Here is a 57,671-nt window from a genome sequence, read left to right as displayed (position 1 = left end):
TAATGGAAACATTTAAAAAGAATAGTATGCACTTTTTAGTGAGATACTATCAAAAAGGAGAGTACTACATGATTCCAAGTAAAACAAAAAATGAAAAAAAAGACAGCAATGAATCATTTGTGTATACTTTATCGCTAATTAGTGGGAAATGGAAATTACATATCTTATTCTTGCTATTGAAGGAAGAGATTATGCGTTACGGTGAGTTGAAAAGAGCGCTTCAAGGAATTACTCACAAAATGCTTAGCAATCAATTAAAAGAGCTAGAGGCTGATTCGCTCATTACACGCCATGAATACTCACAAGTACCGCCTAAAGTTGAGTACTACCTTGCAGAGCGTGGCAAGTCCCTCATCCCTGCTCTGCAAGAGCTTTGCAAATGGGGAGTAGATCATATAAATGATGAACTATAAGTTGCGAGTCATTCTGAATACCGCACTAAATAGTGAGAAACCCGGGTGAATGATAACCCTCGGGTTTCTTTTGTTTTCAAATGAAAACGTACAAAAAAAGGACGAGAAGGCATCTTTTTTAGTTGCACTTGTAGCATTAAGTACCAAACCAATAAGAGAGTGAGTTTGAAAAAGTGTTGACTTCTGACTTACTTTAAGTAATATAATATCTTTACTAATTGAAGGAGTGAAGTTCTATGTCTCAACCGAATACCGGAATCAAAACAATAAAGCTTGAAATGGAGTATTATGGAGAACCATTTATTGTATATCCAACATTGTTATGGGATGAACAGAATGTAGTGCTCGTTGATACGGGGATTCCTGGGCAATTGCAACAAATCCGTACGTTACTCGAAATAGAAAATTTCGGTTTAGAGAAGCTGACGCATATCATCATCACGCATCAAGATGGGGATCACATTGGCAGTCTGCCGGAATTAGTTCAGGCAAGGGAGAACGAGGTGGCTGTGCTCGCTCATGAGGAAGCGGTACCTTATTTGACAGGAGTCACTCCGCTTATTAAAAGTAAAGATTTCGCACCGTCCGTGCACGTTCATACAGCACTAAAGGATGGAGACATTCTGCCCTTGGCAGGTGGTATTCAAGTCGTCTTTACACCAGGACACACACCAGATCATATGTCGCTATATCATATTCCAAGCCAAACGTTAATTGCTGGTGATGCTTTAAATGCAAAAGATGGTCGTCTCTTGTCCTTTGATGACGAGCAAACGTTGGATCATACAACTGCGTTAAAGTCGATAGCCAAACTGTTAGAGCTAGATATTAAAAAAGTGATTACGTATCATGGTCACGAAGTTACGAATCAGATTAAGGAAAGTCTCCAGAACATTGTAGATATGAAACCTACTATTTGACCTCAATTTAGGAGAAATCAAGCCGGAAGCAGCTAAAACACGTTGAATGGAATAACGTATCATGATGAAGTCGTCATTTTGACGGCTTTTTTAGTTTGTTACTTATTATGATGGCGTAGTTGAATTACAGTTACCCTTGAGCTTGCACGCAATAATCTATAGAAACACTGCGTTACTTTTATGTTACAAATGTGAATCTGTGATACCTAGTACTAAAAACGAAATAACATGTATTTTATGAAAAAATCTATGTAACATAAGTTGTGAAAACAAATACATGATAAAAAACCGATAAAGCGAGATTCGTTTTATATCCAGATCCGCTGAAGGTTTAAAAGAAAGGTGGCTTACCAAATGAGTCAAACATTTCAATTTCCTAATGGTTTTTTGTGGGGAGGTTCCGTCTCTGCAAACCAAATAGAAGGTGCATATCAAGAAGACGGAAAAGGACTTTCCATTCAGGATATCATGCCAAACGGCATTCAAACACCTCCGACGAATGAACCAACAGAGGATAATATGAAGTTATTTGCGATTGACTTCTATCACCGATATAAAGAAGATATTAAACTCCTTGCCGAAATGGGTTTCAAAGTTTTTCGCACGTCTATAGCTTGGTCCAGAATCTTCCCAAAAGGGGATGAACTTGAGCCAAACGAAAAAGGTCTCCAATTTTACGACGATCTCTTTGACGAGTGTCTGAAATACGGGATTGAACCTCTAGTTACGATCTCACATTATGAGACTCCTCTACATCTTGTTAGGGAATACGATGGATGGGCGAATCGAAAAATGGTCGATTTCTATGAACGATATGTGCGAACCATTTTTGAGAGATACAAAAACAAAGTGAAGTATTGGCTCACATTTAACGAGATTAATTCGATCCTTGAACACCCGTTTGCAAGTGGCGGTATTAACACGCCTAAGGATCAACTTAGCAAACAGGATCTTTACCAAGCAGTTCACCACGAGTTTGTTGCAAGTGCACTGGCAGTTAAAATAGCGCATGAAATTAACCCAGAGTTAAAAGTGGGTTGTATGGTCATTGCTATGCCGATTTACCCATTGACTCCTGACCCTAATGATATGATCAGAGTGATGGAAGCGGATCATAAGAACACAGGTTTTACGGATGTCCATGTGCGTGGTTATTACCCAGGTTACATGAAACGTTACTTGAAAGATAACGGGATCACCATTCATTTCGAGCCTGGCGACGAAGAAATTTTGAAAAATACCGTTGACTTTATTTCCTTTAGCTATTATCAAAGTAGTTGCGAAACGGCTGATCCTGCCAAGCAAATTAAAGGAGAAGGAAACCTGATTGGTGGTGTTCCTAATCCGCTCTTGACCGCGAGTGATTGGGGTTGGCAGATCGACCCTCAAGGCTTAAGGTACATCATGAATGCGATGTATGATCGTTATCAGAAGCCATTGTTCATCGTTGAAAATGGATTAGGAGCCGTAGATGAACTGATTACGGATGGAGATGGTAATAAAACCGTTATTGATGATTATCGCATTAAATATTTGAAGGAGCACTTGCTTCAAGTCGCTGAAGCCATTCAAGATGGTGTTGAATTAATGGGATATGCATCATGGGGTTGTATTGATTTGGTTAGTGCAACAACTGCAGAAATGAAAAAACGGTACGGATTCATCTATGTGGATCGTCATGATGATGGTTCAGGAACATTGGAACGCTATCGTAAGAAGTCCTTCCACTGGTATAAAGATGTCATTCAGAGCAACGGGAGCAGCTTGTTTCGTGAGTAGCAGGTGCTAATGTTGGAACATTGTTGATTACAGATCAGCTTACAGGCCTACAGAATAAAACTAAGAAAGGGCCGCCAGTCAGCGGCTCTTTCTTAGTCTAATAATTGATATTTGAACGATTAGGGAGTAGAAGATGAGAAAAAAAATGTTTTTAATTATTGCTTTATTTGTTGCTACATTGAATTTGCGCCCGGCTATTAATTCCATATCTCCGCTGCTAGATACGATTCGGGAGGATCTGGGGATGAGCGCTGCACTAGCCAGTTTGCTAACTTCAATACCTGTATTATGTATGGGCGTATTTTCACCTTTTGCCGTCAAAGCAAGTGGGAGATGGGGAATAGAACGAATCATTGGATATTCCCTGATTGTGGTCGGAATCGGAATAGCTACTCGGCTATTTACACAGTCTACGTCCGTTTTACTTTTATCAGCATTGATCGTAGGTATCGGGATCGCTTCGATCGGCCCGTTAACTTCAGGTTTTATTAAAAAGTATTTTCCCGATCATGTTCCATCCATGATTGCACTCTATAGTATTGCAATCACTGTAGGGGCTGCGGGCAGTTCAATGGTATCCATTCCCTTAGAGGCATACTTCAATTCTTGGCAGATAGCAGTAGGAGGGTGGGCAGTAATTGCCTTTGTAGCAGCGATCATGTGGTGGATCATGGTGAAGCCGCAATCTGAATCTGCTCATGTGAGTGAAATAAAAGAACGTCCGCAAATTAAACTTCCCTGGGGAAATAGAAGCGCATGGACGCTTACGCTTTCATTTGGATTAATGGCCATGTTGTTTTATTCTTTTACAGCGTGGCTCCCGTTGATGATTCAGGAAATGGGGTATAGCAAATCCTACGCAACGCTTTGTCTGACTATATTTGTTGTCATCCAAATTCCGATTAGCTTTGTACTTCCTGTATTATTAAAGAACTTTCCTTCAAGAAGAGTATGGTTGGTTGGTGAATCTCTGTTCATGATTGTCGGGTTGATTTTATTGATGATGAATTTCATACCGATGGTTTCCGTTGTACTCTTTGGAGTTGGAGCAGGGGGCTTGTTCACCTTAAACCTGATGTTACCGATTGATTCTACAACCAATGTGAACGATGCAACTTCCTGGTCAGCGATGCAGCAATCTGCCGGGTATGTTATTGGAGCGATGGGTCCAATATTGCTAGGCTGGATTCATGATGCTTCCAATAGTTTCACACCTGCTATGATTGGAATGATTGTGATCATCATTCTAATGATTATGACGCAAATTGCAGCAACACGAAGGAAAAAAGTAATGGAAAGCGTCTAACGTACTCATCCCATCGAGAGCCATAGTGACTTAAAAGAGAGCCCAAAAGGCTCTCTTTCGGTCTTTATTTATAGAGAGATCGAGTTCTTTCTCATAGCTCCAATTCTGTATTTACCATTTCTTTGAAAACCTCTCGTCCCAGCCATTCCAACAGGAAAGTAACAGGAACCTGAGTGGTGATGTTCGTGGATTCGTAATACTCTTCTTTTACATAATAAGGGATACTTACATCTGATATTTTAGCCATGGTGGATTGGCGATCGTTCGTTATCGCCACAATTTTATTTTTCTCCTGCTTGATCCGTTGGAGATAAGGTAGCACAAACGGGTTTTCACCTCGCGTAGATAATGCAATCGTAACACTGTCTTTTTGAATTCTGGTATGGATGGGGTAATGAGGATCTTTTATGTACACGGAACAGATCCCTAGATTTGAGAAAAATCGGGCTCCATACTCTCCTATTATTCCGGAGCTCCCGATACCAATAAAAATAACGCTACTGGCATTAGCAATTAACTTTGCTGCCGTCCGAATTTTCTCCTCCAATTCAGGAGCTTGAGAACGTTCAAAAAACGCATACACTGCATGATGAGGACTTTTCAACTCCTGCTTCGTTAGTTTATCTTGTTGGGAAACGAGCATCTTAAGTTTTACTTTAAATTCGGAAAATCCCTCACATTGATTCTTTCTGCAAAATCGCAGAATGCTGGCTGTAGATACATGAGTTTCATCGGCCAGTTCTCTGATACGCATGTACGCCACTTTTTCCATGTTCTGAGAAATATAGTTATATAAAGATAGTTCCAATTCGTTATAAGATGAGATTTGCTCACTGGTGAACATGGATATGCACTCCCTTAGACCATAATAAAAATAATAGGTAACCTGCTTAGGCAGTATACATTACCTATGCTCAAAAAACAACGTGTTACATTTTTGTAACAAAAATCATCTCGTGTCAAAGGAAACTAAACACTTAAATCATATATATTTTTTTCCCTGTTCTGAGTAACATGACGTTATAACATATGTTTCGCACTTCCATTATAACTGGCCAGACGCGTCCATGGTCAGAGAATACCTTATTATACGTCGAAGGAGCCTTACAACATGGATAAACAACAATTGTCCAAAGATATTCTCAAACTGGTTGGTGGGGAAGAGAATATCGATCAAGTTACACACTGTATGACTCGACTCAGATTCAATCTGAACGATAACAATCAAGCAGACAAAACAACGTTAAAAAACACACCTGGCGTTATGGGTGTAACGGAAAACGGTGGACAGTTTCAGGTGATTATTGGCAATGAAGTTTCCGAAGTGTACAAAGCACTAGTGACCAATATGAGCATGAAGCCTAACGCAGAGAGTGCTCCAAAAGGTGGAAAGAAACACAGGAATCCGATCAGCGCATTATTTGATTTCATCTCGGGCATGTTCACGCCAATCCTGCCAGCAATTGCTGGCGCAGGTATGATCAAAGGGATCGTGTCCATTCTGGTAGCTCTTGGTTGGATGACGAATACAAGTTCAACCTATATCATTTTATCCGCCGTTGGCGATGGTGCATTCTACTTCCTGCCTATTCTTCTGGCCGTTAGTGCTGCGAAGAAAATGGGTAGCAATGTTTATGTGGGAGCTGCATTAGCGGCTGGTCTTATGCACCCAACCATTGCAGCCTTGTTTCAAGAGGGTAATACATCGTTTGCAGGCATTACAGTTATTGCTACATCCTATGCATCATCGGTTATTCCCATCGTCATTGCAATCTGGATCTCTGCTTACGTGGAGAGAGCTATAGACCATATTACGCATGCTTCACTCAAAATGATTGTTGTACCAACTGTAACGTTACTTATTATGGTACCACTAACCTTGATCGCGATTGGGCCACTGGGTGGCATTATTGGAAACGGTTTATCTGGGGGTATCAGATGGTTATTTGATAACGCATCCATTTTTGCAAGTATTTTAATTGGTGGCACGATGTCTGTACTGATTATTACTGGCATGCATTATGCACTGTTGCCGCTTGCAGTTGGTTCGATTGCAACACTTGGTTACGATTTTATCGTTCCGTTAATGTTCGCAGCTAATATGGCCCAGGGTGGTGCTGCATTTGGTGTGGGCTTCAAGTCTAAAAACACCCAAACCAAATCACTTTCATATTCTACAGGACTGACCGCTCTTATGGGAATTACGGAGCCAGCCATGTACGGAATTAACATGAAATTCAAAAAACCATTTATTGCAGCGCTCATTGGGGGCGCAGTCGCTGGGGCGTTTCTGGGAGCCTTTTCGGTTAAAGCCTATTTCATTAGCACTGTAGGTCTTCCGGGAGCTGCCTCATATGTCGGTCCAGACATTAGCAACCTGCTCTATGCACTAATTGCTGCTTTAATTGCATTCGTTGTAGCTAGCGTCATTACTTATATTCTGGGCTTCCAGGAAGAGGTACCTGCACCATCAGCAGCGTCTGCAACTATATCTGTAGTAACTGAAGACACTAAATTACAGGATGAACAAATATTCAGCCCTATCAGTGGGGAAGTTAAGCCACTTAGCCTGGTTCCAGACCCTGCTTTTTCAGAAGAAATGATGGGTAAAGGATTTGCCATTCAACCTTCAGAAGGACGTGCAGTTTCCCCAGTTAACGGCACAATATTCTCTGTTTCTAAGAGTGGTCACGCTATTGGTCTCGTAAGTGATCTTGGCGCAGAGATGCTCATTCACATTGGGATTGATACGGTAAAGTTGAAAGGCCAATTTTTCTCGCCAAAGGTACAGGCTGGAGCAAAAGTATCCGTAGGCGACCTATTGATGGAATTTGACCGTGAAGAGATCGAAAAAGCGGGTTACAACATGATTACGCCGGTCATTATTACGAACATGTATCAATATACCGATGTGGAATCAGCTGGTCGTACCAATATTCTTGAAAAAGAATGGATGTATACAGTCAAAGTTTAATCTGGTTATACCCATAGCGACAGTGTTCCAAAGCATCTTTGGAATACTGTCGTTTTTGTCTTGATGTTGCATAGCAAAACCCAAAAAACTCCTTCTACATAATATTAAGCTGATACAAAACACTGCGTAACATTTGAGTAACAAATGTGATCTCATGTTAATTCAAACTAAAAGGCTGAAAGGTATATATTTATTTGAATAATAAAAGTAACATAAGTTATGCAAATGAGAATCTCTTATGGATTTAACACTGAAAGGTGGAACACAAATGAATCTAACCATTCGCTTAGGGGCTGTTTTTCTGTGGGAAAGTCTCTAGCTACTAATTCAATAGTATCTGGTTGAGAATATTTAATATATCTATTTTTCTAGAAATACAGAAATAAGAAGGTGCAATTGTTGAAAAATATGTGGAAAATATATTTATTAGCTGTAATTAGTTTTCTTAATGGATCATCAGAATATGTTATTGCCGGAATCCTGGACAAAGTAGCTGAATCTAGCAACATTTCAGTTTCTTCTGCTGGACAGCTCATTACTGTGTTCTCTATAGCTTTTGGTGCAGGGACTCCTTTCTTAATTGCTTTTACATCTAAATTAGACCGAAAAAAGCTCTTAGTTTATGCATTAACGGTATTCTCTGTTGTTAACATTTTAATTGCAACGATCACAGGATATGAGATGCTTATCGTAGCTAGAATTATTTCAGCACTTAGTGCCGGTGTTATTCAGGTTACGCTCCTTACTCTTGCTGCAGCTTTGGCTGCTCCAGGCAAACAAGGCAGTTCAATTGCTACTGTTATCATGGGAAATAGTACGGCATTAGTTATCGGTGTACCTATAGGCAGGGTTGTAGCTTCCCATTATGATTGGAACATCATCTTTATTGGTCTTGGAGTAGCCGGACTTATTCTCTTATGCCTAGCACTGCTGATCATACCTAAAGTCGTTGCTGAAAAAGCGGTTCCTTTGCGCGATCAGTTTACATTCATTATGCAACCCCGTATTGCAGCAGCGTTACTGATTACGTTCGTGTGGTTAGGTTCATATTCCATTTTATTTACGTACATTTCGCCGTATCTCCTAAATATATTTAACATGAGTGATCAAGGTGTAACGGTAGCCCTGTTTATATTTGGTATTGCCAGTGCTATTGGTTCCAAAATAGGAGGACTCAGTACAGATAAATGGGGTACATTCCGTACCCTAGCTGGTGGAATGATACTCCATGCCATTGTATTACTGTTGTTCCCGTTTATAGGCCAATCCATATTTCTTCTATATATATTACTTATTTTCTGGGCACTAGCAGCCTGGTCCTCAGGTACGCCGATCCAATTTCAGCTTATAAGTCTCGCTCCTGCCGCTTCTGGCATTGTACTGAGTCTGCATAGCGCGATTGGACAAGTTGGAATGGCTGCCGGAGCTGGTGTCGGGGGTATTGCTGTCAACCACAACTTGTTGAACTATATTCCATGGATCGGTGCGCTTGCCCTTGTGATTGGCATCGTAACAACGCTGCTTGATAACTCTCTATCTAAAAGAAAACAAACGAAACAATCTTTGCAATAAATAATCACTTGTAATATCCTTCTTTTGATACATGCGGGTTAACGATATACAAAACCTCTATAACAATAAGAAAGCAGCTGACCCAAGTGATCAGCTGCTTTCTTTGTTTTATAATTCATAACTCATTAACCTTAAAGAGTAATAAAGTCTGAACTATCCTACATTTTCCAGTTGGTGACTTGGTCAGTTTCCAACCCGAGAGAATCAATAGTTTCGTATACACCACAAATGTCGCGGGACGAGAACATATTCTCATTGAAGTCACTATCACAGCATTTTTTTGTTTTATTCATTGTTATCTGATGTTGAAGGTTTGTAATAAAATTCATAAAAAGTATAATGACTGTATTAGCCTATCGTCAGGCAAGAAAAGGATGATCACGAAAATCTGAATTAACGCTGGAGGGGAATGAGATGCTTGAATTAGAGTTTACTACTATAGAGGAGTGGGATGAAGCATTGTGGGCGCGGATGGAGCGAATCTATCATGAGGCTTTTCAAAGCGGTGCTAAGACAAAAGCGATTTTGCACAGTATGCTAGACCGCAAGATTGGTTATTTACACGCGGGCATGCATCATGGAGAAGTGGTTGCGATGGCTGTTACTGGACTGGAGGGGAAGGCTGCGGACCGCATCCTGATCATCGATTACCTCGCGGTTGAACAGAAGCTGCGAGGGTTGAGCGTAGGGACCTGGATGCTGAAGCAGATCAGAGCCTGGGCGTTAAGGGAACACCGGATCAAAGGTATGATTATCGAGGCGGAGTTCGGGACAACGGTGGCTCATCAGGAACGCATTCAGTTCTGGCAACGTAACGGGTTCATCCTAACCTCCTATGTCCATCAATATAGAATGGTGCCAGAGCCGTATCAGGCAATGATGCTGCCACTGGATACAAGTACACATGTGCCTGATGATGGTGAAGCACTGTTTCGTTATATCAATGCTTTTCACAAGGTTGCTTACCGGAAGAGTTAGAACGTATTCAATGGACCTGCAGAAAATCACCGTAGAGATTTTAGTTCCATTGAAAAGGTTAGGAAAGTGGTAGCAATGTCGATCAGATTTTATCGTGGCATCTGTCTTCCCACTTTGGGGAAGATCGGTGCTTTTGTTCATTTATATAAAAATTTATGTTTATCCATTGTGACCATCCCTCTTTCAAATAGGATGTAAAATGATCAGTTCTTGACTATACGGTCAAGAACTGATACATTAATCCCATGAGCAGACCAAGAGAATTTGATGTCGATCGTGTATTACACCAGTCTATGGAAGTGTTCTGGAATCAAGGCTTCAAAGCAACTTCTTATGAGGACCTTACGCGTACTACAGGAGTCAAAAAGCAAAGTTTGTACTGTGTTTTTAAAGACAAGCGATCGTTGTTCCTGAAGGCGCTGGCACTTTACCGTGAACAGGTTATAGCAAAACTGAAAGAGATTGAAGCCCTGGATTCGTCTCCCGTTGATAAACTGGATGCCTTACGATATTCCCTTTTAGACGATGAAACTGGCTGCCAAGGGTGTCTAATTGTGAATGCATCACTCGAATTCGGAACAGATGACGAGCAGGTCACACGCGAAGCTGAGCTCATGGTAGAAGAGGTTCAACTGGTATTAGAGAAGATCATAAGTAGTGGCCAGAAACAACAATTAATTTCCAACCGGTATACGAGTATAGAGCTTGCATCTTACCTAAATAACACCATTCTTGGTGTGAGAGTTATGGAGAAATCAGGTTCATCCCGTGAACAGATCGAGACGGTTCTGCGTATTTCATTTGGCATGATCATGTCTTGATCTTTTTTTTGTGAAATTCTTGACTACAAAGTCAAAAATAATTGAAGGCGGATTAAACCACCACGAAACCTTGAAGGAGGTGGGGCTTTTCGATAAAAAGCGTGTATTGATTCATTTGGAAATAACGTCTAGCTGTTAACCAGGCTGGTTGCTGTTTAACATCTCCTAGGTCAATTTATATAAAACAAAATTTGTGGAGGTTATTATGAATTATTCTCAATCCGTAGAAGCATTGTTCCAACCTATAGAGTTAGGTCACTTGAAGTTATCCAATCGGATCGTGATGGCGCCGATGACGCGTCAATTTTCTCCGGACGGTATTCCGGGTTCGAATGTTGCGGGCTATTACCGCCGCAGAGCAGAGAACGCAGTGGGGCTTATTGTGACAGAAGGGACAATAATTAATCATCCGGATGCATCCAATCAAGCCAATGTGCCGCACTTTTATGGCGAAGCTGCAATGAATGGTTGGGCACATGTTGTATCTGAAGTACATGAAGCTGGCGGTCGAATTATTCCACAGATCTGGCATATGGGAGCCAAAGGTCATGTTAATGATTATTCGGAAGCTGAGATTGCTACAATCGTTCAGGAATTCGCACAAGCAGCCTCAGAAGCGAAACGCGTTGGGTTCGATGGTGTTGAAATCCATGGAGCACACGGCTATCTGATCGACCAATTCCTGTATGAGAAAACCAACTCTCGTACGGATCGTTATGGTGGAGATATGATGGCTCGCACACGTTTTGCAGTTGAAGTGATTGAGGCTTGCCGTAAAGTAGTGGGATCGGAATTCCCTATTATACTGCGTTTATCTCAGTGGAAGACAGATGATTATCAGGCTAAATTGGCTGAAACACCGGAATTACTGGAGCAGCTTCTCGCACCGTTGGTTCAAGCTGGAGTTGATATCTTCCACTGTTCCACACGCCGTTTCTGGGAGCCGGAATTCGAAGGGTCTGATCTTAATTTTGCTGGATGGACCAAAAAACTGACTGGCAAACCGACAATTACTGTTGGATCGATTGGTCTTGATGGTGACTTTACAAGTCTGTTCACAGAAGGTAAAGGCGCAAGTAACGTCGGTATCGAGGGATTGGTACAACGACTTCAGAATGATGAGTTTGATCTGGTTGCTGTTGGACGTGCTCTTCTGGTCGACCCTGAATGGGCTAAGAAAATTCAAGAAGGACGTACTGGTGATCTGGTTCCATTTACAAGAGAGGCGATGACCGTACTTACTTAATTGCAGTTATAATCATTAGGAATATGTATTAATCAAACACACCTTCAAGAGAATGAAACCTTATCGTAAGATAGGGAGATCCTCTTGGAGGTGTGTTTGTAATGGTAACCAGAGTGAGTTATCCGGTGGAACTAAAGATGAAAGCCATAGAAATGAGACTGGCAGAGGTACCGGTATCGAAATGGAGAATTGCACTGCTTAGAGTAGAACAGGGAATCTTGCTAGGCCTGACAGACATCCCATGCAAGTGACGATCTATTCATTAGTGCTAAGTGACAACAAGTGTTTTAGATTGTCATCAATAAATTGATTATCGGCACTGTTAATTCCACGACCGGCAAAATGGCCCCAGATCGATTGGATTGGTTTCAAGACAGCATTAGGTATACGCTTAGCTTCGTATTCATTATCATCCGCAGTGCAGAAGAGATCCGTGCTTCCCGGCATGATACAGGCATAAGCTTTTATGCTCTGAAGTGCTTTATCAAAGTCTCCGTTATAGGAGGGGTTTGCACTGATATCTGCATGTTGGCCTGTCCATAACATGGCCAGAACATTATGCGGATCCATATTCATAAAGCTATTTTCCCAGACACCAGCTACAAAATCCTCCAATGTGTCAAATCCCATCTCACGGTAAAGCTCTTCTCTATAAAACGCATGTGATAGTCCCCATCCTGCATAGACCCGACCAACGGCACGCATGTCTGTCGAACTTAGTTGGTTTAATTTACTTGAGTCGAAGCCGACTGCAGATAGCAGGGAAGCTTTCACGCCTTCCAGGACCACAAATGTGTGTGGCCAAGGTTTGGCGATGCCTCCGAAAGGTGCCATTCGTTCAACCATCTCCGGGTAACTTGCCCCCCATTGAAATGCCTGAATGCCGCCCATCGACCACCCGACGACGAGAGCAATCTTTTGAATACCGAATTTTTCGGTCAGCAGTTGGTGCTGGAATCGAACGTTGTCATAGATAGTTACCTGTGGAAAGTTAGCCCGATCAAATGGAGGAGGCGTGTTACTGGGAGAGGAAGAGAGTCCATTGCCCAGCAAACTGGGAACGATAATAAAATATTTCTCTGGATCGAGTGCCATCCCACTGCCAATAAGCCATTCATTCTGAACATGCTGATCCCCAAAAGCCGTTGGATAGACAATAACATTATCCTTCTGTTCATTTAATTTTCCGTATGTTTTGTAAGCAAGAAAAGCGTTTGGTAACGTCACTCCTGATTGTAAGAGTACATCACCCAAATTAAAAATTTCATAATCCATCGTATAATTGCTCCCTTCAAAATGAAAAACCACATGTTCCCTGTGATCTCTTGTACTCAGTATAGAGCTGTGATACTCTCAATAAAAGTGAATAGAATTCATAATAGTATTCAATAAAATTGAAAGATGAAGGGGGGATCATCGGATGGAATTGCGTCAACTGAATACGTTTTGTACGGTTGCAACAACATTGAATTTCACGCGGGCAGCAGAAGCGCTGAGCTACGTTCCTTCCAACGTCACGATGCAAATTAAAGCATTGGAAGATGAGCTAGGTGTTCGCCTCTTTGATCGGTTGGGCAAGCAACTCGCGCTCACAACTGCGGGTAAACGCTTTTTAACACACGCCCAAGGCGTTCTTGAAAAAATGGACGAAGCTCGCAGTGCTGTCCATGATAATGAAAAACTAAGTGGTACCTTAACGATAAGTGCAAATGAGGTTATTTGCTCCTACCGGCTTCCACCTGTCTTCCAACGGTTTCGTTCGCAGCATCCGGGAGTTCGCCTAATTTTCCGCTCAGTGCCGAATCAAGAACTCAAGCAAACGCTCTTTGAGGGAACCACTGATATTGTTTATATGTTGGATGAACCCATTCGCTCGAGTGGACTTTCCGTGGAACCTTTGCTGGAAGAACATTTCCGATTGTTAGCTGCTCCAGATCACCCACTCGCCAAACGAACTGTGCTGCATTTGGAAGATTTTCATGAAGAAGTGTTCCTGACAAATGAGAAGGGTTGTCCGTATCGAACGATGTTTGATCGGTCATTTGAGAAAGAGGGGATTGATAGCATTACATATTTAGAGTTTCAAAGTGCTGAAGCCATTAAACAATGTGCAATTTCAGGTATCGGTATTGCCTTTCTTCCTGAGATCGTCGTGGAGTCTGAAGTTGAACGCGGAGAACTTGTTGTCCTCCCATGGCAAATTCCGGACTTGCAGGTATATACACAGATGTTGTGGCATAAAGACAAATGGCTTTCACCAATCTTGTTAACTTTTATAGAAGCAACCAGGGAAGTTTTTGGTTCACAGAGTGAGAATAAAACCGTATAGCTTATGTACGAGACATCAAACTGTTGAGCACAGTAAAACGCTGTTGAAAGTGGGGAGATATTTTTATGATTCCATTAGTATATGACCAGATTAACCATTGGGGAAAAGACGATGAATTTTTCCTTGCATTGTTAAAGAGACAAAAAGTAGAATTTATAGCTGACCTGGGCTGTGGAACAGGAAGATGGACTACTCATCTTGTTCAGTGCGGTTATAAAATCACCGCTATAGATCCCAATGAAGAAGCGATTGAAATGGCGCGAAGTAAAGATAATTCTGGAAATGTGAATTGGATTATAGGTGATAGTGCGGATTTACAAACCAATACCTATGATGCGGTAATTATGACAGCCAATGTTGCACAGGTATTTCTTACAGATGATAGTTGGAAGCGAGTGATCTCAGACGTATTCCGATCCCTAAAAATGGGGGGTCACTTTATTTTTGATACAAGAAACCCTTTGGTAAAAATATGGGAAGAATGGGAGAAGGACAAAACTCCTGACTTAGCTAAAGATAGACTAAGCGGAGATCCTTTAGAAATTCATACAGAATATGAAGGGTTTGAGGGAGATATTTACACTTTCTATGAAATTGTAAAAAATACTAAAACAGACAAAGTGTTAGTTCATGAAAAAATGCAGCTGAGGTTTCGAAATCAAGAAGAATTCGATGAGTCGCTGAAACAAATCGGTTTTTCAAAAATTAAAACATATGGTGACTGGGAATTTAAACAAGCAAATTCTGAGAATAGATCGTTTATTTTTCATTGTGTAAAATAGCAGTTTAGTAAAAAAAATATCGATGGAGAAGAGCCTATTGAACACAATTCTTATTCCTAAAAATTTGTTCATATTTGATGAACTGGAGTATGATGGGGGAAGGCGATGCTGATAATTACCATATAATCAATGCCAAGTATAGAGTGTAATTTTATATAGGTCTAAAGCTTTTGGACCCGGCTATACAACACCATACTTCCTTGAAGGGGGACATCTGTTTTGGATGAGCAGTTTCTAGATTTATTGGCCGAGAAATATGATACGGAAGAAAAAATCATAACAGAGATCATCAACCTTGAAGCGATCTCCAATCTCCCGAAGGGAACCGAGCATTTTGTCAGTGATTTGCATGGGGAGTTCCAGGCTTTTCAGCATGTACTACGAAACGGTTCGGGTACCGTCAAAGAGAAAATCAAAGAATTATTCCGGGAGGTTTGGACGGATCAAGAAATCCATGATTTTGCGGCATTGGTTTATTACCCGGAGGAAAAAATACAGCTGGTTATAGGGGAACTGAGCAATAAACAGGCTTTAAACCAGTGGTATAGACTAACAATTGAACACATGCTTAAGCTTATTTCTTATGCCTCTTCCAAGTATACACGCTCAAAATTGCGTAAAGCTCTGCCGGAGCAATATGTATATATTGTAGAAGAGCTTTTATACAAGACGGATTCGACCAACAATAAGGATCCTTATTACGAGGAAATATATCGGCAAATTATATCCTTGGGCCAGGCGGACAATCTCATTATCGGCCTTGCTTATACGACACAACGCCTGGTGGTTGACCATCTTCATGTGGTTGGAGATATCTATGACCGGGGGCCGTACCCTGATAAAATTATGGATACGTTGATCAACTACCATTCTGTAGACATACAGTGGGGGAACCATGATGTCCTCTGGATCGGAGCCTACGCAGGTTCTCTGGTCTGCCTTGCGAATATTATTCGGATCTGCGCCAGATATGACAATCTGGACATCATTGAAGATGTATACGGAATCAATCTGCGCCCACTGCTAAATCTGGCGGAGAAATATTATGAAGACAATCCGTCCTTCAGACCTAAGTTACAGGCTGGCCATAATGTATCGGAGCAGGAAATTCTGCAGATCACCAAAATTCACCAAGCCATTGCCATGATCCAGTTTAAACTTGAAAGCCCGATTATCAAAAGACGTCCATACTTTAATATGTCTGAAAGACTTTTGCTGGAGCAGATTGATTATGATAACAATGAAATCAACATCTGCGGTAAAACGTACCTGCTGGAAAACACCTGTTTTACCACTGTTAATCCGCAGAAGCCTGAAGAATTGCTGGAGGAAGAACGCCAGGTGATGGAAAAACTGCTGTTCTCCGTTCAGCATTCCGAAAAGCTGGCCAGACATATGAATTTCCTCATGAAAAAGGGTAGCCTTTATTTAAAATACAATGGGAATTTGTTAATCCACGGCTGTATTCCTTTGGATGAAGAAGGAAATATGGAAGAAATGCAGATTGAAGACAAGACATATGCGGGCCGTCAATTGCTTGATGTTTTTGAGGATTATTTACGTTACGCCTTTGCACATCCGGAAGAGACAGAAGATCTGGCGACGGATATGGTATGGTACATCTGGACAGGGGAATGTTCCTCACTCTTTGGCAAGAGAGAAATGACCACTTTTGAACGTTATTTTATTCAAGAAAAAGAAGCACATAAGGAGAAAAAAAATCCTTACTACCATTTACGTGAAAATGAAGAGATCTGTCGAAGAATCTTGCAGGAGTTTGATTTGAATCCGGATCATGGACATGTCATTAACGGGCACACGCCAGTCAAAGAAATAAGTGGAGAGAGCCCTGTTAAAGCAAACGGAAAAATGATCGTGATTGACGGCGGTTTTTCCAAAGCCTATCAATCCACCACAGGCATTGCCGGATATACCTTGCTGTACAATTCTTTTGGCATGCAGCTCGTCGCCCACCAGAAATTTAAATCAAAAGAAGATGTGTTATGCAACGGAACGGACGTATTGTCTGTGAAAAGACTGGTGGACAAAGAACTGGAACGGAAACTGGTGAAGGAAACCAATGTTGGGGAGAAGCTGCTGCAGAAAATCTCGAATTTGAAGGATCTATTAGACTATCGCCACATGAAATGAAACGATTGCTAAAAGTACACATTCGGAGCAACCGTTTGAGTGCAATTGGACGTAGACGCTCGTATTGGGCAGGGAAGTAATACTACCCTGCCTGTGCGAGCATTTCTTTTGTACAGTGCGATTTAACAACAAACTTTATGACTTACTGTTGAACTAACGGCGGATTTTCAATTTGTGGAGGGGAGGAAGATATGGACTACAATTCACGGAAGGAAGCAGTGCTTGAGACGAAACGGTTCCGTAACTGTACCATAGCGGCAGGTCGTCGTCATACCGTTGCTCTTAAATATGACGGAACAGTAATAGCTGTGGGTGATAATAAATACGGTCAATGTAAGGTAAGCGATTGGTGCCATATTGTCGCAGTTGCGGCTGGTAATGTTCATATGGCTACGAACACCGGTAATGCACATACCGTTGGTCTTAAATCTGATGGTACGGTAACAGCTATAGGTTGGAATAAGCATGACCAATGCAATGTAAGCGAATGGCGCGATATAGTAACCGTTTCGGCAGGTTGGTGCCGTACCGTTGGGGTTAAATCAGATGGCACCGTGGTTGCGGTGGGGCGAAATAATGAAGGGGAATGCAACGTGAGCAACTGGCATGATATTGTATCGGTCACGACGGGTGACTGGCATACAGTCGGTCTAAAAATAGACGGAACGGTAACAGCGGTTGGTAACAATAAATATAACCAATGTAGCGTAAACGACTGGGGCGACATATTAGCTGTTTCGGCGGGGTATCTTCATACGGTTGGGCTCAAATCGGATGGCACGGTAGTGGCTGTGGGAAGAAATAATGAAGGTGAATGCGACGTAAGCGGTTGGCGCGATATTCTAGCAGTTGCAGCGGGGAGTTATCATACCGTTGCTCTTAAGTCTGATGGTACGATGGTGGCTGTGGGTTCGAATAAACATCACCAATGCGATGTAAGTGGCTGGCACGAAATTCGAGCTATTTCGGCGGGGTGTGCCCATACGATTGGACTGAAATCGGATGGTACGATGGTTGCTGTGGGTGATAATCATTATGGACAATGTGATGTAAGCGAATGGAGTAACATTCAACAATAAATAAGGAATTTTATATCGAGGGACAAGATCATGGTCCCATTGAAGTCGCTATTTTAGCGGCTTTTTTGTTTTATCGGTACAAGTTTTATTCCCGAATCAAGGACAAGAACATGGTCCGATTACCAATCAGCGTATAAATAATCGGTTCTTCTCTCCATAAATTCATTGATCTAACGAGAAAGATAGTCCTTATAGGGTAAGGGGGTATAAAAATATGTTGACTAATATAGGGTAGGGGGGTATTGTATTGTACAAGAGCTTGATGAAACCTGAAAACTGGCCTCGAGAGTTTAGTCCATCGTTTAGGTCAAACTAAACCAAAAAATCACCCACAAGAAGGGACGAAATAAGATGAAAAACATTGTTTTGAATGTACAAGGTATGAGCTGCCAACATTGTGTAAACTCCATCGAAGGTGCTCTGAAAGAAATCGGAGTGAGTGGCAAGGTGAACCTCAGTGATGATTCGGTTGAAGCGACGTATGATGAAAATCAAGTCTCCTTGGAGCAAATTAAAGAAGTTATTGAAGAGCAAGGCTACGAAGTAGCGTAAGTAATGGACGATGAGGGGAGTGAGTTATTTTGGCAACAGCAGAGGCTCAGACGAAACAGTCGAGTATACAAATTACAGGTATGACCTGTGCAGCTTGTGCAAACAAAATCGAAAAAGGACTCGGCAAAATGGACGGGGTCACATCAGCGAATGTTAACTTTGCTTTGGAGAAGGCAAGTGTAACGTATGATCCCACGAAAGTGGAAATGAAAGAACTTGAGGGGAAAATCAAAAAACTTGGATATGGTTCCGTATCAGAGGTTGCGCAATTCAACCTTGAAGGCATGACCTGTGCAGCATGTGCGAACAAAATTGAAAAAGGCCTGAACAAGCTGCCCGGCGTTACTAACGCTTCAGTAAACTTCGCCATGGAAACTGCCCGAGTTGAATTTTCCTCTGGTGAAGTTTCCATCGAAGACATGAAAAACAAGGTGAAAAAACTCGGTTATACGGCAATCGTCAAGCAAGACGGTACCAGTAATGGTGCAAGTGACCATCGTGCTAAAGAACTGAGTAATCAAAAACGGAAATTACTGATTGCGGCGATTCTTTCCTTGCCGCTGTTGTGGACTATGGTAGGTCACTTCTCGTTCACTTCATGGATCTATGTACCGGAATTGTTTATGAATCCGTGGTTCCAACTAATTCTGGCTTCACCAGTACAATTTTATATTGGTAGACAGTTCTATGTGGGTGCGTATAAGGCTCTCCGGAACGGGAGTGCCAACATGGATGTGTTGGTATCACTTGGTACCTCAGCAGCCTACTTCTATAGTTTATATTTAACCATTCAATGGTCAAGTATGGTTGAAGGGATGCATCATGGTCCATCCCTCTATTATGAAACGAGTGCGGTCCTGATTACATTGGTTCTTATGGGTAAATTGTTTGAATCACTTGCGAAAGGCCGAACATCAGAGGCAATTAAATCACTGATGAGTCTGCAGGCGAAGACGGCATTAGTGGTTCGGGATGGCAAAGAACTTACCATTCCAGTGGATGAAGTCATTGCAGGAGATGTTGTCCTTATTCGCCCAGGAGATAAAGTTCCTGTAGACGGAGAGGTGCTGGAAGGGATCTCATCTGTAGATGAATCCATGCTTACGGGTGAAAGCCTTCCAGTAGAGAAAAAAGTCGGAGAGGCTGTGATTGGAGCTACGATTAATAAAAACGGTATTCTTCGGATCAAAGCAACCAAAGTAGGTAAAGAAACCGCTCTTGCACAAATTATTAAGGTTGTTGAAGAAGCTCAGGGATCAAAAGCACCAATTCAGCGGGTAGCCGATGTGATCTCGGGCATATTCGTCCCGATCGTTGTAGGAATTGCAATAGTTGCTTTTGTGGTTTGGTACTTCTGGGTTACACCAGGCGATTTTGCAGGTTCGTTAGAAAAAGCAATTGCGATTCTTGTTATCGCATGTCCTTGTGCACTTGGACTTGCAACCCCAACATCCATTATGGCGGGGTCTGGTCGTTCGGCTGAACTAGGGGTGTTGTTCAAAGGCGGGGAACATCTGGAGCAGACGCATAAAATTGATGCGATCCTTCTGGATAAAACCGGTACTGTTACAAAAGGTAAACCTGAATTGACTGACGTCGTCGCTCTTGGCAATGAAAATGAATTCCTGAAACTTGTCGGAGCTGCAGAGAAAAATTCTGAGCATCCACTTGCAGAAGCCATCGTTGTAGGCATCCAGGAACGAAATATCGAACTACCAGGAACTCAATCCTTTGAAGCATTTCCGGGTTTCGGAATCCAAGCAATGGTTGAAGGTAAACAGCTACTCGTGGGTACACGTCGACTGATGGAAAAGTATAATATCGATGCAAAAGCAGCTTATCATTCGATGTCACGTTTGGAAGAAGCGGGCAAAACTGCGATGCTGGTTGCCATTGATGGTCAATATGCAGGTATGGTCGCTGTGGCAGACACAATTAAAGAAACTTCGAAAGCTGCAGTAAGCCGTCTGAAAGAAATGGGCATTAAGGTCATTATGATTACAGGTGACAATGAACGGACGGCAAAAGCCATCGCTGCTCAAGTAGGTATTGACCACGTTCGTGCAGAGGTCTTGCCTGAAGGAAAAGCGGAAGAAGTGAAAAAACTGCAATCACAAGGTAAAAAAGTGGCCATGGTTGGCGATGGTATCAATGATGCACCCGCTTTGGCAACTGCAGATATTGGTATGGCGATTGGTACGGGGACAGATGTAGCGATGGAAGCAGCTGATGTAACACTCATGCGCGGCGATCTATCCAGTATTCCTGATGCTATCTACATGAGTCGTAAGACTATGCGCAACATTAAGCAAAACTTGTTCTGGGCACTTGGTTACAACACCTTAGGCATTCCTATTGCAGCTATCGGTCTGTTAGCACCATGGGTTGCAGGCGCAGCGATGGCCTTGAGTTCGGTATCCGTCGTTCTAAACGCCCTGCGATTGCAACGCGTAAAAGTACGTCACTAGTCAAGTAGTAGAACAGGAGCGAACATAATGATGATGAGGAGTAAAAAAATCATGCTAATGCTAACCGGTGTTTTAGCTTTCGGTGTGTTGTCTGCTTGCGGAACACCTAAAGAAAGTGCACATACAGATGGACATGGTGGTATGAATCATACTGAGATGAAATCTGAAACTGAAGGTGCGAGTCATGATCATGCAGGGCCTCATGCTGATTCAACAGCAAGTACCCATAAAGCCTCGTTCTCCTTTGCATCAGATGTGAAGGCCAATGAAAATTCGCATCTGACAATCCAAATCACGGACGTCAATGGTAATCCGGTTAATGAATTTGAAATGGGTCACGAAAAACGAATGCACCTTATCGTGGTGAGTAAAGATCTTTCTTACTTTAATCACATTCATCCAGATTTTAAAGGCGATGGAAAGTTTGTGATTGAAACTTCATTTCCAGCTGGTGGAGAATACAAAATCCTTGCCGACTTTGTTCCAAAAGGTGGAGCGAGCACTACACCCAGTGAATGGGTGAACGTTGGCGGTCCAGAAAAAGCCCAAGAGCCTGTTCAAGCGGATTCCAACCTTATAAAAGAAGTGGATGGTAAAAAAATCGAACTTTCATTGAATACCAAAAAGGCCAACGAAGACGTAAATCTGACTTTTAATATCATGGATGCGAAAACAAACGAAGGGATCAATAACCTGGAACAATACCTCGGTGCTGTAGGTCATGTTGTTATCCTTTCTGAGGGTGCAGAGCAATATCTGCATGTTCATCCAACAGAGGAAAAGGCAACAGGTCCAAAAGCGGAATTTATGACCTCCTTCCCGCATAGCGGAATCTATAAAATCTGGGGCCAATTCCAACATGATGGGGAAGTCTTTACAGTACCTTTCGTCGTAGATGTAAAGTGAGTAGAGAGGTATGAGCATGGGAGATAAAATTAAAATAGCGATTAGTCCAGCAATCCAACTTGGTGGAAGCTTATTCACTCCGGAGCAACTAGTTAAAATCGGCGAGATTATTGGTCCAGATTCAAAAGTGGAAATGACACCCTTTAAGCAACTCTACGCAGAAGTATCGATTGAACAACGAGATCAGATCAAAAATGAACTTGAAGATCACGGACTTGAAATAAATCCTGCAGGATTTGTAACCAAAAGTCTGATCGCTTGCAATTTTTGTAGAGGTGCAGAAGAAGCAGGCATGGAAACAGCCAAAAATTTAAATCAAGCCATTTCCGGTATCGATACGCCTGCACCACTCAAGATTGGATATGCAGGATGCGCCTTAGGCACTAGTGAACCGTTGATTAAGGATATTGGGGTCGTAAAGATGCGCGATAAGTTCGATGTTTATGTTGGTGGCGAGTCGAAGGGGCTTAAACCCTCCTTCGCCAAGCTGCTACATTCCGGATTAATGGAGGATCAGCTTATTCCTTTCGTTACCGCAATTATTCATTATTATAAGATACATGCGAAAGGCAAAGAAAAGTTCAGCAAATTCGTTAATCGAATGACACTGGAAAACTTGAAGTCTATGACGCTTGAAAGGGGGTGAAAACAGTGAAAGAAGCAACTGTAAAAATTCAAGGTATGTCTTGCCGTTCTTGTGTATCTAAAATTGAAGGTGCAATTAGCGCTCTTGGCGCTGAAGGCCACGTAAATTTTGAACAGGGAACAGTAGAAGTTCGATTTGACGATTCTAAAGTTCAAATCGCTGAAATTGAAGAAGCGATCCGTAAAAAAGGATATAACGTCGGAGCGTAATATATTGAAATACAAGGGAGAGTAATTGGGCATGACGGAATCCATTCAGATTTATTCAATCCCAACCTGCAGCGATTGCAATTATGCTAAACGTTACTTTAAAGAGCGTGAGCTTCCCTATACGGATTACAATTGTGAAGAAGATGCCAAGTACGCTGAGGAAGTCTGGAAGTTGACTGGCAAACAGGTTGTTCCAACCATTGTCATTGGAGATAAGGTCTTTGTAGGCTTTGCCGAAAATCTTACTGAAATCAGTGAGTTAGTTAAGTAACTCTTATGACTCTGGTCAACTTCCGCGCCTGACAAGCGTTCTCTTAGCACGTACCATGATACTTCTTGCTCCCTTTACATAGGGTAGGGGGGATGGTAATGTGTTAATAAAGGAGTTGATCTACTTGGATGATACGATACTTGAGGCCGCCTCATGTGACCATACATCTTCAAACGAGCGGAAAAGCCATCATTCGGAGAGTACAAAGCGAAAGTTAATTAGCCGGTTGAATCGGATTGAAGGGCAAGTGCGTGGAGTAAAAGGAATGATTGAGAAGGACACGTATTGTGATGACGTATTGCACCAAATTGCCTCCATTCAATCCGCGTTGAATGGAGTAGGAAAGCAGCTTTTGGAACATCATATGAAAAGCTGTGTCATTGAACGGATTTCAGAGGGCGATCACAAAGTTTTGGACGAACTGATGATCACTGTAAATAAGTTAATTAAATAAGCTAGAATCAGGGAGATACCCTCTTGTTTTATTCAGGCAAATGGCCCATCCAGGGTTACATCAAGGTTATTTATTATGGCTAGTGATGAAAAAAATGTCTGGAACAAGAACATGTTCCTGTTGAAGTCGCTATTTTAGCGGCTTTTTTGTTTTATCGGTACAAGTTAGTGTACCGATCCAAGGACAAGAACTTGTACTGATTGCGGATTGTAAAATTTATCCTCTATTATTCTTAATTAAAATGAGAGTCATCACATCAATTGACAAGACAAACAGGAGAATCAAGATTGTTCGGGCAGAAAAGGATTACAGTTGGCCTAAGATAGAAGAGATTTTTAAAGCAATCATATAAATAAAGGGAAAGCTCATGAATTAATGAGCTTTCCCTTTATTACGTGTAATCAAGCAAAACAGAAAAGTTGATCCACAATTAACTCATAGCTATTAATCATCGGAATAAACTGTAGCATTGAAACTTTCGGGTCCCAGGCGAACGTTGTTAACACTGAAGCTTGGATTATAGGTGAATGTAGCGTACGCAGAATAAATAAGTTGACCATTTTCAGGGGGAGGCACATTGTAATCAGAACCTTCGAAATTTGCGAGTATAGTGTTGGTGGAAGTGAATATAGGCTGGGAAACGACATAAATAGGTTGGCCTGTATTAGTGGCCCCCCTGAAGATTTCCATTCGAATAGTAGAGGGCAACGAAGATAAACTGGCCACTGAGAATCGATAGGTCCCATTAAACTGAGTACGGATGAGCGGTCCTGGATTAACAATGTTGAGTCCCACGATCCCAAGCAAGGTAGGTGTGTTTGATGGAAGTGGGATGTTGAGCGGAGTAATCCCTGTGGATGCGAGAGAAGTACGAGCGTCGAGTGTACGAACCATTTTCATTCCTCCAATCTATTATACTGAAATATCGTATGTTACTGATTCAAAAGAGTTTTCCGCTTATTGGAAAGAGGTTACAGTCCTAAAGTAACAACAGAAAACGGAATTGGAGAGTACACTGTCCCGCCCTTTTTTAACAATTTCGTTATTGAACCAGGGAAAGGTAATCCTCCGTATACAAGGGTCGATTAGAAGCAACGTGGCAAAGAAGCAATCAACCGGAGGGGATAGTAGAAACAAATCTTTATTTTTGTTACAGCTCCTGAATCAACTCCATTGAGTCCTCAAAACAAAAGACCTATTTCTCAAACACAAATATCCCAAATAAAAATAATTTATGGAGACCTATTCAACGTATTAACTCTGATAGTTCTTTCAAACTTGAAATTAGTCAAAAAATGCAAGGTGTTAAAGAAATATTAGCCCAGCGATCATTAAGAGAATAGACCCCTTAAATAAAAGTAAGTGTCTTTCCCAGTGAAATCAAGTGATTTTGATCAGCCCATAAGATGAAATATGAATACTTATTTCCTTGAATCACAACAGGAGCAGGATATTTTACAATAAGTGCCGCCTGATTTCTCATTTCCACGGGTTGGTCTTCCGAAGGAAATATGAAACAGGCTTCTTGTGCTTGTATAATAGCAGGGAAAATTCGGGGGGTTGCCCCATAGGGTTTCAACATATGAAAAGCTTCCGCTCTGCATACCTCGTGGATTCCCTCCTCAGAGGAGATCGCGGATATCTGAAAAAATCCGTCCGCTCCTTCGAATCGTTCTTCGGTAACTTTGTGCCAGCTTCGCGGATAATAGAAAGATACCTTGTATACCCGATTGAGATATATTCCATACGGATGAACATCATGCACTCGTGGTGACCATCTAAGAGCTGTAATCCACCTTGCTTCAACAATTTTGATCGGGTTATTAGGGTTTCTTATATCAATAATCCAAATTTCGGTTGCTTGTTCTTGATTATTGCATCCTGATAAGTAAGCGATTCGGTTCCCATCCGGCGACCAACTTAAAGGGGTAGAGAAGCAGGTGGAGACCGCCCATGTTTTTTGTTGCCCTCCAACTCGGCTGTCGGTCTGGATTAAAGAAACATATTGATTATCCACGAAGTCGGTGGCACTGTATGCGATGAGTGAAGAGTCCGGGGACCATTCGGGGAAATAGTTTTTCGCCTGAGGGCCACCATTAAGTTGATAGCTCGCTCCTGTTGTCAGGTTCACCGTAGTGATCAACGAAATGCTGGCTCCCGGGGATGTATATAGGACAAACTCTCCGTTAGGTGATATTCTGACATTGTGGAGAGGCCCCTCCGTATTTTGAGTTAACTGCTGTTTGTTCATGCCATCTCGGTTAATTTTATATAGTTGGGTATTGCCTGCTTCATCCGGAGCTGCAAACAGGAGAGCCTCGCCTGAAGGAAACCACTGGACATCGGTGGCTCCTTGTTGAACGATTGAACCGCTGGCATGGGAGTTGATATTGTAGATCACAATCCGTCCGTTTTTCACATAACTCAAGTATAGACTATCCGGCGACCAGCTCAGTAAAGTATAAGGGTCAATTTGATCAATTTGTGCCCATGCCCTGCTGTTTAGATTGAATACATACACGATATTTTTCTTGCCGATAAAGGCGATGTTCCGGACATCCGGCGACCAATATGGAATTGTAAATGCCTCACCAAGATCCTGGGTTAGTTTAATGGTCTGACCTGTTAAAGGTTGATAAAGCCAAATGTCGTACGAACCACCCCCAACATTTGAAGTAAAAAGAATCGCTTCACGATAAGCAAAATTCATATTTGATGCCGCCCTTCAAGTTTGATTTCACTACAATGTATTCAAGAAAAGGAGATAGGCGAATTATTCGTAAAATTCCTATCAGAAAGTATTTATTCTGCCGATAATGAAGGAGCATATATTATTTACCTCAGGAGGAATCGTCAATGAAAAAAACAGTCATCTTGCTAACCAGTCTGGCGCTAATGCTTGGTACCGCCGCAGGCACAACCTCAGCCAAACCCGGAAACACTCCAGCCGGACAATCAGGTAAAGAGGTATCGTCAAAAGCACCCAAAGACAAAGAAACTCAAATTGAGGAGAAACAGACCGAGAAAGTCGAGTCTGCTGACACGGTCAGCACTGAAGAAGACAAAGTTAAGGATCCCTCAACATCGGAGACAGAGAATACAACCAACAATACAACCGATCCAACCGAATCCAAGAAAAAAGGCTCCAAAGGATACAAAGGTTTGCTAAATGCTATTCAACATGTGGAAAATAAACCGGCAGGTGCTGTACTAGCCGATATTTTGCTTACAAAATATGCGACTGAGCTGACGGACGAACAAATCAAAGAACTTGAAGCCATCATTGAAAAGGACAAGGCGTTGGAAACTGCAGCAGAAATGCTCGAAAAAAACGGTAGTGTGACTGACGCGGTGTATTTGCAGGAAGAGGCTATTAAAGCCAATTTTAAAAACCTGGACCTGTACAAAACAATGGGAAAACTCAATGAAAAGGCGGGTAAAAAGAATGGGGTGAAGCTGTATGTGAACGGGGAAGCTTCTGACTCCGAACCTTTTGTCAAAAAGGGCAACACGTTTGTTCCTTTTCGCGCCATAGCTGAGTCTTTGAAAGCCGAAGTGGCATGGAATCCCGAAGAACGCTCCATCATTGTCACGAAGGATGGGGTGAGCATTAAACTTGTGGTTGACAGTAAGACTGCAACAGTTAATGGCAAAAACGTCTCTTTGGATGCGCCAGCCACTATTACAAAAGGCAGTACTTATGTACCCGTACGTTTCATAAGTGAGGCATTGGATGCAACCGTGCAATGGGAAGAAGAAAGTAAAACCGTCGTTGTTTATGAAGAAGAATAATATTGGATGACTGTATTAAAATTCGACTTAAAAAGCGTTTAAGAGGGCTTGGTTGCTATGGGCAAGACGATTACCGGAACTCTTGAAGGATATGATTATCAAGATATATTTGCAATAAATGTAAATATACCAACGTGAGACGATAGTTCAAAAACAAGGAGGCAGCCGATCAACGTGACCGGCTGTTTTTGTTTAACTAACTTTTTGAATGAAAACTGTGTTACAGGTGGGAGTTCAAATGATGGAGAGGTGTCGCGGGACAAGAACTTGTACCGCTTGCCGATACTAAATGATCGTGTTGGATTTCTTTTGAGTGATTAAAACGCTAAAGGCTGTATTAAGGTCAAAAAACATTCTTTGATGCTCATATGACTTAACTGCATTCTGTATAGAGAAGCGTTCAACACATTTAATGAATCTTTGGAGGTTCCGACTTCATCGTATCGTTAAGGTGGGTCACAAAAACACCTTCGTTCGGGCCAGGGTTATTTCGAAACATTTTCGCTTCTTCGACCAGAACTTCCTTTGTATCCGTACCAAGTATCTTAATCGTTGCATCAATGAATAACGCAAGTGGCATCGCCCGCGGTTCGTCGTTGTTGCTTTGAACCCACGGTGGCACAATTTCTATCACTTTTACCGAAGTGTCTTTAAGCATGTATCTTTGGGACAGCGTATAGGTATGAAGTGCTGCCTTCGTCGCGGAGTATACAGCAGTAGCCGCTAACGGTACAAATCCAAGTATCGAAGTCGTGTTGATGACAACGGCTTCTTCTTTAGACTTCAAATGGTCGATCAATGCAGAAGTCAACCGAATCGGACCTAGCAAGTTTGTGGCGACCGTCGAAACTAAAACATCCTCATCGATTACGCCCGACGCGTCATCGGGCTGTATAACGCCGGCGTTGTTAATCAAGACATTCAAATCCGGGAATTCTTCGATTAGCTGTTTGGCAACCACCTCTATGCTAGCAGGATCTTGTACATTCAATTCCACTGCGGACATACCGGGATTCGCTTTGATTGTCTCATCCAATCGTTCTTTACGTCGACCAGAGATAATAACTTTGTTTCCAAGATGGTGGAGAGCTTCTGCTAACGCACGTCCAATTCCCGAGCCACCTCCTGTAATAAAAATCGTGTTTCCTGTAAGTTTCATGGATAAGCCTCCTCTTGAATTGGCCACATGTTGATCTATCAACATGAGTTTTATATAGTGAATGTATCAGAGCGATAAATGGGCTTCAATGGTTAAAACAAGCTCAGTTGTTGATTTTTCAACACGGGGCTTCAAAGTGACCATTTTTTGGATGGGATAAAGGGGAGAAGGATTATGGCCAAGCGTATTCAAAAATCAAGGCAAGCGATTAATGATGCTTTTATGAGGCTAATGTCAGAAAAGGAATTCGAGAGCATAACGATTAATCAAATTGCGGCAGAAGCGAATGTCAATCGTGGAACGGTGTATCTGCATTTCGATGACAAGTACGATCTGCGCGAGCAATGTATAGCAGCTGAGATTAACCAGTTGCTTCGACATTGTATGTCTGGAGATGACCTGGTTCATCTTCCTTCCAAAACCGGACTACTTCACACTTTTGAATATTTGGAGCAGCATGCTTCTTTCTACTCGTTTATGCTGAAGAGCAAGGGAAGCATGTTATTTCGGAACCAAATGGAGGCCATGTTCAGAAAAAGTCTGATTGAACATGTGGATTCAATCAATCTCGATCAGGACAGGAACAGGGACATTACAGTACAATTTTTAATCTCAGCATCAGTGGGTGTATTGGAATGGTGGATTATCCGGTCGATGCCGTATCCGCCATCCGTCATGGTTGAACAATTTTGGAATTTGCTGAACCCGGTTGTCGAAGGACACGAACATCGTTCCACTGGAAGTCGCTAATTTTGCGGCTTCTTTTGTGTTTTCTAATGTTTGAGAAGATAGGAGGTGATAATTGATATGATCTGTATATCATTTAAATGATGTGACAATAATGTCACACTGAAATGAATATTGTTATGCTAATCGATGGGAATATATAGTCATTTACTCTTATACTTGAACTTGTTAAGCAAGTTTATTTTCGTAAAGGGGATATCTTCTAATGACTGATGTAATAAAAGCAATAATACTTGGCATAATAGAAGGCTTAACTGAATTCTTACCAGTATCATCTACTGGACATCTTATTTTAGCAGGCAATTTACTTAACTTTGAGGGAGACGCGGCAATAACCTTTAAAATTGTTATACAGTTGGGTGCAGTGATGGCAGTTCTAATTCTTTATTGGAAAAGGTATATGGAGATTGGGTCAAACTTAATTAAAATGGATTTTTCAAAAAGTAAAGGATTAAACGTAATACATATGATTTTGGCTATGTTACCAGCATTAATCGTATATCTTCTACTAAAGGACACTATAAAAAGTCAATTATTCGGCCCTACACCTGTCTTAATTGGTTTAGTTGCTGGTGGTTTCTTAATGATCATCGCAGCACAGAGTAAGAGAACTACCAGCGTTGATACAATTGATATGATTAGTTACAAACAAGCTTTTGGGATTGGCTTATTCCAATGTCTAGCTTTGTGGCCAGGTTTTTCGAGATCAGGTTCGACGATTTCAGGTGGCCTTTTGCTCGGTACTAGCCAAAAAGCTGCCGCAGATTTTACGTTCATTATTTCTGTACCTGTTATGTTTGGTGCTACCTTGTTGGACTTATATGATAGCCGCGATTTACTTAGTTTAGACGATTTTTATCTAATGTTAATTGGCTTTATGACATCCTTTCTTGTGGCTATGATTGCGGTAGTAACGTTTATTAGACTGATCAAGCGACTTCGATTGGAGTGGTTTGCTCTATATCGTTTTGGATTAGCAGCCCTTTTCTATTTAATCGTCATACTGTAACTGTAAACTATAATTTCTAAACTCTCTTATTTTATCGGTATTTCACCCATAAATTCATTAAGCTAACGGGAAACAATAGCTCATAATACAAAGAAGCAGCTGATCAATGTGATCGGCTGCTTTTTGTTCAACTAATGGGCAGAATAGTTCAATCGGTTCTCGGGTATTTTATAGTTTGGATAATTTTAAGAACCTAGTAAATATAACTTTTATCTGAAAGATACGCAGATCTTATAAATATTGTCGGCGCAAGTTGTTCAAGCTTGTTGTGGCGCTTAGGCCTTCTCGAAACACAACGAGACCATGTGATTGATACCTGATATACGGGCCTGCCTGGGAGATAGGGACTTGCGTTTGTACTCTGTGAACCCCAGCTTCTCATACAATCGGATGGCCGGGACATTGGTATCGGCAACCTCTTCTATGAGATAGTTACGGTACGGCAAATGAACCAGCATGTGTTTAATAACTGCCGAAGCCGCTCCTTGGCCGCGGAAGGATAAGGCAGTACCGATAAACTCGACCGATCCCGTTTCGGCCGGCGGGTCGACAAACGGTTTTTGGAACTCCCTCTTCAGAATGAGTGCCGCCATCGAACCCTTGAACCAACCCAGATGCCTGCGGAGCGGTGCGCTCTGAAGTTCTAGGGAGAAGCTCTGACAGTCCGTGCATGCGCCGAAGGCCGCCACCCGATCGCCAGCGAGAGCCACATAAAATTGATCTAGCACGAACATATGGGCGAACGCCTTTGCGGTGACATCTCGGTCTTTAGAAAAATACGTGAGCCACTGCGAGAAGCCGTCGGCGAAAATCTCCGCCATCTGGTTTCTTACCTGTACACCCGCGTGGTCTGCGCGGACAACCTCAAATGCGCCCGAGTACTTCATAACGTTTCACCTTCCTTTTCGAATACTAAGGTCAAGAGCGATCTCGACGGCATCGTGAATTTTTCCTCCAGCATCACCTTCATCATCGCCAGCCCCTGAATGGAGGAAAAGAAATATTGTGCCATCTCAAAAGCGTTCCCTTCACGGAGCTGGCCCTGCCGCTGTCCTTGAACGATGAGCGTGGCAGTCGCTTGCAGTAGATCGGTATTAATCTGCTTGAGAGCCGCTTTCCGACCGTCCGTCTCCGTGGAGAAGAAGGATTGTGACATCAGCAATAAGAGGTGCCCCAAGTCATCGCCAGAAGACAGATCGAGATACACCTCGTTCGCGAACCGTGCCAGTTCCTCAGCAGGCTCATCACTGGTCTGAAATCTCGCGATCAGCGTCTCAAGTCCGGCCATGGCGAACTGCACCAGTTCCTCGAATAGCTGATCCTTTGTTTTGTAATGGCGGTACAGCAGACCGGTGCTAATGCCAGCCTGATCGGCAATATGCTGCACATTGGTGGAGCCGTATCCTTGACGAACAAACAGCCGCATCGCCGCGCTATTATGGTTGTTTTCTATGGTAGTAGTTATTATAAAGCTTATCGAAAGTATTCAATGTTACAAGGAATATAAAGTAAGAAGGTAGAAGAGAATATGAAGTATTGTAGGTAAAGGAAACCGTTGAAATAGCCCGAAACAAACCAACTCAAGTTATCTTGATTAATGTCAGCCATAAGGTTTCACAGCTATCAATTTGCCCAGTTCTCATTGTACGTTAACTCCTCTGTACTGCAGAGTTGTTGCATTGATATACTAACGGGGAACGTACAGCGGCATTCTGGGATTTTGTGTCCTAAAATACCGCTATTTCTATATCCTTTTAGCTGACACTGTAGATGAATGGAGGGAGGACCTATCGACCATATGCTTGAGCCTTCCTATGCTACAGAGCTCAGATATATGTTGAAGGATGCGAATGCAAAAGGGTACAGGTAATATTAGCTGGGCAACTGAACAATTAGTTAGCGAGCTGATTAAAAGAAAAGTAGGTAAGACGAAAGCTCCTGCATCAAAAGCTTGATCTTTGCAAAAATGAAGAGGCTGGCAATCACTGCTCCCTGTTTTGTAACCATTTAACCGTTCCAATGAGACCTAGGAATCCGATTAAGAAAACCAGTAAATAACTAGTACCCAACAAGGGAAATAAAGATACTCCGCTTTCCTGCAAATGCAAAGCAGGTACAGACCAAGGCAGATAAGCTCCAATGGCGGTAGGCCCGAACACCAGTGCCAACATTAAAGTTGTAAATGCAAAGCCGATCGGTACCAGATAACCACGCGATATACAGGCCAATAGGGCAAGAGGCGCACTTAATAATAGGTGGAGAGCGCCAATGATAAGTATTAGGAACAAATAATGTTGTACTATCGCAAACGAAAAGCCAGGAAGTCCAATAGCAAAACCAAGTATTAAGGCATAAGCAAAGCTGATCAACATCATTACAAAACACCAGAATATAATTGCGACATATTTGGCAATCGCGATTTTACCACGTGATACAGGCAAAACGAGCAAATCCTTGAGCGTTCGATCGGAATACTCTCGGCCAAATGTCCAACTTGTTACCAATCCAAACCCCAGCAGCCCAAACACAGATGCATACAAAAACGCAGTCCGTTCAAAAAAGGAAGGCCAATTGGGCTGTCCTAAGAACAATGTGATGACAAACAATATAAACAGAAGCGTGCCCCATAAAACATAGGAACGACGCAATTTGTAAACTTCAACACTACAGGCTGTCAACAATGGTCTCAATCCGTTTTTCCTCCTCGGCTCCGATTACATTGAGAAAATAATGCTCCAAATTCTCCTCTTCAATGTTAAGCATGGTGAGTGGTACTTCATGATGAGCAAGCAGTCTCGCAATATGTTCGGGATGCTTAACGGCATGATCATCCGGTAGCGCAAATCCGTTATTCGAAGTCGAATGTACCGCATACCCGGAGTCTGAAAGAATAGCTTGAGCCTTCCGATCATCCTTTGTTCCGATTATCAACCTCTTTCGGCGGATGGTTTCAAAGTCTTTTGTCGTCAGTTCTTCAAGTAATACGCCTTTGTGAATAATGCCGATTCGAGAAGCCATTTTAGACATTTCCTCAAGGATATGGCTCGATATAAACACGGTAACTCCTTGTTGAGAAGCTAGAGCTTTCAGCATCTCCCTTATCTCGACAATTCCGGCTGGATCAAGCGCATTGGTTGGTTCATCGAGAATCAGAACGTCTGGCTTATGAATTAACGCTTTGGCCAATCCAAGTTTCTGCGCGTTACCAAGTGACAAATCTCTTGCCTTACTATCTGCATATTGGGTCAAATTCAATTGCTCCATAATTTCGTTAATTGCCCTCGGAACAGATAATCCTCGCAACCTGGCCATCAAACTCAAGTTTTCCCTAACCGTAAAGGTAGGGTAGGCATAGGGAACTTCCACCATATAACCTACTCGTCTTGACAAATCGGGATTCCCATTCTCCCAGCGCTGACCAAACAAATACACTTCTCCAGAAGAAGGCTTGCTCATTCCGAGAAGAGCTCGGATGGTTGTCGTTTTTCCTGCACCGTTCAACCCCAAGAATCCATAGATTTCTCCTTTCTTAACGGAAATCGAAACGCGATCTACAGTGACTTTATTCCCGTATTGCTTTGTCAAGTTAACGGTTCGAATAATTTCTTCCATAGTAACAGTCCTTCCATAACCTAAATTAAACGAATATAAGAGCCGGCAGCCATATGAGATGTTGAAAAGAATTCCGCCGGCCTTGTCCAAATCAGTTTGCGCGATAAATGGAATTCAAGTAATTCGAAATCGTTGCGGTATCATTAATGGAGGCCCGCAGTGCGATGTAACCGTCGGGACGAATCAATACGAATTCATTACTTGTTACATCGTAAATTCGATAGGCATTCCCTGCTGCGTCTATTATGCCTTCCACTCTTTCCACATGCGATGGAAGGATGCAATGCACATGAAGTTCGTCGTAGGTGAAGTTCTCCAAAGAAAGATGATCTGTGCGGTTTACAAAAGCCAAAAGAGTCCAGTGTGGACCACGCAACAGGTCAAATACACTTTCTGCAAAATCTGTACCTTGCAGACCCCCGGCATTAGGAGCACGATCCCCGGGCAATGAACGGGTAACATTCGTTCGAGCAGACGGGCGGGTAAGAGAACTTGACCGATAGGAAATGAGAAGCCCACTCGTCAGATCGTCGGATATGGTGCTCAAAGATTGGGACAACCCTCCGCCTTCAGTCGCCGTTCCTATGACCTCATCCATCTTCTTCGAGCTGTCCTCAAGCACGGCTTGAGCCACTGGGCGGCGCTCCTCATCGTACGTGTCGAGCAAGGCGGTGTCCGCTCCGCGTATGACAGTTGCCAGCTTCCAGCCGAGATTGTACGCGTCCTGCATCCCCGTATTCATGCCTTGACCGCCGGCCGGCGAATGAACATGAGCAGCATCGCCGGCAAGGAAGACCCGGCCATTGCGGTAGCATTCAACCATACGGACGTTGACCCGGTAGATGGAAAGCCAGGAAGCATCCGTGAGCCGAACAAATCCTGCCCCGGCCCGGCGGTCAAACATGGCTTGATACGCCACTAGCGATGGCTGCTCTGGTTCTTCAATGTCTGCCGGAATTGTAGCCTGCAGCTGCCAAATATCGGATTTCGGTAGCGGTGTCACCCCGACCATCCCCTCCGAAGATGTCCAGATATGGATATGGTCACGATCTAACCCTTCCAATCGTACATCGCCAAGATACCATCGCTCATCATCGTGTGTTTCTCCAACCAGCTGCAACTGAATAAAACTTGCGGATATTGCTTTTGCCCCCGTCAGCGCCGACGACATAACGAGCGCGAATTTGCTCTTCTCCTTGCGGTGTATTCACGGTTACCGTCACACCGTCCAATTCCTGTTCAAGCCCTACAGCTTCCACGCCCAACTCGACTTGACCGCCAAGCGCCGAATAGCGGTCGCGCAATGCTTTTTCCACATCATACTGAGCAATCCAAACCGGATCACGATAGGGTGTCTCCAGTTCGGCGCTGGCTGCAACGGTAATAGCCGGCTTGTCCACACTGCTGCCACCTTCGGTATAGTAACGAACAGGCAAATCCACAACACCTGTGTCCATAATGTAACGAACGGCCTCCAAATCATCAACAACCTCAAGCGAGCGGGGCTGGATTGCTTTGGCGCGAGACGCTACGTTATATAAGGCGCTTCGTTCAATAATACGATGGTCGACGTTTCGACGGGCAAGGTCACAGGCAAGTGTAAGTCCTGTTGGTCCGGCCCCGACAATGAGAACATCAACAAAAGACTGCACGGTTTTCATGGATAAAATCCTCCTTAATCATTGATTGTGATATGTTGTATTGATTATACTACACCGTGCAGTGTAATTTGTAAAGTGGAACTCATTTTTGATAGTATACCTATAGGGGGGAAACATTAGGATGGATAATACGGAAAACAAAAAAATCCGCAAAGGCTCTTCAGACAAACGAGCCAAAATTATTGCGGCAGCACGAGACCTGTTTCTTTCAGATGGGTTTGATCGTTCCAGCGTCGATGCAGTCGCAGCGAAAGCGGGAGTTTCCAAACGGACCGTTTATGATTATTATGGCGATAAACAGAACTTGCTGCTTGCTGTTGTGGAAGAAACCAGTGAGGCGGTTCTGGACATGATCAAGAAAGGGATATCAGCCTACCTCTGGGAATTCGAGGATCTGGAGCAGGCGCTCATCTTATTCTGCGAACAATTCGTAGCTTCTGCGAACGGTTCGTCCGATTACAGCGCTTTGATCCGTCTGGTTACAATGGAAGCGGCCAACCTGCCAGGCTCGTTTTTAGAAAAGCTGGATAACGCAACGGAAGAGGGGATTATCAGGAGGTTTACCGAGTTTGGACAAACCGGACTGCTCGATGTGCCAGATCCTGTAATGGCTACAAAGCACTTCGCTGCCTTAACGTTTTTGTTGGTATTTGATCAACCGATAAAAGCAGGCAATTTGGAGGAGGAACAAACCAAACGCATCATCTCAGAAGGCGTACGCGTCTTTCTTTGCGCTTATGGAAAATGCACTGTTTAAAACGAAAATCAGCCATCAAACTGATTGCGGTTTTGCTAACGATAAAAGATTGGCATATATATATGTCGAGGGGCAAGAACATCGTCCCATTGAAGTCGCTATTTTAGCGGCTTTTTTATTTTATCGGTACAAGTTTTTGTCCCGAGCCAAGGACAAGAACATTGTGTCATTTCGGATTAGGTAATTATCTAAATAGCATCATGATGGATATCATGGACAAGAACATGTTCCTATTATCGATTAGATGTATATCTAAACGTTGAATCTTACTTCAGCACAGTTAGGAAGTAGAGGGGAAAACCATGCCCGTGTTTTTTGCTTGGTTTGAAAAACTCAGCTATCAAACCCTTTATGTAGTAGAAAAGAGATGCCAAGCTAAGGCGTCAGAGAACGATGTCATTGCCAAGAATCGAGTGACCAAACAGATCTCCAGTAGACGAAACAAGTATGCAAAATCATGAGAATACTCATCAAAAAAATTGACAGAATCAAGATGTTTTTGTATAACTAAAACAGTTATAACTATTGTGGTTATAATTAGAAAACAAAAAATAGGAGGCTAACATGAAAATCTTAAATCATTTTATCCCCGTTTTTACCGAGCAACTTGAATCAACCGTTGCTTATTATGAATCTCTTGCTAACCGATCTAAGGATCGGACGTGGGACATTCCTGAAGCTGGCTTATCTTTAGCCACAGTCTATCCTTACGTTATTGTATCTGGAAGTCCCGATGCCATGGAGCCTGCTAAATCACTCCGTGCCGTGGTGTATGTGGATTCCATGAACGAATTGAAGGAAGAATTAAAAAAACAAAATACCCTTATAATAAGGGATCAGTGTGGTCCTATTGGTCCAAGCATTTTTGTGCAGCATCCCGATGGCAGTTTTATTGAATATGTAGAGCCTGCGCAAGCTACTGTTTGATTGGGAAAAATTAAAAAATGTAAAATAAAGCTACTCCATACACCGTAGGAGCAGCTTTATTTTACATTTGCCTCTGTTCGTATTTGCTCCACAATTTGAGCTAGGGTAACAGAAGCCAGTTCATGCTCCATGACCTTCTGCGCATTAGAGAGTTTTGGTAATAGTATCGATTCAATGTTCATACCTACAGAGCAATTGGGGTCAGTATTCTTGTGAAAATTAAAAAGCTGATTTCCTTCCACAGATTCGACCGCTTGAAAGATATCCAGCAGGGTTAATCTTTCGGGCGATACCAGAAGGGAGGCCCCCGCAACTCCTGGTTTTGTTTCAATATACCCTGCTTTTTTGAGCTGGGCCATAATCCTTCTAATTACAACAGGGTTACTATTGATGCTACGTGCAATTCGATCACCTGTACTATATATGGGATCCAACGTAATCATCGAGAGAATATGGACTGCCATCGAAAAGCGACTGCTTATTTGTTTCATCTACTCACCTTCTTTGCTACAAAGTATAGTTCCATTTATAGAACAGGTCAATCGACAGTTTTTCAGCAGGAAAACAAGAGGACCATTTCGGTCACTATTTGCATCATTAATGATGGCCTTGTCCCAGAAAGGACCAGCAAGCATTTAGATGGCCTGATTAGAGATACAAAGTACTTCTTTGAAATTAAAGCTGAAGAAGGACAATTCATTCTTAATGCAACATAATAAGAACATATTAATATTCGAGCCCCACTTTTGATTATTTTTAGAGAAGAGCATTTGGAAATTATAAAAGTAAAGTATTCATTCAACTAACGGGAAACGATAGTTCAGAACTACACAGCGGCAGCTGATCAGAAGATTAACTGCAGCTTTTATGAGGTGAAGGAAAACAAATTTGCTCATTATGGGGGCTCTGGAACGATATCAGCAACCCCATTAAGGTGGGCTAGAATACTCTTTTATAAGAATCACACCGGGGCATCATATTCCACGTCTGTTCGTGATATATTGACGCATGTAGCGCTTCACGGACAGTATCACCACGTGTTACCAATCCAAGGTATGGATAATCTGGAGGCTAATCGAGATATTGGTTGTCGGATCACCGTTTACGAGAATAAGGTCAGCGCGCGCACCTTCGGTAATACGGCCGCGATCGTGAAGACCAAAGCAACGGGCCGGTTTGGAAGTAGCCGACTGAAGAGCTTCAATTGGAGTGAACCCGGCCTTCACCAGCAGCTGTATTTCGTGGTGGCCGCTTACTCCGTGAGCAAGGCCGCCAAGGTTCTGAACGGGAACCGGCGCAACATCCGTCCCTACCAAAATATCAACTCCGGCACGGTGAAGATCCATCACATTCTTAAAGCTGTTCTCCATATTGCCTTGCGGGAACGTATTGAAAAATTCAAAATATCGATCCAATCCCGACTCTGAAATTTCAGTCTTTAGTAGGAGGTGAACGATGATGAAGTCCGTATAATTAGGAATTGAAAGGAGAGTCATATCTTATTCAAAATGGGCATCTTTATAGACAAATTGGAGGTTGAAAAGATTGAATAGGGACGAAAAAAGCAGCAATGCGCCAAGCCTGTTTCGCAATCGGTTCCTGCAGACGATTTTATTATCAAGCGTGCTCCTGCAGGTTGGCATCTGGGTACGTAATTTCGCTATTCTCCTGTACGTTGCGGATAGAACAAACAATGATCCTTACGCCATTTCGCTAATCAGCGTAGCAGAATTCGCGCCAATTTTTGTTTTTTCGTTCATCGGAGGTACATTTGCCGACCGCTGGCGGCCGAAGCGAACGATGATCTGGTGCGATTTATTATCCGCGGTATCGGTATTCGTAGTACTTCTGACCATACATTACGGTTCTTGGCACTCCGTCTACCTTGTCGCATTCATCTCGGCTATTCTTTCGCAGTTCTCCCAACCTTCAAGCATGCGATTGTTTAAGTATCATGTGCCGGAAGAACAGCTGCAGCAAGGGATGGCTCTATTCCAATCGCTGATGGCCATCTTCATGGTGCTTGGTCCTATGCTCGGAACCTTCGTTTACAGCACTTTTGGCCTTGAAATATCGATCGCTGTCATGGGCGTGGTTTTTCTGCTCTCCGCACTCGTTCTTATTCGTCTGCCAGAGGATAATATGCAAGCTCAAACCGTCGCTGTAAAAGGGCAGTTCCGTAAAGAATTCATTGAAGGCTTCCGCTATGTTTGGCAAAGCCAAGTACTGCGGATGCTCGGACTTGCGTTTATTCTCGCGGGACTCGCTGTTGGTGTAGCCCAAGCGCTCAACCTGTTTATCGTAACGGAGCGGCTGGGCAGGAGCGAGGAGTTCCTGCAATATCTGCTGATGGTAAATGGTGCAGCTATGCTGATTGGTGGCGGAATCGTAGCCGTCTTCGCCAAGCGGGTTCCGCCGCAGATTCTTCTAGCGATAGGTATGATCGCAGGCGCAGTCTGCACAGCCATTGTAGGGTATTCGACAAGCGTTCCGCTCACCCTGACCGTTCAATTTCTGAATGGACTTGTTTTCCCTTGCATTCATATTGGGATCAGCACAATGATTCTAAAATGGTCAGAGGCTTCGATTGTCGGCCGGGTGAATGGGGTTCTGAATCCGATGTTCGTTGGCATGATGGTCGTTTCCATGTCTTTCGCTGGCGCGTTAAAGGATGCCTTTTCACTGGGGACGATCTATGGCGGTGCAGGATTATTATTTCTTCTTGGCGCACTGGTCATGGTTCCGATCATGAACCAAAAAGCGCCAGATAACGCACATATTGCACAAGAGACATAATTTCGTGATACTTATAAAATTTTAATGAAGAAGAGCCGACCATGAAGAAGTGATCGGTTCTTCTTCATTCCCTGATGTGGTTAAGACCAACAATATCACCAATTTTACACTCAGTATGCTGCCAATGATCCTGGGTTTTATCACATATATCGCAGTCATGACCATGAATATTCAACTGAATCTGTCCTCGATGATGCTTAGTCGCAAGTACGATCGATGAAAAATTTTTGGGCAGGACAGCTTCTGTTATTGATCGTATGTATCGTTGCTCCTCGACACCCTTTTGGAGTAGGGGTATCCTGCTCTTTCAACGATTACAGAACTTCGACTGTATTATGTTGTTCCCGGGAACATTGGTTTCACAAAGATCTTCATTGGTGTAGAGACTGCTTGAAAGGGAGGGGACATTCTTCAATGAATGTGTGTTTCATGAAAGTAAGTTGATTAATTCATGCCCTAACTGTAGATGAACAATACCTTTCTCGTTAAACAATAAACAATTGGATCATACATAATGACTCGAACGCAGGCTCCAGTTTTGAAAACATTAATCCATCTGCCGAGTGGTTTAAGAAGGTCGAATCTACGAAGGATACATACATTTCCGATTCATATGGTTTACGCCTAGAGCTAATTTTAAGGTTATTTGAGGAATTTCAATCTTTTGCAATCGCAGATAAGGTGAAAATTGAAGCAGCTGAAATGGCTTTAAACAAAGAGTCACCTTTCTTCGGATCAATTGATGCTCCAGAAAAAAAAGAAAAGAAAGCTGATCCTTCCGTAAAAAATAGTATGGGAGATGCAATTATTTTCTTGAGTTATTTAGAGTTTCTCAAGGGTAAACAATGTCACTCTGCGTTTTTTATAAGTGCAAACTCAACAGATTTTTGTGATGCTGGCACTAATACACTTCATTCCAATCTAAAAGAACTCATTAGTAATGAAAACATCGATTTAAATTTCGATATGGTGGGATCAATGCCCTCATTGTTTTTCAACTTATGAGACTGATGAAGATTTTAATATTGACTAGTAACAGGAATACGACCGCCGTTCATGAGGCGGTTTTTTTGTACCACCAAAATTACGATTGACCAATTAAAATAAAATACTTACATTTACATTTTTTCTGAATGAAAACTCTGGTTCAGGTGGGAGTTCAAATGATGGAGAAGCTGGTGTGACTGAGTATGATTTGAATCCATCACTTCGTCGTATGCCTAATATAAATATTTACCTCTTGCATAAAGAACGTGTGTTCGGTTTATAATATACAAACATACGTTCTTAAATGTACAGGAGTGATTTCAGTGTTGGCTAAGCAACGAACCATTATGCTCATCGATATGCAGAGCTTTTATGCTTCAGTCGAAAAGGCAAAAATGCCTCAATACAAAAATAGACCATTAGCTGTTGCGGGAGACCCTGCAAGACGCTCTGGAATTATCCTTGCCGCTTGTCCACTAGCCAAAGCGAAGGGTGTGTCTACCGCGGAACCACTCTGGCAGTCTCTTCAGAAGTGCCCTGAACTGATCATTGTGAGACCACACATGCAAGAATATATCGAAGTATCCACTCAAATCATGTCCATTATTGAAGAGTTCACCGATCTGGTCGAACCGTACAGTATAGACGAATTATTCGCTGATTTTACAGGGTCTATGCATCTATTCGGTAATGATCCAATCGATTTGGCCAAGCAAATTCAAGACAAAATCTATAATGAAACAGGTGTTTACGCGAGAGCTGGCATTGGTGAAAACAAAGTCATCAGTAAATTGTGCTGCGATATGATTGCTAAAAAAGCAGAGGGGGGTATTTTCTACTTAAAGAAAGAGGAGTTACACCTCCATATTGGAGATAAGCCCATCCGCGATATGTGGGGAATAGGCTCAAGAATGGAAAAACATCTGTGGAAGATGGGCATCCGAACCATTAGAGACCTGGCGAATACGCCTCTTTCCAAATTAAGAAGTAAGTGGGGTGTTAATGGAGAAGTCATCTGGCGAGTCGCAAATGGACTCGACAATTCGCCGGTAACCGTCAACACGCACAGTACACAAAAAGATATCGGAAACGGAATGACCCTGCCTAGAGATTTCACAGAGGCTTGGGAGATCGAAGTGGTTATTCTCGATATCTGCACAGAAGTATGCAGAAGAGCCCGCCAAAAGGGATTGATGGGTAGTGTCGTATCCGTAAGTGTGTCTGGAGCGGATTTTGACCACCCCACTGGTTTTCACAGGCAGGTTAAACTGTCTGATCCTACAAATATAACCGTTGATGTATGCAAGATAGCCAAACGCATATTCCATCAACACTGGGATGGGCAACCTGTGCGCCGTGTAGGCGTATCCCTGTCTCAATTATCCAACGCGGATACATATCAACTATCTTTTTTTGATGATCAAGAGCAGAAACGAGCCATTGATCAGGTGATGGACAACATCAAGGATCGATTTGGCGACATTGCCATTCTTCGAGCGAGCTCCATTACGGCTGCGGGCCAAGCGATCGATAGAGCATCTAAAATTGGGGGGCATTACAAATGAGTAAAAAACTGGAGGCCAATGGATTATGGGAATCGAGCCGCATGATGCTTCCACAACATAAAGAACGAATTATACAGCATCGTACTCAAATTCATGTTCAAACGAAACCACTGATCCATGAAGATGAGTGGGAGATTATTACTCAGAATATAGATATGTCGCTCAATTATACATTGCAAGCCACCTTTGAAATATTTACTGAGTCAGGCAATCGGTATATACACGGGATTGTCACTTCAGTCAGTACCTTTGGAAAGAAAATCAAAATTGAAATGGAGAATGGATTTGAATGGGTCGATTTTGATCAATTGGTCGCTGTAAAACTTGAAGAAGGAGGCGTATAAAGTGCGACAGACTTTCGAGGAACTTTCACTCGTGAAGAGGGTGGTAGAGCTCCCTTATCTTTTAGGTGCTCTGGAGGTAGATAAGCATAAAATATACGCTTCAAACTTCAAAATGAAATCTGTGTATGTTGACTACTTGGACGGTACCCAAAAGAAAATTGCTTTAGAAATGTACAAATCGAAACAAAGGCTAAAGGAACATCATATTAAAATCATAGATGAAGTGAGATCTGAACTGAGTTTAACGGTAGATTATTCGGTGAGAGGTTACATTCATAAAATGACATTATTATGGAGCAAAGTGAAAGTGGATGTAACCTTAATGCTTACCGAACATATGAACGTTGATATTACTGATTTGCTCAAATGAACATAGAAAATAAGAGTATAACTCATGGATGCGGCAACAAATACGAGCAGATCTTTTGGCAAACCGGGAATCACGAAAAAGATAAATAAAAAGGCAGAAAACTTTTCCGATGAAACGTTGACTTCAAATTGCAAAGTGTACTTGCGAACAAGGCGCGATGTATATGCCATGAACACAAAAGAGGAAAATATCACCAAAAATTTGAACGAATCCTTGGGTAGAATTGAAGAAATCTTTACGAATACTCCCGACTTAATCATCCGAAAGTTAAGCATAAAACAGACCGGAGAACTAGCCGCTATAATCTATATGGAAGAATTGACAGATAAAGCGTCGCTTAATCAAAATGTTCTTGCTCCACTTCAACTAGAAACCGGAAATTCTTCCGGAGATTTCATTAGAGACAGGTTCTCAAAATATAGCCATGATCCGTCGTTATATCGCGGACAAAGAGTTAAAGGTGAAGCGGTATATTGTTGGACAGCGGGGACAAACGCCAGTATCTTTGCTTTATTTGGAAATGGGTTTTATGCAGGGCATATCAGTATCCCTTATACAAGGAAGCACAGGCCGACTGGGGGAAAGAACTATCCCGAGCACATTTTGATGTGGAAGTTGATCTTCGAATCGGCGCCACTGGAGCAGTAGAGTAATCGAGTATAATATGCTACAAAACTGGATTGCTCCAGATGCTGTTTTTTATGTACCTATGCAAAATGAACCAATGAATGGTCCAAGTGGTTATCTCTTTATAATTCATATGATGAGATCTAGTTTTTACGATATACAATGGACTGTTAAGGAGCTGGTAGCAGAAGGGGATCTAATAGCAACTCATTTTCGCTGGGCATCGTTCCAAAAAATTAGTAGATGGATAAATAGATTAAAGTCGAAGAGGGACTGCATTTTGCACTCCCTCTTCTTAGTGATTTTACAATTAGGAAATATAAACTACTAGTTTTAGCCTAGTTTTTGCGAACCATTGAACCACACAGATTTGATTGACAAGGTATCTGAAATATTAGTGATCGGATCACCGTTAATGAGAATAAGATCAGCACGTGCACCTTCGGTAATCCGGCCACGATCATGTAGACCAAAGCAACGGGCCGGTTTGGAAGTAGCCGACTGAAGAGCTTCGATCGGAGTGAACCCAGCCTTCACCAGCAGCTGCATTTCGTGGTGAACACTGGCCCCATGAGCAAGGCCACCAAGGTTCGGAACGGGAACCGGTGCGACATCCGTCCCTACAAGAATATCAACTCCGGCATGGTGAAGATCCATCACATTATTAAAGCTGTTCTCCATATTGCCTTGTGGGAACGTATTGAAGCTTGAGTTCAAGATATCGATCCAATCTGGACTTAATTTGGAATGAACTCGTGGATCATTAGCCAATTCTGATGCCGGATTACCTATAATCGATGAATTCAACACCAAGCACGGTGTAACAAAAGCTCCAGAATCAGCTATGGATTTGACCAATTCGGACGTGTACTCGGGTCTGTCGATAAACAAGTGCCCCAAACCGTCGACTCCATAATCGATAGCTGCCTTCGATGAAAGAGCCGTCAAAACGTGGGCAATAACCAACTTATCGAATTTGTGGGCTTCAGTAACGGCTGTTTTTAGAATCTCATCACTTAGAACAGGCAGGCCAGGTGCACCCATGACCGTTCCCTCTTCAATCATGATCTTAATATAGTCAGATCCATTCTCCACTTGGGTATGCACATGTTTGATCGCTTCTTCAACCGTCGTCACTTGAGGTATTTCGTCGTGATCGTGAGTGTAGGCGGCCAACATTGCTTCCCGGTCTTCCTCCGATAACTTCTCTAGTTCCTTTAATACGAATTCAGGTATTTCATCTCCATCAGGCAGTAATTCATCTGGGTGCCCACCAGGAGCGGTAATCGCTGTACCAGCAGATCGGACGTCTGAGATGTCATCCACATTTTTAAGCTGAATTTCGCGCCCTCTTTTAGTAAAATCGCCGTTCATTTCAAGTTCTGTTGTAACACCGAATTTTAAGGCATCTCGTAATCCGCCAATTGAGGTATGAACATGTGCATCAATGAGACCAGGTATTAATGTCGCATTTTCTCCATCGATAATTGTTGCATCGCTCGGGATGTCTCCGCCCACTGAGATAATGGACACCCCTTTAATGACAATATGTCTGGGAGCAATAATTTGATATCCATCAAAGATCCGTACATTTGTAATCGCCGTAATTTCTTCTAACCCAGCATTTTGATTTAATTTCTCCATCATAAAAAATCCTCCTAATGTGTTTGTGATTCAACACTTCGGAGTATAACTATTAGATACCTAACAGTCAATAGTCTAATGTTTATTTGACAAGCCTATTGGGATCACTGTATATTTTAGCTACTTACAATTAGATTCCTAACAATTACGGAGGGGACGATGGACGGTCATGCATTCCCGAGAAGATACGCCTTATATGGAATTGTTTCAAATTATCGGTCTTAAGTTAAAGAAAAGAGCGGATGAGAGTATAAAAGAGTTAGGATTAAGTTCTCAACAAGGAAAAGTAATTGATTATATTTATGAGAATCAAGATAATCATATTATTCAAAAGGATCTTGCAGATCGGTTCCATCTGCGTGGGGCAAGCGTTACAAGCATGCTTCAAGGTCTAGAGCAAAAAGGTTTCATCGAACGTAAAATCCCGGCCAATAATGAACGGCAAAAAAATATTTATGTATTACCAAAAGCGGTTGACTTGATTGAGGACTTCAATAACTCATTTCAAAAAGTAGAGGATGAAATCGTTCAAGCCCTAAATGACGAGGAGAAGCAAATCTTAAAGAAATTATTGATCAGAATTAATGAACGCATATAACAGAAGGGCAGGCAGAGGTAACTGGTGGCCATAGAACACTGATTTAATATTGTCTTTAGAAAAAATTGTATAAGGACAAGAACATTAGTTCAGTGAAAGTCACTATTTATGGTCATAACCCTGTCAAGTAGACAAAAAGACGAAATTTACGCTACGACCGTTTCTCGGTATTCCACCGGGGGATGGTCGTTTGGATTATGAGACATACAAAAACTGAAATATTTAAAAATCAAAGTGAGGGGAGCATAATTAATGTTTGATGACATTGATTTCTCACCAGGAATTATTGCTTACACCTCGAATAATTTACATAACTTGGTCCAAGAGTGCTCTAAATATGTAAGGGAAATAATAGGATGAAGATAGTTGACACATAATAGAGTAAATACTTCATCGTTTGAAAATCTTTCTATTTAAGGCGGTATATTAATGAAAAAACTTGAAATTAAAGTATCTAACTATAATCCCAAATATGCTGAACGTACAGTGAAAATGTGGAGAGATAGTAAGGAACGGGCAATTGGTCAGGCTGAAAACCATAGCTTCGAAAACCATCTATATTTTTTAAATCATATACTATCTAAACAGTATCAAATAGATTTAGCCTTAATTGATGAAAAAGTAGTTGGAATGATTGCCTATAGTGAAACTGAGATAAGCCAACTTTATATTCATATTGATTATCAAGGGAATGGAATAGGGCGAACCTTGCTTAATAAAGCAAAAGCACAAGCAAATGGAAAATTAACTTTATATACATTTGAAGTTAATAAAAATGCCCAAAGATTTTATGAGAATAATGGTTTTGAAATCACTGGTAGAGGACAAGAAAATGAAGAGAATTTACCTGATATACGATATGAATTGAAGTTGTAAAAATCGAATATAAAGTTACATTCAAAAAAGTGAACAGTCTGCAGGTTAGCTGGATGCTTGACCACCCAACCATATTCACTGGAACTGTACTCCCATGTATTTATTATCTTGACAGTAATTGAGTCTGACTCGTAATATTTGAAGTGGAGATGTAGGAAAGGGGACTCGCTGGACAATGTGGACTTCCTTGTAATGATTATCTAAACTGGATCGCTCGACTTGGTGTTTTGGTTATTACCACACGCCTCGTTTGTGATGCCGATCTGCAATCATTCAAGGGACGCGAGGAACCGTTTGATCAAACCCGGGCGCGGATACTTGATGTATCCGTTTTTGTTATACCTAGGATAATTCCATCTCCAATGAAAAATGGATTTCTCCCTCCCTTATTAAACGGAGGAAATAAAATGACCAAACTACATGGAAAAACCGCTATCGTGACAGGCACAAGCCGCCCTGGAGGGATCGGAACTGCCGTCTGCCGCACGTTGGCACACGAAGGCGCTAATGTGTTCTATACCCATCTGTACGATTACGATAAGACAGAGAATCCGGAAGATGCTGACAAGAACTGGCCGGATCTCTTCGCTGAAGAACTTCGCTCCTATGGCATTAAGGCAGCGCATATGGAGGTCGATCTTACCGATCCCACTTCTCCAGCGCGAGTGCTTGATGCGTGCCGGTCGGCTGTCGGGCTGCCGACCATTCTCGTCAACAACGCTACGTACAGCGTATCAGCTGATTTCCATCAATTGAATGCATCACTGATTGATGCGCACTGCGCCATGAACATTCGAGGTACGTTCATGCTATCGGCCGAATTTGCGCGTATGCTGGAGGTTGAACTGGCCGGCCGTCAGGCCCTTAACGGCGGCCGGATCATCAACCTTACGTCCGGTCAGGGTAAGGGGCCGATGCCTGGCAATCTCGCTTATGCCGCAACGAAAGGCGCCGTCTCCACCTTTACCGAATGTCTATCTGCTGAACTAGCTCCTTTTCACATTACTGTGAATGCGGTTGATCCCGGTCCTACCGATACGGGTTGGATGTCAGAAGAAGTGAAAAAAGCCTTGCTACCGGGATTTCCGATGGGCAGGATCGGTCTTCCTGAAGATGTATCCCGTCTGATTGCTTTTCTGGCAAGCGATGATTCCCAATGGATCACCGGACAAATCATCCATTCTAGAGGTGGGTTTTAATTAGGAAGACAGTTCATTAACGCACGGGAAACAATAGTTCCATAAAACCAAAGGAGGCCGCCGATCAACAGGATCGGCGGCTTTATTCAATTATCGTAACTCGAGTGGATACTATGCTTTCTGAAGAAGATTATGCAAAGGTGGCGAAAGAAGCTTTACGTCAATACCCAATCAATTGGGTAAAACTTGTCGTCTCCGCCTGTTAACGTCTTCGGAACGCTCCACCGCGCGCCAGAGCATAGAAAATCAAGAGAGCAATGATTGACCCGACGATCGCGGGTATGATATGAAATCCACCCACCACTGGCCCCCTCGGTCCCAACAGTTCATACCCTAACCATGATCCAACAAAGCCAGCAATGATATTTCCGAGTACGCCTCCCGGCACGTCCCGTCCAATCAGATTTCCACTTAACCAGCCAATTAGCCCACCGACAATAAGTATCCAGATTAAATACATGAATTAGTCTCCCTTCCATTGATTTATTACAAGTTATGTTTCGTTAGAGAGAATGTTGCGGATGATCCGAGAATCGACCATGAAAGCATTTCCATTTTAATCCAATGATAGTAAAATCGGTTGTACAACTACTCGTATGAATGCTGATGCAGACGGGGATTGGAGATGGCGAGTATAGAAAGGAGGCGCTTAGGTGTTCATGTTTCGAAGTTCTTTTATTTTAGCCTTGTTGATGATGTGTCTGATGTCAGGCTTGGCTGCTTGTTCTGACTCAGAGCAATCGGAAGATAAGGGTGCTTCGACAAAGGCTGACTTCACGGAGCAGACACAAAGCCTTAATCTGAATGTGGAAGAACCGTCATGGAAGCTGGATACGACCCCCGTGAATCTAACGTGGTTCGTTGGGGCCGAATGGTACGGGCACACTTGGGGTGAAAGCCTGACTTCCAAATATGTCACCAAAAAAACAGGGGTCAATATCGAATTTGAAGTATCAACCGGTGAACCAAGCGAGATGTTATCACGGATGTTGACGACCGGTAGTCTGCCGGATTTGATAACCATCGGTTCCTGGGAGAGTGCGGTTAACAAACTTCGGGAGAGTAATCTCATCTATGCCCTGGATGAGCTAGCCAACCAGTATGATCCTTACTTTTACAAGGTAGCAGGTGAGGGTGTTCTACAATGGTATCGGCAGGAAGACGGTCATACCTATGTCATTCCCAATGATGCGTACAGTCCGGAACAGATGCGTTCAACCGGCTTGACGGGAGCAAACCAAACCTTTCTCGTACGTAAAGATCTGTATGAGTCGATGGGCAAACCGGACCTTAGCACACCGAAAGGTTTTCTAGATGCACTGGACTTGCTGAAGAATCAATATTCGGTTTATAAAGGTCAGCTCATCAGTCCATTTTGGGCACAGGGGAATGCATCCTATGGGATGACCGAGTATTTGCAAAATCTGCTTGCAATCCCCCATGAGCAGAACGGTAAAGTATATGACCGAATGACAGATCCCGATTATATCGAGTGGCTGAAAACATTTCGTACCGCTTACGAGCAGGGCCTGATTAATGTTGATTTTCTGGTCGACTCCAGTGCACAGGTGCAGGATAAAACCAACCATGCCCAATATTTTATGATGATTCGGGAATGGACAGACATATCGGACCTCAATGCGAAATTGGAAGCCCTTACGAATCAGAGTTCATACTATATTGCTGTAGATGGACCCCGGAGCAGCAGGGGAGAATCCGCCAAACTGTTCCCCGGCAGCATGGATGGCTGGATGGTTACGATGATTAGCAGGTCCACGAAAAACCCTGAACGAGCCATCCGATTTTTGACCTATCTGTCCAGCGAAGAAGGCCAAAGGGATTTATTTTTGGGCAAAGAAGGTGAAACCTGGACGATGGAGAACGGCAAACCCCGGTTGACTTCGGCAATGGTCCAGTTGCATGACACGGATCGGGAGCGGCTGGAAAAGGAATATGGCATTATGGATACCTACTGGATGCTGCGAAACCCTGCTTTCGTTAACCCGTGGAGACCAGAGCATACTCCGTCCATTAAGCAAATGGAGGCGTTCGCTAACCAACACGCCGATCTGGACAGCGGCATCTATAAGGGACTCGATCCTGTAGGGGATTCCGATATAGCGTTAGCCTGGTCACGTATTTCTCAGAATTGGGAAGAGGTGCTGCCAGAACTGATTACAGCGAAGGATGAAGCTGCCTTTGACAAAATTTTCGAAAATTTTCTGATACGTCGTGTGAACTACGGCTTTAACCAGGTGATGGAATATCGCCAGGCTGAACTGGAACTGCGGAAAGCCAAGATAGCCAGATAACCATTCCCTAATACATCGTTATATACGAGATAACTAGTAATATATGGTATGACAAAGGTGGTGAATACATCAGAATGAAATACCTGCTGACGAGATTGAGGAAGCTTTATCGCAATGCCCGTATATCCCAAAAGCTGTTTCTGGCATTTAGCCTGATGATTGCGATACCTGTTATTTTGATATCCTTTGTGTATATCCGCATGCAAGAAACCCAGCTATATAAGGACGCTATGGCAACGGGCAACAGCCACGTTTCATGGCTGAATGAACAATTGCGCAGAAGAATGGATACAATTGAGAACGCTTCCAACACAGCCCTTACTCAAAAGTCATTTGTGGATTTTATTCATTCCAATATGCTTGTGGATGGACTGCGTCTGGTGAAGTTTAAGCAAAACCAGTTTGAGCAAATGCTTAATATCATTCAAAGCAATGCGATGATCAGTGAGCTTAGCTTTTACGTCGATAACCCAAACTTGTATGAAATCTGGCCTGAAATCTATCATTACAAGAAATTTTCGCCGCAGGATTATTGGGTAAAGCTTCGGGATGAAGGTGGTGCGGCTTATCGCTTATTTTCTTTTAGGGATGGTGAGCACACATTATCCTACTATCGTCTGGTTCGCCTTCAAGGGCAGGAACAAAAACGCCCTAGTATTATGGAAGTGCGAGTCCCGCACAGCATGTTTTTCAGCGACCTGCTCCAGGAGAGCAAGGGGGACTTCTTTTCGGTGTTGATGAACGCAAGTGATCCTCCCCAGTATGTTTACAATCCCCAGCATGAGTTTTCTGAGAAGTACGGGCAGGGGATGGAGGAGATCCTTGGCAGTATTCATCGCCAGCTGGATATATTGCCGCAGGAAAGCCCGCTTCAGGTTAAGGTGGGAGATCAGAGCTACTATGCATTGTATCGATACATCGCTCCGTTGAACACATATGTGGTCGATATTGCTTCTCATCAGGCATTGATGAAAGGGCCGCGCAGTTGGTATGCATTTGTGGTAACGATTACATTATGTGTATTGCTGCTGATTATGTTACTCGTATCCCAAACGACGCGGCGTATTTTCCGGCGGTTGGACAGCGTATTGGTATCCATGCGTCAGGTACGGAAAGGCGAGCTGGATTCAATGATTGATACAGGCCTTGATGAGAACGAAAGAGGGGATGAAATCGATGAGGTGGCAGTGAATTACAATAAAATGTTACATGAGGTCAAACGCCTAATGACACAGGTCGTGGATAAACAGTTAATTGCCAAAAACGCACAGTTGCACTCCCTGCATTCGCAAATTAACTCCCATTTTTTATATAACGCCCTGGAATCGATCCGGATGGTGGCAGAGGTACAGAGGCAGCCTGCTATAGCCAATTCATTGGTGTCGTTGGGCTCCCAACTACGCTACAGCATGCAGTGGCGTAGCGATACCGTTGCTTTTCGTGAGGAGCTTGCCAATATCCAAAGTTATATTGAATTTATCAACTTTATAGAAGGCGGCAGTATCGTTATGACCGCGGATCTTCCTCAGGAGATACTTCGCTACGCCATTCCCAAGATGTGTATGCAGCCCATCGTTGAAAATGCCGTTCATCACGGGGCACCTTCAGGCGGCAGGGTATCTATAGAGATTACCTTTTCTGTGGAGAATGACAGTCTGCTATTCATTAACATAAGAGATGACGGAAAGGGGTTAGAGCCTGAGATGTTACACCGTCTTCAGGCAGTACTGCGAAGCGAATCGGATATGCCGATGGTTACTAGCAGGAGCGGACTTGGTTTGGAAAACGTGAATAAGCGGTTGCAGCTTCATTATGGCAAGAATTGCGGTCTTTGGATTGATAGTGTGCAAGGTGCATATACCTGTGTAACGATACGCTTGCCTTGGGAAAATGTAAATCTTGGAGGGTGGTAGAGCATGATTAATATCCTGATTGTGGACGATCAAAAACACATTCGTGACGGCCTGCAGGCCATGCTGCATCAATTTCCTCTGGAACTGAACAACATATACTGTGCCGCGAGCGGGATTGAGGCGCTGTGCCTATTGCGGCAGCATTACATTCACATCGTTATTACCGATATTAGGATGCCGGATATGGATGGGTTGGCACTCATGGCTCAAACCAAAGAGGAATATATGGATGTGGAATACCTCATTATCAGCGGTTATAGTGATTTTACATATGCCCAAAAAGCGATCGGACTTGGGGCAAAGGGCTACTTGCTAAAACCTTTGAAGCGAGAGGATCTGCAAAATTCCCTGGAGCATATATGGCAAGAGATCCAGACACGGCAGGCACTTACGCATAATATGCAGCATGTATCCCGTCTCGCCCAAGAGACCGAGAGTAAAGAAGTAAGAATGTTTATGCAAGGTGCGTTAAGTGATGACGCATGGATTCTTCAGATTGAGGAACAAAATGATGCGTTATGGCGTAATTATCGCCTAGCCCTGCTGAGGGAAGAAGTTGGCATTAACCAGGCCGGAGCCAGCAGCACCCATAGTATGGAATCCATTGCTTATCGTGTGTTTGGCAGACAAGGTTGTATTTGCCTGCAACATCGCCCATACCTGATCCTTGCGGTGGATGCGTCACTAGATCCAAGTGTTTTTCCTGCAGCACTCAAGGAAGGAAAGATCGATGCCATAACGGCCATGACTAACCCGATTCAGGGGTTGAAAGAACTACCATACAGTTATACCCAAGTGCTTGAGCTCTACCGCCACAGTTACCTGTTTCCTGATCAGTCCATTATCTTCCCAGCGCATATTGAGCATATGGAGCAGCAGTGGCAGCTTCCCTATGAAGACTTATATGAACTCTTCCAGTCAGTCGGCACCGATAACAGTGGAATAATTACTCAGGGTATTTCTGCAATATTTCACAAAAAGGTGCTGCAACGCTATCCTATTCGCTATACCCAACAGCTCTGCGCCGCCACGGTTCAGATGATGGAGGAATACGAACGAGTTATCCGCCCTTATATGGGGGAAGACGAGCTGGACCTTGAATCATTGCGTAATCTCTTTGATTATCAAGGGATGCGTGATTATATACAAGCACTGCAACAGCAGCTGCTTCGGCTGAATCAGTTCTATTATGACTATAAATGCAGCTATCGCCATTCGCAGGATCTAAATGAAGCCATTCGTTATATTCACGAGAGTTACCACAAACCGCTGGATCTTGCGATGGTATCCAATCATGTATCGCTTAATTATGCTTATTTCTCAAATCTGTTTAAGAAGAATATTGGTAAGGGTTTTGCTGAGTACCTACGAGATGTGCGTCTGGATAAAGCGCGGCGGCTTCTCGCCGAAACCGATTATAAAATTGTTGAAGTGGCTGCTATGGTAGGCTATGAAAGCTACAAAAGCTTTACACGCGCATTCCGACTTGTGATGCATATCCAACCCACAGAGTACCGACAGATGATGCGGCAGAAGGCAGAGCACGAAGATCATAACTATAACGTCACACCTTGAAACAACATAATTAAACGGACAATCTCCCTTGCTAAATATGCCAATTGAATTAAAAGCCAAAAAAATGGGATACCACAAAAACAATTGTACCTTTTCAACAAATTGACCTATTCGATAGAATAAAGATATTCCTGATGTAAGCGATTTCCTTAATGCGCATGGATTGGGAGAAGTTATTATTCTATTAAAGGAGGGCAATTATGAATCCATCTCACTTTAGGGAGAAACGGTTTATGAAAAAGGTACTCGGTATGTTGCTTGTGGTTGTGATGCTGACTAGTGTTGGCATACTGCCAGCTTCAAAGGTTCAGGCAGCCGGAACTACTGTAACCTCAATGGAGTACTTCTCACCCGCAGACGGGCCTGTTATTTCAAAATCAGGGGTTGGCAAGGCCAGCTACGGATTTGTTATGCCTAAGTTCAATGGGGGCTCCGCGACATGGAATGACGTTTACAGTGATGTAGGCGTTAATGTAAAAGTGGGAAACAACTGGGTTGATATCGACCAGGCAGGCGGTTATATCTATAACCAAAACTGGGGGCACTGGAACGATGGCGGCTTCACTGGCTATTGGTTCACCCTCTCCGCAACAACCGAGATTCAACTGTACTCCAAAGCGAATGGTGTTAAGCTGGAGTATCAACTTGTATTCCAAAACATCAACAAAACAACCATTACAGCGATGAATGCAACACAAGGTCCACAGATCACAGCAAGTTTCACAGGCGGTGCAGGCTTTACATATCCAACGTTCAACAATAATCCTGCGGTCACTTATGAAGCTGTTGCGGATGATTTGAAGGTGTATGTCAAACCTGTAAACAGCAGCACCTGGATTGATATTGACAATAACGCAGCCAGCGGCTGGATCTACGATCAAAATTTTGGCCAATTCACTGATGGCGGCGGTGGGTACTGGTTTAACGTAACGGAGTCGATCAATGTCAAATTGGAATCAAAGACTTCTTCGGCTAATCTTGTTTATACGATTACATTTAATGAACCTACAAGAAATTCATATGTCATTACGCCATACGAAGGAACAACCTTCACAGCAGATGCGAATGGTTCCATTGGGGTTCCGCTTCCGAAAATTGATGGGGGGGCGCCAATCGCCAAGGAACTGGGCAATTTTGTATACCAAATTAACATCAATGGACAATGGGTTGATTTGAGTAACTCCAGCCAGAGCAAATTTGCATACTCCGGTAATGGGTACAACAATATGTCCGATGCCAACCAGTGGGGATACTGGGCCGATTACGTCTATGGTCTTTGGTTCCAGCCAATCCAGGAAAATATGCAGATCCGTATTGGATATCCGCTGAACGGACAGGCGGGTGGAAATATTGGCAACAACTTCGTCAACTATACCTTCATTGGCAATCCAAATGCCCCGCGTCCTGATGTATCCGATCAAGAGGATATCTCAATCGGAACACCCACCGACCCGGCTATCGCGGGCATGAACCTCATTTGGCAGGATGAATTTAACGGAACTACGCTGGATACAAGTAAATGGAACTATGAAACAGGATATTATCTCAACAACGATCCCGCTACATGGGGATGGGGTAATGCAGAGCTGCAGCATTACACAAACAGCACTCAAAATGTATATGTACAGGACGGAAAGCTGAATATCAAAGCTATGAACGACAGTAAATCTTTCCCGCAAGACCCGAATCGGTATGCACAGTATTCTTCAGGAAAGATTAACACCAAGGATAAACTGTCCTTGAAGTATGGCAGAGTCGATTTTCGTGCCAAGCTTCCTACAGGTGATGGTGTATGGCCAGCACTGTGGATGCTTCCACAAGACTCGGTATACGGCACTTGGGCTGCATCAGGTGAAATTGATGTTATGGAAGCGAGAGGCCGTCTGCCTGGATCAGTAAGCGGTACCATACACTTTGGGGGACAATGGCCCGGGAACCAGTATTCGGGCGGCGATTATCACTTCCCGGCAGGGCAAACTATTGCCAACGATTATCATGTATACTCGGTAGTCTGGGAAGAGGACAACATTAAATGGTATGTAGACGGCAAGTTTTTCTATAAAGTCACTAACGAGCAGTGGTATTCCGCAGCTGCACCGAATAATCCGAATGCACCTTTTGATGAGCCGTTCTACCTCATTATGAACTTGGCAGTCGGCGGAAACTTTGACGGCGGCCGTATTCCAAACGCCTCCGATATCCCGGCGACTATGCAAGTGGATTATGTACGCGTGTATAAAGAACAGTAATTTGCGATTTCCGGATACAGCGAATGAAGATCAGATGTAACAAATGCTGGGCAAACTGGAGAACCTGAAATCTCATACTCTAAAATTGGCTTACGACCGATTCCCAATATTTCTACCTGGGAGTCGGTCGTTTATATTTAGACTTGATAATTTAGTTCATCGGCTGCAACTCTTGTCGAAGGACAAGGACATAGGTAAGTGCTGGTTACCTGAATACGATGAGTCAGGTGACGATCTATACTTTTGTGCTGGCGGTACCGGAGCACGGTATTCAAAGAAAAGGCAATTCGGATTTAATTGCTATTCGATCGGGTGAAGTTTAAGAGCTTGTGACTTCACCTTCAACTTCGCCGGAGCATAAATTCCGGACAGCGGAAGGCGTAACAGCGGTCAGTCCGGGTTCAACCATACCTAGAAGGTTAAATTGAATTAAATCGCGTTATGGATCGGAAGATCGTTGCATGGAAAATGCTCTATTCGGTCTTTATAATGAGGGCAGACTTGGGCAGGGGAGACATAACCGGCTCCGCTCAGGGCACAGCATGCAACAATAAGGAGGCATATGATGCTAACTAACGATACAGCCGTACAAGTGCAGCAACAGAATGTTAATCTTGTAAGCGTTACAAACGGGCATGTGAGTCTGGAGATCAATCTTGAAAATGGTGAAGCGTCCTGCATCGGCAACCATTCTTCCCATGTAAAGGGCATTCGTAGTGCTTTTCGCTGGCAGGGCCGGGAATACAGCACGGATCATTATCAGAACCATGAGCTGAAGGAACAGGAAGATATTGTTCGAGAAGGTTTTGGAAAAGGCATCCGCTTGGTTGTTCTGCATAAAGCTTCATTGCTGCCACAGTTGGAGCAGCATTTCTATATGTATGAATCGTCACCGTTTGTACTGGTGCAGACCGCTATAGTCGGGGATGAAGAGCTTAAGGTGAACCGGATGGCTGTGATCCAATCCAAAACCATATCAATCGGTGGAGAATCCAGCCAGGATGAACCGAGCATTCTGCGCGTACCGTTTGACAACGACAAATGGGTGAGATATACGGTGGTCAAGCCGCCGATTGATGTGGAGAGTTACGAGGCG

Annotated in this window: 55 protein-coding genes and 1 pseudogene (1 of these 56 only partly in view); 42 read left to right on the top strand and 14 right to left on the bottom strand. The window is 43.0% G+C overall.

Going from position 1 to position 57,671, the window contains the following annotated elements; genetic code table 11:
* Positions 1-68 precede the first annotated feature (68 nt).
* The 4 genes from QF049_RS07345 to QF049_RS07330 all read left to right on the top strand — a co-directional run bounded on the left by QF049_RS07345 (position 69) and on the right by QF049_RS07330 (position 4,418).
* Complete coding sequence (locus QF049_RS07345) at positions 69-413, top strand: winged helix-turn-helix transcriptional regulator (protein ID WP_307536117.1); 345 nt, start codon at positions 69-71, stop codon at positions 411-413.
* A gap of 236 nt (positions 414-649) precedes the next feature.
* Positions 650-1,333 carry an MBL fold metallo-hydrolase gene (locus QF049_RS07340; protein WP_307536115.1) on the top strand — a complete coding sequence of 228 codons (684 nt, stop codon included), beginning with the start codon at positions 650-652 and terminating at the stop codon, positions 1,331-1,333.
* A gap of 354 nt (positions 1,334-1,687) precedes the next feature.
* Complete coding sequence (locus QF049_RS07335) at positions 1,688-3,112, top strand: glycoside hydrolase family 1 protein (RefSeq protein ID WP_307536113.1); 1,425 nt, start codon at positions 1,688-1,690, stop codon at positions 3,110-3,112.
* Between the two features lie 133 nt (positions 3,113-3,245).
* Complete coding sequence (locus tag QF049_RS07330; protein ID WP_307536111.1) at positions 3,246-4,418, top strand: MFS transporter; 1,173 nt, start codon at positions 3,246-3,248, stop codon at positions 4,416-4,418.
* Between the two features lie 91 nt (positions 4,419-4,509).
* On the opposite strand, the gene QF049_RS07325 is transcribed toward QF049_RS07330, so the two are convergent.
* The gene (locus tag QF049_RS07325) at positions 4,510-5,262 is read right to left on the bottom strand and encodes a MurR/RpiR family transcriptional regulator (protein ID WP_307536109.1); all 753 of its coding nucleotides are present in this window, start codon (positions 5,260-5,262) and stop codon (positions 4,510-4,512) included.
* A gap of 267 nt (positions 5,263-5,529) precedes the next feature.
* On the opposite strand from QF049_RS07325, the gene QF049_RS07320 reads away from it, so the two are divergent.
* The 6 genes from QF049_RS07320 (at position 5,530) to QF049_RS07295 (ending at position 12,260) form a co-directional block, all read left to right on the top strand.
* A complete protein-coding gene (locus QF049_RS07320) occupies positions 5,530-7,392 on the top strand; it encodes a beta-glucoside-specific PTS transporter subunit IIABC (protein ID WP_307536107.1) in 1,863 nt (620 codons plus the stop codon).
* A 408-nt stretch (positions 7,393-7,800) separates the two neighbouring features.
* Positions 7,801-8,964: an MFS transporter gene (locus QF049_RS07315; protein WP_307543131.1), complete on the top strand. Its 1,164-nt coding sequence runs from the start codon at positions 7,801-7,803 to the stop codon at positions 8,962-8,964.
* Positions 8,965-9,378: 414 nt separating this feature from the next.
* Positions 9,379-9,942: a GNAT family N-acetyltransferase gene (locus QF049_RS07310; protein WP_307536105.1), complete on the top strand. Its 564-nt coding sequence runs from the start codon at positions 9,379-9,381 to the stop codon at positions 9,940-9,942.
* A 245-nt stretch (positions 9,943-10,187) separates the two neighbouring features.
* Complete coding sequence (locus QF049_RS07305; RefSeq protein WP_307536103.1) at positions 10,188-10,763, top strand: TetR/AcrR family transcriptional regulator; 576 nt, start codon at positions 10,188-10,190, stop codon at positions 10,761-10,763.
* A 205-nt stretch (positions 10,764-10,968) separates the two neighbouring features.
* Positions 10,969-12,009, top strand: coding sequence for an NADH:flavin oxidoreductase (locus QF049_RS07300; RefSeq protein ID WP_307536101.1), 1,041 nt, complete (start codon positions 10,969-10,971; stop codon positions 12,007-12,009).
* Between the two features lie 101 nt (positions 12,010-12,110).
* Complete coding sequence (locus QF049_RS07295; protein WP_307536099.1) at positions 12,111-12,260, top strand: hypothetical protein; 150 nt, start codon at positions 12,111-12,113, stop codon at positions 12,258-12,260.
* Positions 12,261-12,264: 4 nt separating this feature from the next.
* Here QF049_RS07295 and QF049_RS07290 read toward each other — a convergent pair whose 3' ends face one another.
* Entirely contained in the window at positions 12,265-13,284 is a 1,020-nt protein-coding gene (locus tag QF049_RS07290; RefSeq protein WP_307536097.1) for an alpha/beta fold hydrolase, read from the bottom strand.
* 145 nt (positions 13,285-13,429) lie between these two features.
* Between QF049_RS07290 and QF049_RS07285 the strand changes: the two genes are divergently transcribed.
* The 11 genes from QF049_RS07285 (at position 13,430) to QF049_RS07235 (ending at position 23,856) form a co-directional block, all read left to right on the top strand.
* Positions 13,430-14,338 (top strand): LysR family transcriptional regulator, encoded by a 909-nt coding sequence (locus QF049_RS07285; RefSeq protein WP_307536095.1) that lies wholly within the window; start codon positions 13,430-13,432, stop codon positions 14,336-14,338.
* Between the two features lie 65 nt (positions 14,339-14,403).
* Positions 14,404-15,120, top strand: a complete 717-nt coding sequence (locus QF049_RS07280; protein WP_307536093.1) for a class I SAM-dependent methyltransferase — start codon at positions 14,404-14,406, stop codon at positions 15,118-15,120.
* Positions 15,121-15,339: 219 nt separating this feature from the next.
* Complete coding sequence (locus tag QF049_RS07275) at positions 15,340-17,271, top strand: fructose-1,6-bisphosphatase (protein ID WP_307536091.1); 1,932 nt, start codon at positions 15,340-15,342, stop codon at positions 17,269-17,271.
* A 191-nt stretch (positions 17,272-17,462) separates the two neighbouring features.
* A complete protein-coding gene (locus QF049_RS07270; RefSeq protein WP_307536089.1) occupies positions 17,463-18,350 on the top strand; it encodes an RCC1 domain-containing protein in 888 nt (295 codons plus the stop codon).
* Between the two features lie 351 nt (positions 18,351-18,701).
* A complete protein-coding gene (locus QF049_RS07265) occupies positions 18,702-18,902 on the top strand; it encodes a cation transporter (RefSeq protein WP_047843207.1) in 201 nt (66 codons plus the stop codon).
* A gap of 29 nt (positions 18,903-18,931) precedes the next feature.
* Complete coding sequence (locus tag QF049_RS07260) at positions 18,932-21,370, top strand: heavy metal translocating P-type ATPase (RefSeq protein WP_307536087.1); 2,439 nt, start codon at positions 18,932-18,934, stop codon at positions 21,368-21,370.
* Between the two features lie 27 nt (positions 21,371-21,397).
* Positions 21,398-22,276 carry a hypothetical protein gene (locus tag QF049_RS07255; protein WP_307536085.1) on the top strand — a complete coding sequence of 293 codons (879 nt, stop codon included), beginning with the start codon at positions 21,398-21,400 and terminating at the stop codon, positions 22,274-22,276.
* Between the two features lie 16 nt (positions 22,277-22,292).
* Complete coding sequence (locus QF049_RS07250; protein WP_307536083.1) at positions 22,293-22,922, top strand: nitrite/sulfite reductase domain-containing protein; 630 nt, start codon at positions 22,293-22,295, stop codon at positions 22,920-22,922.
* A gap of 5 nt (positions 22,923-22,927) precedes the next feature.
* The gene (locus QF049_RS07245) at positions 22,928-23,131 is read left to right on the top strand and encodes a heavy-metal-associated domain-containing protein (protein WP_076210398.1); all 204 of its coding nucleotides are present in this window, start codon (positions 22,928-22,930) and stop codon (positions 23,129-23,131) included.
* Positions 23,132-23,162: 31 nt separating this feature from the next.
* Entirely contained in the window at positions 23,163-23,402 is a 240-nt protein-coding gene (locus tag QF049_RS07240) for a glutaredoxin family protein (RefSeq protein WP_192131396.1), read from the top strand.
* Positions 23,403-23,526: 124 nt separating this feature from the next.
* Positions 23,527-23,856 carry a metal-sensitive transcriptional regulator gene (locus QF049_RS07235; RefSeq protein WP_047843212.1) on the top strand — a complete coding sequence of 110 codons (330 nt, stop codon included), beginning with the start codon at positions 23,527-23,529 and terminating at the stop codon, positions 23,854-23,856.
* 1,348 nt (positions 23,857-25,204) lie between these two features.
* Here the strand turns inward: QF049_RS07235 and QF049_RS07230 are convergent.
* Positions 25,205-26,566, bottom strand: coding sequence for a TolB family protein (locus QF049_RS07230; RefSeq protein WP_307536079.1), 1,362 nt, complete (start codon positions 26,564-26,566; stop codon positions 25,205-25,207).
* 146 nt (positions 26,567-26,712) lie between these two features.
* Between QF049_RS07230 and QF049_RS07225 the strand changes: the two genes are divergently transcribed.
* On the top strand, positions 26,713-27,648 hold the full coding sequence (locus QF049_RS07225; protein ID WP_307536077.1) for a copper amine oxidase N-terminal domain-containing protein: 936 nt from the start codon (positions 26,713-26,715) through the stop codon (positions 27,646-27,648).
* A gap of 409 nt (positions 27,649-28,057) precedes the next feature.
* On the opposite strand, the gene QF049_RS07220 is transcribed toward QF049_RS07225, so the two are convergent.
* Complete coding sequence (locus QF049_RS07220) at positions 28,058-28,807, bottom strand: SDR family oxidoreductase (RefSeq protein WP_307536075.1); 750 nt, start codon at positions 28,805-28,807, stop codon at positions 28,058-28,060.
* A gap of 174 nt (positions 28,808-28,981) precedes the next feature.
* Here QF049_RS07220 and QF049_RS07215 point away from each other — a divergent pair, with 174 nt between their 5' ends.
* Both QF049_RS07215 and QF049_RS07210 read left to right on the top strand, forming a co-directional pair.
* Complete coding sequence (locus QF049_RS07215; RefSeq protein ID WP_307536073.1) at positions 28,982-29,557, top strand: TetR/AcrR family transcriptional regulator; 576 nt, start codon at positions 28,982-28,984, stop codon at positions 29,555-29,557.
* 202 nt (positions 29,558-29,759) lie between these two features.
* Positions 29,760-30,563, top strand: a complete 804-nt coding sequence (locus QF049_RS07210) for an undecaprenyl-diphosphate phosphatase (protein WP_307536071.1) — start codon at positions 29,760-29,762, stop codon at positions 30,561-30,563.
* 275 nt (positions 30,564-30,838) lie between these two features.
* Here the strand turns inward: QF049_RS07210 and QF049_RS07205 are convergent, their stop codons facing one another.
* The 6 genes from QF049_RS07205 to QF049_RS07180 form a co-directional block, all read right to left on the bottom strand.
* A complete protein-coding gene (locus QF049_RS07205) occupies positions 30,839-31,450 on the bottom strand; it encodes a GNAT family N-acetyltransferase (protein WP_307536069.1) in 612 nt (203 codons plus the stop codon).
* Positions 31,447-31,989 (bottom strand): TetR/AcrR family transcriptional regulator, encoded by a 543-nt coding sequence (locus QF049_RS07200; protein WP_307536067.1) that lies wholly within the window; start codon positions 31,987-31,989, stop codon positions 31,447-31,449. The genes QF049_RS07205 and QF049_RS07200 overlap by 4 nt, the downstream gene beginning before the upstream one ends.
* 556 nt (positions 31,990-32,545) lie before the next feature.
* Positions 32,546-33,253 carry an ABC transporter permease gene (locus QF049_RS07195; protein WP_307536066.1) on the bottom strand — a complete coding sequence of 236 codons (708 nt, stop codon included), beginning with the start codon at positions 33,251-33,253 and terminating at the stop codon, positions 32,546-32,548.
* On the bottom strand, positions 33,228-34,175 hold the full coding sequence (locus tag QF049_RS07190; protein WP_307536064.1) for an ABC transporter ATP-binding protein: 948 nt from the start codon (positions 34,173-34,175) through the stop codon (positions 33,228-33,230). The genes QF049_RS07195 and QF049_RS07190 overlap by 26 nt, the downstream gene beginning before the upstream one ends.
* A 91-nt stretch (positions 34,176-34,266) precedes the next feature.
* The gene (locus QF049_RS07185; protein WP_307536063.1) at positions 34,267-35,346 is read right to left on the bottom strand and encodes an FAD-dependent monooxygenase; all 1,080 of its coding nucleotides are present in this window, start codon (positions 35,344-35,346) and stop codon (positions 34,267-34,269) included.
* Positions 35,267-35,836 carry an FAD-dependent monooxygenase gene (locus tag QF049_RS07180; RefSeq protein WP_307536061.1) on the bottom strand — a complete coding sequence of 190 codons (570 nt, stop codon included), beginning with the start codon at positions 35,834-35,836 and terminating at the stop codon, positions 35,267-35,269. The genes QF049_RS07185 and QF049_RS07180 overlap by 80 nt, the downstream gene beginning before the upstream one ends.
* 121 nt (positions 35,837-35,957) lie before the next feature.
* On the opposite strand from QF049_RS07180, the gene QF049_RS07175 reads away from it, so the two are divergent.
* Positions 35,958-36,593 carry a TetR/AcrR family transcriptional regulator gene (locus QF049_RS07175; protein ID WP_307536059.1) on the top strand — a complete coding sequence of 212 codons (636 nt, stop codon included), beginning with the start codon at positions 35,958-35,960 and terminating at the stop codon, positions 36,591-36,593.
* A 564-nt stretch (positions 36,594-37,157) separates the two neighbouring features.
* On the top strand, positions 37,158-37,520 hold the full coding sequence (locus QF049_RS07170) for a VOC family protein (protein ID WP_307536057.1): 363 nt from the start codon (positions 37,158-37,160) through the stop codon (positions 37,518-37,520).
* Positions 37,521-37,576: 56 nt separating this feature from the next.
* Here QF049_RS07170 and QF049_RS07165 read toward each other — a convergent pair whose 3' ends face one another.
* A complete protein-coding gene (locus QF049_RS07165; RefSeq protein ID WP_128102248.1) occupies positions 37,577-38,011 on the bottom strand; it encodes an Rrf2 family transcriptional regulator in 435 nt (144 codons plus the stop codon).
* A 549-nt stretch (positions 38,012-38,560) separates the two neighbouring features.
* Positions 38,561-38,943 (bottom strand): annotated as a pseudogene (locus tag QF049_RS07160) (amidohydrolase family protein); the annotation flags it as partial.
* A gap of 122 nt (positions 38,944-39,065) precedes the next feature.
* Here QF049_RS07160 and QF049_RS07155 point away from each other — a divergent pair.
* The 8 genes from QF049_RS07155 to QF049_RS07120 all read left to right on the top strand — a co-directional run bounded on the left by QF049_RS07155 (position 39,066) and on the right by QF049_RS07120 (position 44,540).
* Positions 39,066-40,316 carry an MFS transporter gene (locus QF049_RS07155; protein WP_307536053.1) on the top strand — a complete coding sequence of 417 codons (1,251 nt, stop codon included), beginning with the start codon at positions 39,066-39,068 and terminating at the stop codon, positions 40,314-40,316.
* 76 nt (positions 40,317-40,392) lie between these two features.
* Entirely contained in the window at positions 40,393-40,536 is a 144-nt protein-coding gene (locus tag QF049_RS07150; protein WP_307536051.1) for a hypothetical protein, read from the top strand.
* Positions 40,537-40,808: 272 nt separating this feature from the next.
* Positions 40,809-41,321 (top strand): PIN domain-containing protein, encoded by a 513-nt coding sequence (locus tag QF049_RS07145; protein WP_307543129.1) that lies wholly within the window; start codon positions 40,809-40,811, stop codon positions 41,319-41,321.
* A 329-nt stretch (positions 41,322-41,650) separates the two neighbouring features.
* Positions 41,651-42,868 (top strand): DNA polymerase IV, encoded by a 1,218-nt coding sequence (locus tag QF049_RS07140; protein WP_373428337.1) that lies wholly within the window; start codon positions 41,651-41,653, stop codon positions 42,866-42,868.
* Entirely contained in the window at positions 42,865-43,212 is a 348-nt protein-coding gene (locus tag QF049_RS07135) for a YolD-like family protein (RefSeq protein WP_307536047.1), read from the top strand. The genes QF049_RS07140 and QF049_RS07135 overlap by 4 nt, the downstream gene beginning before the upstream one ends.
* Before the next feature lies 1 nt (position 43,213).
* On the top strand, positions 43,214-43,582 hold the full coding sequence (locus QF049_RS07130) for a YhjD family protein (protein ID WP_091029878.1): 369 nt from the start codon (positions 43,214-43,216) through the stop codon (positions 43,580-43,582).
* A 24-nt stretch (positions 43,583-43,606) separates the two neighbouring features.
* Positions 43,607-44,230 carry a hypothetical protein gene (locus tag QF049_RS31475; RefSeq protein ID WP_483874749.1) on the top strand — a complete coding sequence of 208 codons (624 nt, stop codon included), beginning with the start codon at positions 43,607-43,609 and terminating at the stop codon, positions 44,228-44,230.
* A 16-nt stretch (positions 44,231-44,246) separates the two neighbouring features.
* Positions 44,247-44,540, top strand: a complete 294-nt coding sequence (locus tag QF049_RS07120; protein ID WP_307536042.1) for a nuclear transport factor 2 family protein — start codon at positions 44,247-44,249, stop codon at positions 44,538-44,540.
* 2 nt (positions 44,541-44,542) lie between these two features.
* Here the strand turns inward: QF049_RS07120 and QF049_RS07115 are convergent, their stop codons facing one another.
* Complete coding sequence (locus QF049_RS07115) at positions 44,543-45,853, bottom strand: amidohydrolase family protein (RefSeq protein ID WP_307543127.1); 1,311 nt, start codon at positions 45,851-45,853, stop codon at positions 44,543-44,545.
* Positions 45,854-46,022: 169 nt separating this feature from the next.
* Here QF049_RS07115 and QF049_RS07110 point away from each other — a divergent pair, with 169 nt between their 5' ends.
* The 3 genes from QF049_RS07110 to QF049_RS07100 all read left to right on the top strand — a co-directional run bounded on the left by QF049_RS07110 (position 46,023) and on the right by QF049_RS07100 (position 48,526).
* Positions 46,023-46,451, top strand: coding sequence for a MarR family winged helix-turn-helix transcriptional regulator (locus QF049_RS07110; RefSeq protein ID WP_047843226.1), 429 nt, complete (start codon positions 46,023-46,025; stop codon positions 46,449-46,451).
* A 429-nt stretch (positions 46,452-46,880) separates the two neighbouring features.
* Positions 46,881-47,327 carry a GNAT family N-acetyltransferase gene (locus tag QF049_RS07105; protein WP_307536040.1) on the top strand — a complete coding sequence of 149 codons (447 nt, stop codon included), beginning with the start codon at positions 46,881-46,883 and terminating at the stop codon, positions 47,325-47,327.
* A 407-nt stretch (positions 47,328-47,734) separates the two neighbouring features.
* Positions 47,735-48,526: an SDR family oxidoreductase gene (locus tag QF049_RS07100; RefSeq protein ID WP_307536037.1), complete on the top strand. Its 792-nt coding sequence runs from the start codon at positions 47,735-47,737 to the stop codon at positions 48,524-48,526.
* Positions 48,527-48,728: 202 nt separating this feature from the next.
* On the opposite strand, the gene QF049_RS07095 is transcribed toward QF049_RS07100, so the two are convergent.
* On the bottom strand, positions 48,729-48,986 hold the full coding sequence (locus tag QF049_RS07095; RefSeq protein ID WP_074095306.1) for a GlsB/YeaQ/YmgE family stress response membrane protein: 258 nt from the start codon (positions 48,984-48,986) through the stop codon (positions 48,729-48,731).
* A gap of 199 nt (positions 48,987-49,185) precedes the next feature.
* On the opposite strand from QF049_RS07095, the gene QF049_RS07090 reads away from it, so the two are divergent.
* From QF049_RS07090 to QF049_RS07070, 5 genes are all read left to right on the top strand, one after another.
* Positions 49,186-50,838 carry an extracellular solute-binding protein gene (locus QF049_RS07090; protein WP_307543125.1) on the top strand — a complete coding sequence of 551 codons (1,653 nt, stop codon included), beginning with the start codon at positions 49,186-49,188 and terminating at the stop codon, positions 50,836-50,838.
* Between the two features lie 74 nt (positions 50,839-50,912).
* Complete coding sequence (locus QF049_RS07085; protein WP_307536035.1) at positions 50,913-52,751, top strand: sensor histidine kinase; 1,839 nt, start codon at positions 50,913-50,915, stop codon at positions 52,749-52,751.
* Between the two features lie 3 nt (positions 52,752-52,754).
* On the top strand, positions 52,755-54,326 hold the full coding sequence (locus QF049_RS07080) for a response regulator (RefSeq protein ID WP_307536033.1): 1,572 nt from the start codon (positions 52,755-52,757) through the stop codon (positions 54,324-54,326).
* 200 nt (positions 54,327-54,526) lie between these two features.
* Positions 54,527-56,575, top strand: coding sequence for a glycoside hydrolase family 16 protein (locus QF049_RS07075; protein ID WP_307536031.1), 2,049 nt, complete (start codon positions 54,527-54,529; stop codon positions 56,573-56,575).
* 565 nt (positions 56,576-57,140) lie between these two features.
* Positions 57,141-57,671, top strand: the beginning of a protein-coding gene (locus tag QF049_RS07070) for an alpha-galactosidase (protein ID WP_307536028.1). It continues 1,524 nt past the right edge of the window; the window shows 531 of its 2,055 coding nt (coding positions 1-531); the start codon lies at positions 57,141-57,143; its stop codon lies off the right edge, out of view.

It is taken from the genome of Paenibacillus sp. W4I10, assembly GCF_030816325.1.
GTDB lineage: Bacteria > Bacillota > Bacilli > Paenibacillales > Paenibacillaceae > Paenibacillus > Paenibacillus amylolyticus_B.
The sequence above is the reverse complement of the archived record's forward strand: the minus strand, read 5'-3'. Positions and strand labels throughout refer to the sequence as shown.

What these genes read in the sequence shown, in the direction of transcription:
- QF049_RS07345 (WP_307536117.1), top strand. Translation starts at nt 69, where the DNA reads ATGATTCCAAGTAAAACAAAAAATGAAAAAAAAGACAGCAATGAATCA.
- QF049_RS07340 (WP_307536115.1), top strand. Translation starts at nt 650, where the DNA reads ATGTCTCAACCGAATACCGGAATCAAAACAATAAAGCTTGAAATGGAG.
- QF049_RS07335 (WP_307536113.1), top strand. Translation starts at nt 1,688, where the DNA reads ATGAGTCAAACATTTCAATTTCCTAATGGTTTTTTGTGGGGAGGTTCC.
- QF049_RS07330 (WP_307536111.1), top strand. Translation starts at nt 3,246, where the DNA reads ATGAGAAAAAAAATGTTTTTAATTATTGCTTTATTTGTTGCTACATTG.
- QF049_RS07325 (WP_307536109.1), bottom strand. Translation starts at nt 5,262, where the DNA reads ATGTTCACCAGTGAGCAAATCTCATCTTATAACGAATTGGAACTATCT.
- QF049_RS07320 (WP_307536107.1), top strand. Translation starts at nt 5,530, where the DNA reads ATGGATAAACAACAATTGTCCAAAGATATTCTCAAACTGGTTGGTGGG.
- QF049_RS07315 (WP_307543131.1), top strand. Translation starts at nt 7,801, where the DNA reads ATGTGGAAAATATATTTATTAGCTGTAATTAGTTTTCTTAATGGATCA.
- QF049_RS07310 (WP_307536105.1), top strand. Translation starts at nt 9,379, where the DNA reads ATGCTTGAATTAGAGTTTACTACTATAGAGGAGTGGGATGAAGCATTG.
- QF049_RS07305 (WP_307536103.1), top strand. Translation starts at nt 10,188, where the DNA reads ATGAGCAGACCAAGAGAATTTGATGTCGATCGTGTATTACACCAGTCT.
- QF049_RS07300 (WP_307536101.1), top strand. Translation starts at nt 10,969, where the DNA reads ATGAATTATTCTCAATCCGTAGAAGCATTGTTCCAACCTATAGAGTTA.
- QF049_RS07295 (WP_307536099.1), top strand. Translation starts at nt 12,111, where the DNA reads ATGGTAACCAGAGTGAGTTATCCGGTGGAACTAAAGATGAAAGCCATA.
- QF049_RS07290 (WP_307536097.1), bottom strand. Translation starts at nt 13,284, where the DNA reads ATGGATTATGAAATTTTTAATTTGGGTGATGTACTCTTACAATCAGGA.
- QF049_RS07285 (WP_307536095.1), top strand. Translation starts at nt 13,430, where the DNA reads ATGGAATTGCGTCAACTGAATACGTTTTGTACGGTTGCAACAACATTG.
- QF049_RS07280 (WP_307536093.1), top strand. Translation starts at nt 14,404, where the DNA reads ATGATTCCATTAGTATATGACCAGATTAACCATTGGGGAAAAGACGAT.
- QF049_RS07270 (WP_307536089.1), top strand. Translation starts at nt 17,463, where the DNA reads ATGGACTACAATTCACGGAAGGAAGCAGTGCTTGAGACGAAACGGTTC.
- QF049_RS07265 (WP_047843207.1), top strand. Translation starts at nt 18,702, where the DNA reads ATGAAAAACATTGTTTTGAATGTACAAGGTATGAGCTGCCAACATTGT.
- QF049_RS07255 (WP_307536085.1), top strand. Translation starts at nt 21,398, where the DNA reads ATGATGATGAGGAGTAAAAAAATCATGCTAATGCTAACCGGTGTTTTA.
- QF049_RS07250 (WP_307536083.1), top strand. Translation starts at nt 22,293, where the DNA reads ATGGGAGATAAAATTAAAATAGCGATTAGTCCAGCAATCCAACTTGGT.
- QF049_RS07240 (WP_192131396.1), top strand. Translation starts at nt 23,163, where the DNA reads ATGACGGAATCCATTCAGATTTATTCAATCCCAACCTGCAGCGATTGC.
- QF049_RS07230 (WP_307536079.1), bottom strand. Translation starts at nt 26,566, where the DNA reads ATGAATTTTGCTTATCGTGAAGCGATTCTTTTTACTTCAAATGTTGGG.
- QF049_RS07225 (WP_307536077.1), top strand. Translation starts at nt 26,713, where the DNA reads ATGAAAAAAACAGTCATCTTGCTAACCAGTCTGGCGCTAATGCTTGGT.
- QF049_RS07220 (WP_307536075.1), bottom strand. Translation starts at nt 28,807, where the DNA reads ATGAAACTTACAGGAAACACGATTTTTATTACAGGAGGTGGCTCGGGA.
- QF049_RS07215 (WP_307536073.1), top strand. Translation starts at nt 28,982, where the DNA reads ATGGCCAAGCGTATTCAAAAATCAAGGCAAGCGATTAATGATGCTTTT.
- QF049_RS07210 (WP_307536071.1), top strand. Translation starts at nt 29,760, where the DNA reads ATGACTGATGTAATAAAAGCAATAATACTTGGCATAATAGAAGGCTTA.
- QF049_RS07205 (WP_307536069.1), bottom strand. Translation starts at nt 31,450, where the DNA reads ATGAAGTACTCGGGCGCATTTGAGGTTGTCCGCGCAGACCACGCGGGT.
- QF049_RS07200 (WP_307536067.1), bottom strand. Translation starts at nt 31,989, where the DNA reads ATGCGGCTGTTTGTTCGTCAAGGATACGGCTCCACCAATGTGCAGCAT.
- QF049_RS07190 (WP_307536064.1), bottom strand. Translation starts at nt 34,175, where the DNA reads ATGGAAGAAATTATTCGAACCGTTAACTTGACAAAGCAATACGGGAAT.
- QF049_RS07185 (WP_307536063.1), bottom strand. Translation starts at nt 35,346, where the DNA reads ATGTCGTCGGCGCTGACGGGGGCAAAAGCAATATCCGCAAGTTTTATT.
- QF049_RS07180 (WP_307536061.1), bottom strand. Translation starts at nt 35,836, where the DNA reads ATGAAAACCGTGCAGTCTTTTGTTGATGTTCTCATTGTCGGGGCCGGA.
- QF049_RS07175 (WP_307536059.1), top strand. Translation starts at nt 35,958, where the DNA reads ATGGATAATACGGAAAACAAAAAAATCCGCAAAGGCTCTTCAGACAAA.
- QF049_RS07170 (WP_307536057.1), top strand. Translation starts at nt 37,158, where the DNA reads ATGAAAATCTTAAATCATTTTATCCCCGTTTTTACCGAGCAACTTGAA.
- QF049_RS07165 (WP_128102248.1), bottom strand. Translation starts at nt 38,011, where the DNA reads ATGAAACAAATAAGCAGTCGCTTTTCGATGGCAGTCCATATTCTCTCG.
- QF049_RS07140 (WP_373428337.1), top strand. Translation starts at nt 41,651, where the DNA reads ATGCTCATCGATATGCAGAGCTTTTATGCTTCAGTCGAAAAGGCAAAA.
- QF049_RS07135 (WP_307536047.1), top strand. Translation starts at nt 42,865, where the DNA reads ATGAGTAAAAAACTGGAGGCCAATGGATTATGGGAATCGAGCCGCATG.
- QF049_RS31475 (WP_483874749.1), top strand. Translation starts at nt 43,607, where the DNA reads ATGGATGCGGCAACAAATACGAGCAGATCTTTTGGCAAACCGGGAATC.
- QF049_RS07120 (WP_307536042.1), top strand. Translation starts at nt 44,247, where the DNA reads ATGCTACAAAACTGGATTGCTCCAGATGCTGTTTTTTATGTACCTATG.
- QF049_RS07115 (WP_307543127.1), bottom strand. Translation starts at nt 45,853, where the DNA reads ATGGAGAAATTAAATCAAAATGCTGGGTTAGAAGAAATTACGGCGATT.
- QF049_RS07110 (WP_047843226.1), top strand. Translation starts at nt 46,023, where the DNA reads ATGCATTCCCGAGAAGATACGCCTTATATGGAATTGTTTCAAATTATC.
- QF049_RS07105 (WP_307536040.1), top strand. Translation starts at nt 46,881, where the DNA reads ATGAAAAAACTTGAAATTAAAGTATCTAACTATAATCCCAAATATGCT.
- QF049_RS07100 (WP_307536037.1), top strand. Translation starts at nt 47,735, where the DNA reads ATGACCAAACTACATGGAAAAACCGCTATCGTGACAGGCACAAGCCGC.
- QF049_RS07095 (WP_074095306.1), bottom strand. Translation starts at nt 48,986, where the DNA reads ATGTATTTAATCTGGATACTTATTGTCGGTGGGCTAATTGGCTGGTTA.
- QF049_RS07090 (WP_307543125.1), top strand. Translation starts at nt 49,186, where the DNA reads ATGTTTCGAAGTTCTTTTATTTTAGCCTTGTTGATGATGTGTCTGATG.
- QF049_RS07085 (WP_307536035.1), top strand. Translation starts at nt 50,913, where the DNA reads ATGAAATACCTGCTGACGAGATTGAGGAAGCTTTATCGCAATGCCCGT.
- QF049_RS07080 (WP_307536033.1), top strand. Translation starts at nt 52,755, where the DNA reads ATGATTAATATCCTGATTGTGGACGATCAAAAACACATTCGTGACGGC.
- QF049_RS07075 (WP_307536031.1), top strand. Translation starts at nt 54,527, where the DNA reads ATGAATCCATCTCACTTTAGGGAGAAACGGTTTATGAAAAAGGTACTC.